At 43.1% G+C, this 57,671-nt stretch carries 49 protein-coding genes and 1 tRNA gene (1 of these 50 running past the window's edge); 24 read left to right on the top strand and 26 right to left on the bottom strand.

The window, feature by feature from the left end:
* Positions 1-681, top strand: the 3' portion of a protein-coding gene (locus D7V32_RS05350) for a hypothetical protein (RefSeq protein WP_120401879.1). It extends 249 nt beyond the left edge of the window; only the last 681 of its 930 coding nucleotides appear in the window; the start codon falls outside the window, past its left edge; its stop codon occupies positions 679-681.
* Positions 682-1,295: 614 nt separating this feature from the next.
* On the opposite strand, the gene serC is transcribed toward D7V32_RS05350, so the two are convergent.
* A complete protein-coding gene (gene serC / locus D7V32_RS05345) occupies positions 1,296-2,375 on the bottom strand; it encodes a 3-phosphoserine/phosphohydroxythreonine transaminase (protein ID WP_120401878.1) in 1,080 nt (359 codons plus the stop codon).
* A gap of 319 nt (positions 2,376-2,694) precedes the next feature.
* On the opposite strand from serC, the gene D7V32_RS05335 reads away from it, so the two are divergent.
* Genes D7V32_RS05335 through D7V32_RS05320 form a run of 4 tightly spaced genes read left to right on the top strand, consistent with a single transcriptional unit; the run spans position 2,695 to position 7,591 of the window.
* Positions 2,695-4,191: a TolC family protein gene (locus tag D7V32_RS05335; RefSeq protein ID WP_120401876.1), complete on the top strand. Its 1,497-nt coding sequence runs from the start codon at positions 2,695-2,697 to the stop codon at positions 4,189-4,191.
* Positions 4,192-4,209: 18 nt separating this feature from the next.
* Complete coding sequence (locus D7V32_RS05330) at positions 4,210-5,352, top strand: HlyD family secretion protein (RefSeq protein ID WP_120401875.1); 1,143 nt, start codon at positions 4,210-4,212, stop codon at positions 5,350-5,352.
* A 2-nt stretch (positions 5,353-5,354) separates the two neighbouring features.
* Complete coding sequence (locus tag D7V32_RS05325; protein WP_120401874.1) at positions 5,355-6,482, top strand: ABC transporter permease; 1,128 nt, start codon at positions 5,355-5,357, stop codon at positions 6,480-6,482.
* Positions 6,479-7,591 carry an ABC transporter permease gene (locus D7V32_RS05320; protein ID WP_120401873.1) on the top strand — a complete coding sequence of 371 codons (1,113 nt, stop codon included), beginning with the start codon at positions 6,479-6,481 and terminating at the stop codon, positions 7,589-7,591. The genes D7V32_RS05325 and D7V32_RS05320 overlap by 4 nt, the downstream gene beginning before the upstream one ends.
* Positions 7,592-7,650: 59 nt before the next feature.
* Here D7V32_RS05320 and D7V32_RS05315 read toward each other — a convergent pair whose 3' ends face one another.
* The 5 genes from D7V32_RS05315 to D7V32_RS05295 all read right to left on the bottom strand — a co-directional run bounded on the left by D7V32_RS05315 (position 7,651) and on the right by D7V32_RS05295 (position 14,991).
* A complete protein-coding gene (locus D7V32_RS05315) occupies positions 7,651-8,073 on the bottom strand; it encodes a DUF3887 domain-containing protein (protein ID WP_120401872.1) in 423 nt (140 codons plus the stop codon).
* 79 nt (positions 8,074-8,152) lie between these two features.
* Complete coding sequence (gene gyrA / locus D7V32_RS05310; protein WP_120401871.1) at positions 8,153-11,143, bottom strand: DNA gyrase subunit A; 2,991 nt, start codon at positions 11,141-11,143, stop codon at positions 8,153-8,155.
* 1,017 nt (positions 11,144-12,160) lie between these two features.
* Positions 12,161-13,090: an electron transfer flavoprotein subunit alpha/FixB family protein gene (locus tag D7V32_RS05305; protein WP_120401870.1), complete on the bottom strand. Its 930-nt coding sequence runs from the start codon at positions 13,088-13,090 to the stop codon at positions 12,161-12,163.
* Positions 13,091-13,107: 17 nt separating this feature from the next.
* A complete protein-coding gene (locus D7V32_RS05300; RefSeq protein WP_120401869.1) occupies positions 13,108-13,860 on the bottom strand; it encodes an electron transfer flavoprotein subunit beta/FixA family protein in 753 nt (250 codons plus the stop codon).
* Positions 13,861-14,385: 525 nt separating this feature from the next.
* Positions 14,386-14,991 (bottom strand): LysE family translocator, encoded by a 606-nt coding sequence (locus tag D7V32_RS05295; protein ID WP_120401868.1) that lies wholly within the window; start codon positions 14,989-14,991, stop codon positions 14,386-14,388.
* Between the two features lie 111 nt (positions 14,992-15,102).
* Here D7V32_RS05295 and D7V32_RS05290 point away from each other — a divergent pair, with 111 nt between their 5' ends.
* Positions 15,103-15,597, top strand: coding sequence for an Lrp/AsnC family transcriptional regulator (locus D7V32_RS05290; RefSeq protein ID WP_120401867.1), 495 nt, complete (start codon positions 15,103-15,105; stop codon positions 15,595-15,597).
* Between the two features lie 69 nt (positions 15,598-15,666).
* On the opposite strand, the gene D7V32_RS05285 is transcribed toward D7V32_RS05290, so the two are convergent.
* The 7 genes from D7V32_RS05285 to D7V32_RS05255 all read right to left on the bottom strand — a co-directional run bounded on the left by D7V32_RS05285 (position 15,667) and on the right by D7V32_RS05255 (position 21,941).
* Positions 15,667-16,038 (bottom strand): hypothetical protein, encoded by a 372-nt coding sequence (locus D7V32_RS05285; protein ID WP_120401866.1) that lies wholly within the window; start codon positions 16,036-16,038, stop codon positions 15,667-15,669.
* Positions 16,039-16,407: 369 nt separating this feature from the next.
* On the bottom strand, positions 16,408-17,334 hold the full coding sequence (gene xerA / locus D7V32_RS05280; protein ID WP_120401865.1) for a site-specific tyrosine recombinase/integron integrase: 927 nt from the start codon (positions 17,332-17,334) through the stop codon (positions 16,408-16,410).
* A gap of 8 nt (positions 17,335-17,342) precedes the next feature.
* Positions 17,343-17,945: an alpha/beta fold hydrolase gene (locus tag D7V32_RS05275; RefSeq protein WP_120401916.1), complete on the bottom strand. Its 603-nt coding sequence runs from the start codon at positions 17,943-17,945 to the stop codon at positions 17,343-17,345.
* 100 nt (positions 17,946-18,045) lie between these two features.
* The gene (gene dapF, locus D7V32_RS05270) at positions 18,046-18,891 is read right to left on the bottom strand and encodes a diaminopimelate epimerase (RefSeq protein WP_120401864.1); all 846 of its coding nucleotides are present in this window, start codon (positions 18,889-18,891) and stop codon (positions 18,046-18,048) included.
* Positions 18,892-18,904: 13 nt separating this feature from the next.
* The gene (gene lysA / locus D7V32_RS05265; protein WP_120401863.1) at positions 18,905-20,149 is read right to left on the bottom strand and encodes a diaminopimelate decarboxylase; all 1,245 of its coding nucleotides are present in this window, start codon (positions 20,147-20,149) and stop codon (positions 18,905-18,907) included.
* Between the two features lie 23 nt (positions 20,150-20,172).
* On the bottom strand, positions 20,173-20,403 hold the full coding sequence (lptM, locus tag D7V32_RS05260; protein ID WP_120401862.1) for an LPS translocon maturation chaperone LptM: 231 nt from the start codon (positions 20,401-20,403) through the stop codon (positions 20,173-20,175).
* 134 nt (positions 20,404-20,537) lie between these two features.
* Positions 20,538-21,941 (bottom strand): amino acid permease, encoded by a 1,404-nt coding sequence (locus tag D7V32_RS05255; RefSeq protein WP_120401861.1) that lies wholly within the window; start codon positions 21,939-21,941, stop codon positions 20,538-20,540.
* Between the two features lie 319 nt (positions 21,942-22,260).
* Here D7V32_RS05255 and D7V32_RS05250 point away from each other — a divergent pair, with 319 nt between their 5' ends.
* Positions 22,261-23,616, top strand: a complete 1,356-nt coding sequence (locus tag D7V32_RS05250) for an alanine/glycine:cation symporter family protein (RefSeq protein WP_120401860.1) — start codon at positions 22,261-22,263, stop codon at positions 23,614-23,616.
* 63 nt (positions 23,617-23,679) lie between these two features.
* On the opposite strand, the gene D7V32_RS05245 is transcribed toward D7V32_RS05250, so the two are convergent.
* Positions 23,680-24,102: a hypothetical protein gene (locus D7V32_RS05245; protein WP_120401859.1), complete on the bottom strand. Its 423-nt coding sequence runs from the start codon at positions 24,100-24,102 to the stop codon at positions 23,680-23,682.
* 183 nt (positions 24,103-24,285) lie between these two features.
* Between D7V32_RS05245 and radA the strand changes: the two genes are divergently transcribed.
* The 6 genes from radA to D7V32_RS05215 all read left to right on the top strand — a co-directional run bounded on the left by radA (position 24,286) and on the right by D7V32_RS05215 (position 30,064).
* Positions 24,286-25,674 carry a DNA repair protein RadA gene (radA, locus tag D7V32_RS05240; protein ID WP_120401858.1) on the top strand — a complete coding sequence of 463 codons (1,389 nt, stop codon included), beginning with the start codon at positions 24,286-24,288 and terminating at the stop codon, positions 25,672-25,674.
* Between the two features lie 116 nt (positions 25,675-25,790).
* Positions 25,791-26,792 carry a Tim44 domain-containing protein gene (locus D7V32_RS05235; RefSeq protein WP_120401857.1) on the top strand — a complete coding sequence of 334 codons (1,002 nt, stop codon included), beginning with the start codon at positions 25,791-25,793 and terminating at the stop codon, positions 26,790-26,792.
* Positions 26,793-27,077: 285 nt separating this feature from the next.
* Positions 27,078-27,431 (top strand): hypothetical protein, encoded by a 354-nt coding sequence (locus tag D7V32_RS05230; protein ID WP_120401856.1) that lies wholly within the window; start codon positions 27,078-27,080, stop codon positions 27,429-27,431.
* Between the two features lies 1 nt (position 27,432).
* Positions 27,433-29,118 (top strand): PepSY-associated TM helix domain-containing protein, encoded by a 1,686-nt coding sequence (locus D7V32_RS05225; protein ID WP_120401855.1) that lies wholly within the window; start codon positions 27,433-27,435, stop codon positions 29,116-29,118.
* A complete protein-coding gene (locus D7V32_RS05220; protein ID WP_120401854.1) occupies positions 29,115-29,453 on the top strand; it encodes a DUF3325 domain-containing protein in 339 nt (112 codons plus the stop codon). The genes D7V32_RS05225 and D7V32_RS05220 overlap by 4 nt, the downstream gene beginning before the upstream one ends.
* Before the next feature lie 89 nt (positions 29,454-29,542).
* A complete protein-coding gene (locus tag D7V32_RS05215; RefSeq protein WP_120401853.1) occupies positions 29,543-30,064 on the top strand; it encodes a tetratricopeptide repeat protein in 522 nt (173 codons plus the stop codon).
* A 49-nt stretch (positions 30,065-30,113) separates the two neighbouring features.
* Here the strand turns inward: D7V32_RS05215 and D7V32_RS05210 are convergent, their stop codons facing one another.
* Together D7V32_RS05210 and D7V32_RS05205 are read right to left on the bottom strand one after the other, a co-directional pair.
* Positions 30,114-30,620, bottom strand: coding sequence for a cysteine peptidase family C39 domain-containing protein (locus D7V32_RS05210; protein WP_120401852.1), 507 nt, complete (start codon positions 30,618-30,620; stop codon positions 30,114-30,116).
* Between the two features lie 63 nt (positions 30,621-30,683).
* Positions 30,684-31,631, bottom strand: a complete 948-nt coding sequence (locus D7V32_RS05205; RefSeq protein WP_120401851.1) for a DUF4424 family protein — start codon at positions 31,629-31,631, stop codon at positions 30,684-30,686.
* A gap of 272 nt (positions 31,632-31,903) precedes the next feature.
* On the opposite strand from D7V32_RS05205, the gene ahcY reads away from it, so the two are divergent.
* From ahcY to D7V32_RS05175, 6 genes are all read left to right on the top strand, one after another.
* Positions 31,904-33,286 carry an adenosylhomocysteinase gene (gene ahcY / locus D7V32_RS05200; RefSeq protein ID WP_120401850.1) on the top strand — a complete coding sequence of 461 codons (1,383 nt, stop codon included), beginning with the start codon at positions 31,904-31,906 and terminating at the stop codon, positions 33,284-33,286.
* 214 nt (positions 33,287-33,500) lie between these two features.
* Positions 33,501-34,337 (top strand): methylenetetrahydrofolate reductase [NAD(P)H], encoded by an 837-nt coding sequence (gene metF / locus D7V32_RS05195; RefSeq protein ID WP_120401849.1) that lies wholly within the window; start codon positions 33,501-33,503, stop codon positions 34,335-34,337.
* A gap of 32 nt (positions 34,338-34,369) precedes the next feature.
* Entirely contained in the window at positions 34,370-35,095 is a 726-nt protein-coding gene (locus D7V32_RS05190) for a 16S rRNA (uracil(1498)-N(3))-methyltransferase (RefSeq protein ID WP_120401848.1), read from the top strand.
* 161 nt (positions 35,096-35,256) lie between these two features.
* The gene (locus D7V32_RS05185; RefSeq protein ID WP_120401847.1) at positions 35,257-38,121 is read left to right on the top strand and encodes a bifunctional diguanylate cyclase/phosphodiesterase; all 2,865 of its coding nucleotides are present in this window, start codon (positions 35,257-35,259) and stop codon (positions 38,119-38,121) included.
* Positions 38,122-38,266: 145 nt separating this feature from the next.
* Positions 38,267-40,546, top strand: coding sequence for an NADP-dependent malic enzyme (locus D7V32_RS05180; protein ID WP_120401846.1), 2,280 nt, complete (start codon positions 38,267-38,269; stop codon positions 40,544-40,546).
* Between the two features lie 81 nt (positions 40,547-40,627).
* Positions 40,628-41,863 (top strand): multifunctional CCA addition/repair protein, encoded by a 1,236-nt coding sequence (locus D7V32_RS05175; protein WP_120401845.1) that lies wholly within the window; start codon positions 40,628-40,630, stop codon positions 41,861-41,863.
* A 61-nt stretch (positions 41,864-41,924) separates the two neighbouring features.
* Here D7V32_RS05175 and epmA read toward each other — a convergent pair whose 3' ends face one another.
* The 4 genes from epmA to D7V32_RS17250 form a co-directional block, all read right to left on the bottom strand.
* On the bottom strand, positions 41,925-42,908 hold the full coding sequence (epmA, locus tag D7V32_RS05170; protein ID WP_120401844.1) for an EF-P lysine aminoacylase EpmA: 984 nt from the start codon (positions 42,906-42,908) through the stop codon (positions 41,925-41,927).
* On the bottom strand, positions 42,905-43,972 hold the full coding sequence (locus D7V32_RS05165; RefSeq protein WP_120401915.1) for a 4-phosphoerythronate dehydrogenase: 1,068 nt from the start codon (positions 43,970-43,972) through the stop codon (positions 42,905-42,907). Before D7V32_RS05165 ends, epmA begins: the two co-directional genes overlap by 4 nt.
* A 512-nt stretch (positions 43,973-44,484) precedes the next feature.
* Positions 44,485-44,575: transfer RNA gene (locus D7V32_RS05160), tRNA-Ser, on the bottom strand.
* Between the two features lie 275 nt (positions 44,576-44,850).
* Positions 44,851-44,994, bottom strand: a complete 144-nt coding sequence (locus tag D7V32_RS17250; RefSeq protein WP_171407586.1) for a hypothetical protein — start codon at positions 44,992-44,994, stop codon at positions 44,851-44,853.
* A gap of 324 nt (positions 44,995-45,318) precedes the next feature.
* On the opposite strand from D7V32_RS17250, the gene greB reads away from it, so the two are divergent.
* Positions 45,319-45,801, top strand: a complete 483-nt coding sequence (gene greB / locus D7V32_RS05155) for a transcription elongation factor GreB (protein ID WP_120401843.1) — start codon at positions 45,319-45,321, stop codon at positions 45,799-45,801.
* Positions 45,802-46,204: 403 nt separating this feature from the next.
* Here greB and D7V32_RS17685 read toward each other — a convergent pair whose 3' ends face one another.
* Positions 46,205-46,336, bottom strand: a complete 132-nt coding sequence (locus tag D7V32_RS17685) for a hypothetical protein (RefSeq protein ID WP_265936379.1) — start codon at positions 46,334-46,336, stop codon at positions 46,205-46,207.
* 98 nt (positions 46,337-46,434) lie between these two features.
* On the opposite strand from D7V32_RS17685, the gene D7V32_RS05150 reads away from it, so the two are divergent.
* Positions 46,435-47,547 (top strand): MltF family protein, encoded by a 1,113-nt coding sequence (locus D7V32_RS05150; protein ID WP_120401842.1) that lies wholly within the window; start codon positions 46,435-46,437, stop codon positions 47,545-47,547.
* An 88-nt stretch (positions 47,548-47,635) separates the two neighbouring features.
* On the opposite strand, the gene D7V32_RS05145 is transcribed toward D7V32_RS05150, so the two are convergent.
* Both D7V32_RS05145 and ttcA read right to left on the bottom strand, forming a co-directional pair.
* Complete coding sequence (locus D7V32_RS05145; protein WP_120401841.1) at positions 47,636-48,019, bottom strand: SCP2 sterol-binding domain-containing protein; 384 nt, start codon at positions 48,017-48,019, stop codon at positions 47,636-47,638.
* Positions 48,020-48,242: 223 nt separating this feature from the next.
* A complete protein-coding gene (gene ttcA, locus D7V32_RS05140) occupies positions 48,243-49,172 on the bottom strand; it encodes a tRNA 2-thiocytidine(32) synthetase TtcA (RefSeq protein WP_120401840.1) in 930 nt (309 codons plus the stop codon).
* Positions 49,173-49,670: 498 nt separating this feature from the next.
* On the opposite strand from ttcA, the gene D7V32_RS05135 reads away from it, so the two are divergent.
* Both D7V32_RS05135 and htpX read left to right on the top strand, forming a co-directional pair.
* Entirely contained in the window at positions 49,671-50,522 is an 852-nt protein-coding gene (locus D7V32_RS05135) for a lytic transglycosylase domain-containing protein (RefSeq protein ID WP_120401839.1), read from the top strand.
* A 115-nt stretch (positions 50,523-50,637) separates the two neighbouring features.
* Positions 50,638-51,543, top strand: coding sequence for a protease HtpX (gene htpX / locus D7V32_RS05130; RefSeq protein WP_120401838.1), 906 nt, complete (start codon positions 50,638-50,640; stop codon positions 51,541-51,543).
* Between the two features lie 98 nt (positions 51,544-51,641).
* Here the strand turns inward: htpX and D7V32_RS05125 are convergent, their stop codons facing one another.
* Both D7V32_RS05125 and mgtE read right to left on the bottom strand, forming a co-directional pair.
* Positions 51,642-52,250: a DUF4112 domain-containing protein gene (locus tag D7V32_RS05125; protein WP_120401837.1), complete on the bottom strand. Its 609-nt coding sequence runs from the start codon at positions 52,248-52,250 to the stop codon at positions 51,642-51,644.
* A gap of 102 nt (positions 52,251-52,352) precedes the next feature.
* Positions 52,353-53,693 (bottom strand): magnesium transporter, encoded by a 1,341-nt coding sequence (mgtE, locus tag D7V32_RS05120; protein ID WP_120401836.1) that lies wholly within the window; start codon positions 53,691-53,693, stop codon positions 52,353-52,355.
* 332 nt (positions 53,694-54,025) lie between these two features.
* Between mgtE and D7V32_RS05115 the strand changes: the two genes are divergently transcribed.
* Positions 54,026-57,121, top strand: a complete 3,096-nt coding sequence (locus tag D7V32_RS05115; RefSeq protein ID WP_120401835.1) for a multidrug efflux RND transporter permease subunit — start codon at positions 54,026-54,028, stop codon at positions 57,119-57,121.
* 94 nt (positions 57,122-57,215) lie between these two features.
* Here the strand turns inward: D7V32_RS05115 and D7V32_RS17245 are convergent.
* The coding region (locus D7V32_RS17245; protein WP_213072542.1) for a hypothetical protein at positions 57,216-57,671 on the bottom strand (456 nt) is incomplete at its 5' end.

The following is a 57,671-nucleotide window of genomic DNA, read 5'->3' as shown; positions in this document are numbered from 1 at the left end:
AACAATAAGCCTAAATCTGTGAAAACTGCTTTTCCATGCTTTGACAGCCCATATAAAGTCAAAGCCAAAATTGAACGCATCATTACCTGTAAAACCAATACCCAAGCAGTCTTACAGCTAAATGTCGGCAGCGGCAGTGTTGTCTATGCTTATGACAGCCTATATAGCGTTAACCACAACCAATATCAGCATGATCAAGAATATGCAGTACAGCTGAATGGCTGGGCTTATCAGCTTGAAGCTGTAACCGAACATGAGCAGCTGGTGGTCGATGATCCTGCATCGATCAAACACCACCGCGCCTTAAATGATATTTTAGCGGCCAATAATGGTGTTGCGCCTGAAAACCTGCAAGAGCTGCTGGATGCTTGGGAGCCGCAGTCCGAAGACGACAAAGCGCCCGTCACTGTTAACTTCTCGAAAATGGTCGCTTACCTGTACGGCGAAACCCTTGGTCAAGAAGATGAAGCTTGGTTCCAAGGCAGCATTGTCGGCAAAACTGCTATGCAGTTTATGGATCAGGAATACACGCTGTATGATGTGACGCTTATTCACGAAGGTGATCAACCCGCGACCCTGATGCGGATTGCCACCCGTGATGCACAATTTAAAGACTTTAGTATCGGTCAGTTCATCCGCGGCAATGTATGGCTGCAAGCCAATATTTACAGCAAAGCATAACCAAAGCTTTTCAGCCAAAAAACAATAAAATCCTGATAAATCAGAATTTTATTGTTTTAAAACCCGCTTATTTTTTTAGGCTATAAAATTGTATCTATTTTATAAATATCCACAGTTTTTGTGCAGTTAATGTTTTTAAATTCATTTTAAAATACACTTATCCACAATTTTAAATTCAATTATTTTAAAAAATTAATCTTTAATTTAGCTAAATTAAAATATTTAAAATAATCTATAAACTGTAAATTCTGTTGAAAATTAGCAGCTTTCATTGAAATCAGCAGCGATTTTTAAGTCTGGCTAAATATGTTTATAGCATCATTCAGTTTAGTACTTTATTTAATCAATTTTTTATGATAAAAATGCATTTAAGAAATAGGAATTAACGATAAATAGATCGGAAAATAAATATCTATGAAAGTCGTGCAAGAAGAAAATATCCAGACCGTCGAAACGCAGCTCAATTCTCGATATCAAATCGATTCAATGTCCTGCCTGTTTTTTGTTTTAGGCATGCTGATGTGTGCATTCATTCTGCATACCTTTATCCTTTAACTTTCATCGAATATAAAAAAAGCCCATCTTTAAGATGGGCTTTTTCATTGCATAAATAATTATGCATTGCGTTTAGCAAAATCATCCATGAAGTTTACAAGCGCCTGTACGCCTTCAAGCGGTACAGCATTGTAAATACTTGCACGCATACCGCCCACTGAACGATGGCCAGCAAGGTTTAACAAATTATTTTGTTCAGCTTCTTGCAGGAACTGTTTCTCAAGTTCAGGTTTCGCTAAAGTGAAAGGCACGTTCATGATTGAACGGTTTGCTACAGCAATCGGGTTTGCGTAGAAATCACTTGAGTCAATATAGTTATACAGCAATTCAGCTTTTGCCAAGTTCGCTTTATAAATAGCGTCTACACCGCCCTGCTCAAGCAGCCACTCAAATACTAAGCCTGATAAATACCATGCATAAGTAGATGGCGTATTCACCATAGAATCATTCTTCGCTTGTGAAGAATATTTCAAAATGCTTGGAATTTCAGCTTTAGACTGATCAAGCAGATCTTCACGCACAATTACAATCGTTAAACCCGCTGGGCCAATATTTTTTTGTGCGCCAGCATAAATCAAGCCAAACTTAGATACATCTAAAGGTGCAGACAAGATGCTTGAAGAAAAGTCAGCAACTAAAGGTTTATCCGTTTCTGGAATATTTGCAAACTGAATGCCGCCGATCGTTTCGTTATCTGCATAATGCACATAAGCTGCATCATCAGATAAATTCCATTCGCTTTGGTCTTTAATCGCAAGCTTGCCGTCTACAGCTGTGCCCGCTTCAATGACATTGATGTCACCATAGCGCTGCGCTTCTTTTAACGCTTTTTCAGACCAGATACCCGTATGGATATAGTCCGCTTTGCTGTTTTTACCCAAAAGATTCAGCGGAATAGCAGAAAACTGAAGTGAAGCGCCGCCTTGTAAGAACAGTACTTTATAGTTATCTGGAATATTCATGAGTTTGCGCAAATCCGCTTCAGCTTTCTCTGCGACAGCAACATAATCTTTACTGCGGTGACTCATTTCCATAATGGAAAGGCCTTTGCCTTGCCAGTCAAGCATCTCAGCTTGAGCTTTTTCTAAAACGGCAGTAGGCAATGCAGCAGGACCAGCACAGAAGTTGTACGCGCGCATGATTTTTCCTTTCAAAGTGAAACACAATAAAATGATGGCATTTAACCACAGATCACCAGCGCTTGCAGTATATTCAGCTGTAAATATTCCAATCCAATGCAATATTTACAGTCAAATTTTCAATAAAACCCGCATTTTAATTTTTACAGACTTTTTAGAGCCCGCAGCTGCAGATCCGCTTAAAACATTAAAAAGGCCGCCCCAAAAGAGTGATGAGGGAATAACTTTGCCAATTCTCTGCAAATATTCAGCAGACAAAGCCGCTGTTCGGTTTAGTATCAACTATAATAAAAGACATTCATGCGAATGAGCCAGAATAATGCCAGCACATTTTCAACACCGAAAAAAATTAAAAATAACCACCGCTGCTGCCCGCTATAGCAGCTGCCGCAGTCTTTTGAGCCTGCTTTGCCTTTGCGCTTCTCCCGCACTGCTGGCTGCCAGCATCAGCTATCAGCAAGCCGAACAGAATATTTTGCAAAATGCATACAGCAGCCAAGCTAACCAGGCGCTGCAGCAGGCTTCTCAGCTGGAAGCTGAAGCAATTAAAGGCATTGGCTTGCCCCGCATAGATTTAAATGTACGCGCTTACGCATTTCATAATGAACTGGATGTTCCTCTAGGCGCAGTAAAAAATAATTTGGAACAGTCGCTGACTAATGGCGTAAACAATAAAATCGATGAGCTGAATTTAGGTGCAATTTCAGATCCGCTGAAAGAGAGTTTAAAACAGCCTATTCATGACGGTGTTGGCTTAATCCCAGATTCATCTCAATTGACGCTGGATGACCAAACGATCCGCCCAACTGTATCACTCATGATGCCGCTGTATACCGGCGGAATGACTCAAAATGCCAAAACTGCAGCTCAGCTGAAAGCGCAGCGCAGTCAGCTGAATACACAGCAGCAGCAAGACTTGCAGCGTTTTGAGCTGATACAGGCATATTTTAATGTACAGCTGCAAAAACAGCTGCGCGCATCCAGTCTATATAATTTTGAAGCGATGCAGCAGCATACCTCCAATGCGCTTAAAATGGAAAAACAAGGCTTTATCAGCAAAGGCCAGCGCATGCAGTTTGAAGTGGCCCGCAACAATGCAGCAAGATCACTGCACAACGCAAATGCCAGCTTAGATGCCAGTTTATTCAAGCTGAATAATATGCTGCATGGCAGCCAAATTACAGAATTAACAACGCCGCTGTTTATTAACAGAGATCATCAGCTTGCTCTAAGTCAGCTTTTAAAAAGCCTGCCTGAACAATCTGCACTGATGCAAAAACTGCGCACTGATACGCAGCTGGCCCAAGTCAATGTCAGCGCCCAGCAGGCTGCAAAAAAGCCCAGTGTTTTTGCATTTGGAGAATATAGCCTTGACCAGCACGAAAACTGGATTGTAGGTGTCGCTGCCCGCTACAATTTGTTTTCTGGCATAGACAAAAATAAAAATGTGCAGGCAGCCGAACTGCAGCGCTATGCGGCTCAACTTATGACAGCACAGACTCAGCAAGAGCTGGAAACAGTCATTTATAGCGCTTACAGTGAGCTAAACACCGCTCAGCAAAGTGATCTGCTGCTGCAGCAAAACCTTAGCGCAGCGCAGGAAAATTTACGCATTCAGCAGCTGTCGTTTAAAGAAGATATGGGAACAGCAGCACAGGTCATTGATGCACAAAATAATCTCTCCATTCTTCGTGCTGAAAATGCGCTGAATGCCTATAAATATATTCTGTCGCTGGCGGCGCTGCTGCAAAGTCATGGTTCAATTCAGCGCTTTCAAGGCTTTATTCAGCAGCCGAATACACATTATTTACGCTAATTCAGATGGGGAAAATAGATGAATCAAGACCATCAAAATGAACAGAGCTCAGAAAACAGTACCGATGCACCTGCGCAAAATACTGAAAATTCAATACAAAACACTGAAAAATTTTCAGATCTGCCCGCTGATACTGACAAGCAGACAGATATTGCCGCGGCTGAAACAAAGAAAAAACCGGCAGCTCTTAAATGGATTCTGTTCGCCTTGATTTTCGTTATTTTAAGCGTAATTGCTTTTGGCCTATGGAAAAGCTACCAGCCAAAAGAGATTGAGCTGCAAGGCCGTGTCGAAGCGGAAACGATTCATATCGCAACCAAAGTACCCAGCCGCATAGAAGAAATATATGTGCGCGAAGGGCAAAAAGTACATAAAGGCCAAGAAATTGTTCGGCTGTTCAGCCCTGAAGTGAATGCTAAAAAACAGCAGGCTTTAGCCGCATTGCAATCTGCTCTTGCAATGCAGTCCACGGCTGAGCGCGGCTCACAGACTGAAAATATTGCAACACTGCAGGCCAATTGGCACGCCATGAAAGCACAGCAGGATTTAGCGCAAACCACCTATCAGCGCGGTGCAAATTTATATAAAGAAGGGGTTATTTCCCGCCAGCGCCGTGATGAACTGCATGCTGCAGCACTCTCCTCCGCAAGCATGACAGAAGCTGCTTATCAGCAATATGTCCGCGCTCAGCGCGGCAGTACGCCGCAGCAAAAATCCTCTGCAGATGCACAAGTCGATATTGCCAATGCAGCCGTTGCAGAAGCCAATGCTTTAGAAGCAGAAACTAAACTGCTCTCGCCAATTGACGGCACCATTTCCAAGACTTACGGCAAAGTGTCTGAGTTAGTCGCCATGGGTGTACCAGTTGCCAGCATTATTGTTGACCATGACATGCATGTCAGCCTGAATATCCGTGAAGATCAATATGCGGCGGTCTATCAAGTTCAAAGTATGAAAGGCTATATTCCAGCACTGAATTTAAATGCAGACTTTAAAATTCAGCAGATCAGCGCAGAAGGCGAATTTGCGACCATTAAAACCACACGGCAAACTGGCGGTTATGACATCCGCAGTTTCAAAGTTGAACTTGTCCCTGCGCGGCCTATTGCAGACTTAAAAGCCGGCATGAGCGTTTTGTTTAAAATACAAGAGGCCAAATAACTATGCCGGCGGGCCTATGGCGGGAAATCGACTATCTGCTGAAGCACAAATGGGACTTCTTTCTTGCTGTGCTTGCGCCTTTACTGGTCATCCTACTATTCACCTCCATGTTTGCTAAAGGCAAACCTGAACATCTTCCTATTGCAATTATTGACCAAGACCGCAGCGCACTCAGCAGCAATATTCAGCATTATCTGTCTGCCAGCGAAACACTGCATATTGCCGCAGTTACAGATCAGCCCGCTGAAGCTGAACAGCTGCTGAATAAAAATAAAATTTGGGGCTATGTACATATTCCAGCTGGAGCAGAACAGCGTTTAGTACAGGCTAAAGATGCAGAAATCAGTATCGCCTTCAATCAAAGCTACTTCAGTGTAGGCAATACCGTTTCTTCTGCAATGCTCAGCAGCACCTTGCAAGCTCTGGCCAATTTTACGGGCCGTGATTATTTAAACAACCGGCTGCCTTATTTGGAAGCACCCTCACCGCATGTCAAAATCTCGGCCTTATACAACCCTGGTCTAAATTATGAGTTTTATTTAGAACCCTATATGATCCCGGCAATATTGCATTTATTGCTCTGCTGCTGCGTCGCATTTTCAGTCGGACAGGAATTTAAATTTCAGACTGAAAAATCTTGGCTGCAATCAGGCATCTGGCAGGCACTGCTGTCTAAAAATTTGTGCTATATCATTATTTTCAGCTTATGGACATGGTTATGGATGTTTTGGCTGATGGATGTCCGCGGCTGGTTTGCTGCCGGACATGTTTGGCTGATCATGCTGGCGCAACTCATCTTTTATAGCGCTTATGCTTTTATCAGCAGCGCACTGGTTTTAGCCACAGGCAACCTCAGCAAAACTTTTGGCATTATTGCGGTATATGGCGGCTCATCGCTCAGTTTTGCAGGCGTAACTTTACCTTTAAATAACGCACCGCTGTTTACCAAATTTTGGGCCAATATTATTCCTTATACTCCCTATGCCAAATTACAGACAGAACAATGGGTGATTGGCAGCCCTATAGCATTTTCACTGCAGCCTCTGCTTGCACTATGCCTTTATGCTGCAATTTGGCTGGCAGTCTCTTATGCACTGCTTATTAAACGTGCCCGGGAGTCCAGCCTATGAAACAGCTCTGGCGCCATTACTGCCAAACATTTAAAAATATTGCTGCCGATTCATCCATTTTAACCACTTTGATCCTTTCAGTATTCTTATACAGCTTCTTCTATCCAACCGCCTATCAGTCACAGCAAGCTGAAGCCTTGCCTATTGTCATTGCGGATGAAGAACAAAGTGCAATGAGCGCTGCAATTATCAGCCAAGTTGCAAAAAGCCCGAATGTTGAAATTAAAGCCATAACTGGAAATTTTGCAGAAGCCGAACAGATGATTGAAACTCAGCAGGCCGACGGCATACTGCTCCTGCCTGAAAATTTAAGCAACAGCATCAGGCGCGGTGAAACTGGCGGCATTGGCTTGTATCTCAGCGCAGCCAATTTTTTAAAAACCAAACAGATTGGCTTAGGACTTGCCTCTTCTATCGAACATGCTCTTGCTGAACAGGCAGAAAAATTTGGCAGCATTTCACATTTTTCACCCGCAATATCTGTGCATCAAATCCCTTTATTTAATACCCTTTCAGGCTATGGCAGCTATATCTTCCCTGCTGTTGCGCCGCTGATTATCCACCAAACGGTTTTACTGGGAGTCTGCATGCTGATTGCAGGTTATCGTGAACGAAGATGGCAGCCTCAGCGGGCTGAAATGGCTGGTATTTTTTTAGCGATTTTAACCATTGGCTGTTTAGGCTGTTTTTACCTGTTCGGATTTACTTTTTGGCTGTATGACTACCCCCGCGGCGGCAACTTCTTGGGCATGCTGTTCAGTGTACCTATCTATATCGGCTGCATTATTAGCCTAGCATTGCTTTGCGCTTCATTTTTAGATATGCCGGAACGTACTGGACATGTTTTTGTCTTTACTTCTATACCGCTGTTTTTATTATCTGGCGCAGCTTGGCCTTTAGCGGCAATGCCGGAATGGATGCACATCGCAGCCCTTGCATTACCCTCAACCCAAGGGATTCAAATGTTTATCCAGCTGAATCAAATGGGGGTTCCAAGCGCTTATGTTTGGCCTAAACTGCTGTATTTATTTATTTTCGGTTTATGCTGTTTTGGCATTGCCTATTACCGCTTAAAACTGAAAGTGAACAGCATAAAAAAGGATGCCTAAGCATCCTTTTAAAGCTTCACTTAACTGCTGTGATATATATAAATCACATTCACACCATCTTATTTGATTGACTCACCAAATACAGATACATTTAAATCACGAATTTTACTGCTGCCGCCCGCTTTATCAAAGCTGACATCATATTGCACTAAGTTTTTCTCATAGCCATATTCATAAGTCACTGTATACTTGCTTAGCTTTGTGCTATCTTCTTGCTGATTTTTCGCAACAATTTTACGTGTACGATAATCGGCTTTCGGTAAATTGCGCGAAAACTTATGCAGCTCACGCTCATTATTTTTGAAATAATCCTGTAGTTCAGGTTCTAAGTGCACCATAAGATCATCAAACTTTTGCAAACGCAAATCATCATAAGCTTGCTGCGCAGCTTGTGTCTGCTGTTCGCTCGGATCTGGCAGCTGCGTACCCGAACATCCTGCCAAAGCGACTATTGAAGCAATCACTGCGTATTTCATTTTCATGTTCAATTTTTCCGTATCAAGCTAACGTCTATATAGATAAAAAAGGACGCCGAAGCGCCCTTTTTTATACAGCTGAAGCTTAGTCTTCTTCTGTTTCGTTCAGATCAGATTCAAGATCAGATTCACGTTCTTCAGTTTCAATAACATTTTCTTCGTCTGAGGCATTCACAGCTTCTGCTGCCAATGTTTCATCTTCTAAAAACTCGTCTTCTTCAACTGCTTCAATCGCTTCAACACCCACCAGTGTTTCATTTTCACCTAAACGGATCAAACGGACACCTTGTGCATTACGGCCAGTTTGAGCAACTTCAGAAGCGCGGGTCCGCACGAGCGTGCCGCCATCAGAAATCAGCATCAACTCTTTAGATGCATCAATTGCAACAGCACCAACCAGCTCACCGTTACGGTCAGAGGTTTTAATTGCAATTACGCCTTTACCGCCGCGCTTCTTCGTCGGGAAGTCATCCACTGGTGTACGTTTACCATAACCGTTTGCAGAAGCACACAGTACTTCACCTGTTTCAGGTACAACCACCAATGATACGATACGGCTCAAGAAGTTTGCATCTGTATCTTCATCATCAGAATCTACATCTGCTTCTTCTGCTTCTTCAGATTGAGCAGCGCCAATAGTCACGCGCATACCGCGTACACCTTTAGCAGAACGGCCCATTGCCCGAACATCAGTTTCAGCAAAACGGATGGCTTTACCTTCATTCGAGAACAGCATAATTTGCTGCTCGCCGTCGGTGATCGCCACACCAATTAAGGTATCGCCTTCCACCAATTCAAGCGCACGTAAGCCATTTGAACGCACATTTGAGAACTGATCTAATTCAACACGTTTAATCGTACCGAATTCAGTTGCCATGAATACGTAGAAATTCTTACGTAAGTTTTCAGCAAGCTCTGCGAACTCAGCAACAATTTCATCGTCCAAATCCGTTGCAGAAAGCTCTACACCCAATTCTTTCAATTGAACGCGCAATGCATCAGTAAGATCATCACCATCTGCAATCTCTGCAAAAGCAGCTTCTAGGGCATCATAATGATTTGCAATGATTTCATTTTGCTGTAACTGTGTTTTATTGGCTTTCACAAACGTACGGAAATCAGCTAAACGCTCTTTGAATTTCTTCGGCGCATCGATTACAGGCAAGATCGCTGTAATTGTTTCGTTATCATCCAGCGGCAATAAATTCACCATTGGACGGCCTTTTGCACCGCGGGATGCTTGAGGTACTTCAAACACACGCAAGCGGTAAACCTTACCGACGTTGGTAAAGCAAAGCACGGTTGCATGGCTTGATGTCACAATCAGATGCTGAATGTAATCATCTTCTTTCATCGATGTTGCAGATTTACCGCGGCCGCCGCGGCGCTGCGCCGCATAATCAGAAAGCGGCTGAGTTTTCGCATAGCCTGACTGAGAAACAGTCAGCACCATTTGCTCTTCAGGAATTAAATCTTCACGTGAGAAATCAATACGAGATTCCACAATTGAAGTTTTACGCGCATCGCCATACTGCTGCAAGATTAAAGCAAGTTCTTCTTTAATCACATTCATCAACAAGTTGAAGTCATTTAAAATAGCAGTATATTCAGCAATTTGAGCCAAAATTTCAGTATATTCAGCTTGCAGTTTGTCTTGTTCAAGACCTGTCAAACGGTGTAAACGAAGTTCTAAGATCGCGCCCACTTGCGTTGGAGACAAACGGTAGATTTCACCAGTCAAACCAAATGGACGGCTCGGATCTTCGCCTTCAATTTCGTCTGGACGTACAGATACAGCGCCTGCTTTTTCAAGCAATGCAAGAACACCGCCGCCAGCCCACTCGCCCGCTTGTAAACGCTCACGCGCCTCGCTTGGGTTTGCAGAGGTTTTAATCGTCTCAATAATTGCATCAATATTCGCAAGCGCAACAGTCAGACCTTCTAAGATATGGCCTCGTTCACGCGCCTTGCGCAACTCGTACATCGTGCGGCGTGTAACCACCTCTTGACGGTGACGAATAAATGCCGCAATGATGTCTTTTAGATTCATCAGCTTAGGCTGACCATTATCCAAACACACCATATTGATGCTGAAAGAATTCTCTAATTGAGTATTTTGGAACAAATTGTTCACAATCACTTCTGCATTTTCACCGCGTTTTAAGTCAATCGCGATACGCATGCCGTCTTTATCAGACTCATCACGAAGCTCAGAAATACCTTCCAGCTTTTTCTCTTTCACCAGCTCAGCAATACGTTCAATCGTTTTTGCTTTATTCACTTGATAAGGAATTTCAGTGAATACGATGGTTGTACGGCCAGTTTTCTGATCTTCTTCGAAGTGATATTTACCGCGGATATGCAAGCGGCCTTTACCTGTACGGTAAGCATCAACAATGCCTGATTTACCGTAAATGATACCGCCTGTAGGGAAATCTGGACCAGAGATATGTTCCATCAAGCCCTCAATGCTGATCTGCGGATTATTGGCATAAGCTAAACATGCATTGACCACTTCAGTCATGTTATGCGGCGCCATATTGGTCGCCATACCCACTGCAATACCGGTCACACCGTTAATCAGCAAGTTAGGCACACGTGTCGGCATAACTTGAGGAATACGCTCAGAACCGTCGTAGTTGTCTTCCCATTCAACTGTATCTTTTTCAAGATCAGCCAAAAGCTCATGGGTCAGCTTACGCATGCGGACTTCGGTATAACGCATCGCAGCAGCGCTGTCGCCGTCTACAGAGCCAAAGTTACCCTGACCGTCTACCAACTGGTAGCGAAGACTAAAATCCTGCGCCATACGGACAATCGTTTCGTATACAGCAAAATCACCATGCGGGTGATATTTACCGATAACATCACCGACTACACGGGCAGACTTTTTGTATGCTTTGTTGTAATCATTGCCCAATTCGTGCATTGCGAAAAGCACACGACGATGAACAGGTTTTAAACCATCTCGCACATCTGGCAATGCACGTGAAACAATCACGCTCATGGCATAATCGAGATATGAGCTTTTAAGTTCATCCTCAATGGCAATCGGTCTAATTTCCGATACGCTCATGCATACTCCTTGTTATACAAGCAGAATTCTGCCCGCATTTATATCGTAAAATCAGCTAAAAATCAGTTCACAAAATATGAACCAATATTAAAAAATTCAGTCCTGCAGTATAGCATAAAAGCACTGGTTTTTGCTTCAAAGATTACGATCTATAACCATGAATTTTGGTATATATTTTCAACAGATTATTTACTAAAACCTGCGAAAAAGCCTCCTGTTCCAGAGGCTCATCTTTCATTGGATTTTCATCACTCAAAGTGTCTGACTTTCAGTATTTAAACAACTGCTCTGCAGCGCATTTTGAAGCGCATGCCGCTTGCGTTGGCTAAGGTTTAAGCCCCAAGATGCCTAATCTTATCTCTCACATTCACAGAAGCTCGTGCACATCTTCCAGCACATGATGCTCAGCAGTGTTCTGCAATAATGCTGCAGGCTGCTCCATCTTATTTTTAATTGCGTCCCGCCCTGCAAAAACACCCAAAGTTCATGCTAAGGCCAATGCTGACATACACATCATTTAAAGCTGTAAGATAAATTCGGATACAGATATTTGACAAACGTATAAATACAGGCTGTGCAATCAAATACATCAATAAAGACCGGAAATAAATTGTTGGCCATTTCAGCAAATAGAGCCGCACTCAAAGACTGCTGCTAAAACAGCGCCTGATCATCTGACAGCTCAATTGATACATACAAAAATAATAGAACAGCCGTTTATAGAGCTTTTGTAAGCCGTTTCATCAAATAAAGTAAAATATGCAGATAAAATACAAAATAACTGACGCTATCAGCAAAATTATGCCTAGTAGGTCAATCTCTCTGCGCTTAAAAACCTTGCGCTAAAAATTAGATTCAAAACAGGTCTCTAAACTAAAAATCTATAATTGATATAAATATTAAAAATCCCCAAAAAAGTAAGCATGCACTTTTTTTCAGGCATAAAAAAACACCCCCAAGAAACAGCATACATCACTGCAGCTGCTCTTTTGAGGGTGTTTGAACTGTGTTCAGTAATTAGATTTTAGATACTAATTCTGGAACTACAGTATTTAAGTCACCGACTAACCAGTAATCAGCTACTGCATTAATTGGCGCTTCTTCATCTTTGTTGATCGCAACGATCACTTTAGATTCTTTCATACCTGCCAAGTGCTGAATCGCACCAGAGATACCTACAGCGATATACAATTCAGGAGCAACGATCTTACCAGTTTGACCAACTTGCATATCGTTTGGAACGAAGCCAGCATCAACCGCAGCACGTGAAGCACCCTGAGCAGCACCAAGCTTGTCAGCAAGTGGATCAAGTACTGTATGATAGTTCTCACCAGAACCAACACCGCGGCCGCCAGATACGACAATGCGAGCAGCTGTAAGTTCAGGACGTTCAGACTTCACGATTTCTTCTGAAACAAACTTAGAAATGCCAGCATCACCAGTAGAAGCAGCAGCTTCAACTGCAGCCGAACCGCCGTCGTTTGCAACAGCGTCAAATGCAGTACCGCGAACAGTTGCAACAACAACTGATTCACCAGATTCTACAGTTGCAATCGCGTTACCTGCATAGATAGGACGTTTGAAAGTTTTTGGACCTTCAACAGCAATGATGTCAGTAATCATGCTTACATCAAGAAGCGCAGCAGCACGTGGAAGCACGTTTTTGCCCGTTGTTGTAGACGCAGCAAGAATGTGTGTATAACCGCTTAAAGACGCAACTAGCTTAGCAACGTTTTCAGCCAATTGATTTGCATAAGCAGCATCGTCAGCAAGCAATACTTTGCTTACGCCAGCAACTTTAGCAGCTTGGTCAGCAACGGCTTGAGCGCCAGAACCAGCAACTAATACAGTGATATCACCACCGATTTTTTGAGCTGCAGCAACAACGTTTAAAGTAGCAGCATTTAATGCTTTGTTGTCGTGCTCAGCGATAACTAAAATACTCATGATTTTATCCTTCTGTATTAGATCACTTTCGCTTCGTTTTTCAATTTTTCAACAAGCTCATCTACAGATTTCACTTGTACGCCAGCTTTACGTTCTGCAGGAGCTTCAACTTTAACAGTTTTAAGCTTAGTTGCAGGAGAAACGCCATAATCAGCTGGTGACTTAGTATCAAGCGGTTTTTTACGCGCTTTCATAATGTTTGGAAGCGCTGCATAACGCGGTTCGTTCAAACGCAAGTCTGTTGTGATGATTGCAGGAAGTCCAAGCTCAACAGTTTGCAAACCGCCGTCGATTTCACGAGTCACTTGAACTTTGTCGCCTTCAACTTTCACTTCTGATGCGAAAGTACCTTGGCCAGCGCCAAGAAGAGCGCCAAGCATCTGACCAACTTGGTTAGAGTCGTCATCAATTGCCTGTTTACCAAGAAGGATCAGTTGAGGCTGTTCAGCTTCAACTACACCTTTAAGAATTTTAGCAACTTCTAGAGCGCCTAACTGGCTGTCATCAGCTTCAACTAGAATGCCGCGGTCTGCACCTAACGCCATAGAAGAACGGATTTGTTCTTGAGCTTCTTTAGGGCCAATAGAAACGACAACAATTTCTGAAACAGTTCCTTTTTCTTTTAAACGAACCGCTTCTTCCACTGCGATTTCACAGAATGGGTTGATTGACATTTTAACGTTCGTTAAGTCAACACCACTGTTGTCCGGCTTAACGCGAACTTTAACGTTGGCATCAACCACACGTTTTACAGCAACAAGAGCCTTCATGTAATCCTCGGCTGTTTTAGCAAATGTAAATGTTATGAAAAGTTATAATAACTCTTCACTTAAAATTTTTTAGGTGCCCTATCTTGCAGTGTGTATGGCATTTCGGTCAAGTCACAATTATCGAAAGACCTGTAAAAATGCGTAAAATTCCTTGAACTTGGCGTTCACACTTTTCAATCGCTTATTTATTTGTCTAATTCCAAAGATTATTTAGTTATTTTTTAATCTTTGATTTTTATTATTTTTTCATCTTATTACACACATCAGAAGTTCTGATTAAATAGCTAAAAATGATTATTGCCCTGCCCGAAAAGCTCAATAAAGATACTTTAAATGTCAAAATTTAACCTGTCATTAAAGATAGAGGATTACTTTTCAAACACTCATTTTCAGCATTTATGGCTCAAGAACTGCTGAGTAAAACATGTAACAAAGCTCGCAATTTATTTTCATGCGCAATGATTCAGCACAAAAATAAAAAGCCCATGCATGGCATAGGCTTTTACATGTTGAACCCGAAGATTTTTAATTTGCAATCAGCCAAGCAGCAGCCAAGCCGATCAGACCTCCAGAGACACCATCAACCCACTTCTGCTTACGTGCATCAATCTGCGTTTTTTGGCTGATTTGAGCAAAGATTAAACTTAGAGAACAGTACACAATAAAAATTAAAGCAATAAACACACAAGATAAGATTAAACCTTGCACAACAGTACTGCCTGATTTATCAATAAATTGAGGCAGAATTGCAAAATAAATCAGCATACCTTTCGGATTCAGCAGTGCGGTAAAAAAACCTTTTTTAATTGGCGAGCTGCTGCTTTTATTTTCAATACGGATCGTATTTTTACTCAATACAGATTTCAGCAAGCTCACTGCCAGATAAATTAAATAAGCAATACCCAGCCAGCGAATGGTTTCAAATAAAAGAGGGAACGAGACAATAATTGCAGCTAAACCTACAGCAACCAAAATTGAATGCACCAAATAGCCTGAACAGATACCTAGCGTTGCCATCAAGCCTGCTTTTGCGTCTTTACCCATAACTTGGGACAGCACAAACAGCATATCTGGCCCAGGTGTAAAAATAAGCGGCGTAACCGTTAAAGCAAAGAGTACTAATACAGACATTTCCTTTTCCTATCGCTGTACTGACAGAAAAAACAGTATCTGCGAATTGCGATAAAATAGGATTTCAAATATTCTAATAAAGTAATTATTTTTAGAATTATATTCTATTTTATGAAAATATCTTCCAAGTCTGTTCTAGTAAAGCTCGACCGTATTGATAAAAGTATCATTTCATCATTGCAAAACAACGGCCGTATGCAAAATATAGACTTAGCTAAACATATTGGCTTGTCGCCCTCTTCCTGCTTACGCAGAGTCAAGCTCCTAGAAGAGGCAGGCGTTATTCAAAGCTATACCACGGTCGTCGATCCGCAAAAAATAGGTTTTCAGCTTTTACTGTTCTCCCGCATTTGGCTGGTTGGACAAGATGCCGAAACCATTGATACGTTTATTGAAGCGATGAAAGAACTGCCGCAAGTAATGGAATGCTATATTATTTTAGGTGAATGTGATGCAATGCTGAAAGTGGTTGTGCCTGACTTAGAAAGTTACCGTAAATTTCAATCTGCTCATCTGACCAAGAAAAATGGCATTACCAGTGTCAAAACAGACGTTCCAAGCCAAATTATCAAGCAAAGCTATCAGCTGCCGCTGGACGATTTATAAATACAGGCCCCAATAAAAGCAAAAGCGAAGGTCAAACCTTCGCTTTTTGGATAGCGCTTTAGCTTAGCTTTAAACAGTTTGATTTTCTAAAAAATCACGGTGCACATGGCTTAAATCGATAAGTTCATAATTTTTTAAGCCAAAAACTTGCCAAATCGCCATCGCATCTTCTTTCATGTCTACCGCTAAGTCAGCTTTGGTATAGCGCTGCCACTGCAGGTCTGAAATCCAAATTAAATATTCTTTCGTGCCTGGGTTATAGGCAATGACCTTACCGTCAGCGTTAATACCCTGCACACGAGCGCCCTGCGGCAGCGCAGCTTCAATTTTAGGCAGACTGATATCTACAAAATGCTTAATCTGTCTTAAGCCATAACCAGCAAACATTTCTTTTTGCTTTGAGCTCAACTGCTCATACTTTACTTGAATATCCTGAATCATTGTTTTTGCCTAGTTTCTAAATCAAATTCTGTGGCGGCTAAACTTAAGACAACAAAGCAGCTTTTGCCTTTGAGATGTCTATAAAACTATTCGGTTCATACGCGCTTTACATGCATTTTATACGTGAATAAATGAACATTTATTATTCTACATTAGTTTTAATTGCCTTTTTTTACAGCAATATTCATGTCATTTATGCATTTTTCCGAGTTAATTTATGTGCTTTACAGCATTTTGTCCATATCTGCTTATGGTCTATTTATATGCTTTTATGTCAACGCTCTGCCGTTAAGCTGCTCATTTAAAATTAAGCATAAAGCCCTCTGCCGCTTACCCAAAACTAAACATTCAAGATCTTCATTAACCCGATTATTTTGTCCTCTGCGCCCGCGGATGCGCCTGATCATAGACTTGCGCTAAATGATCAAAGTCAACATGTGTATAAATCTGCGTGGTGGTCAGATTGCTGTGTCCTAACATTTCTTGCACGGCGCGCAAGTCACCGCTATTGGACAGCATATGAGTGGCAAAACAATGACGGAGCAAATGCGGGTGTAAATCTACATTCACTCCAGCCCGCTGCGCCTGCAGCTTAACGCGGTTTTCAATTTGCCGCGCTCCCAAGGGATTGCCTTTTTGTGTAATAAATACATGAGCATCTGGCACAAAATCTCCCTGCCATAGCGGATAAACCTGCAGCCACTGCATAACGGCATCTTTTGCTTTTGTGCCAAATGGCACAATTCGCGTTTTATTGCCTTTACCTGTGATCCGCAGCAGCTGCCGGTTAAAATCCAGATCTTTGATACGCAGTGACTGTACTTCTGCTAAACGCAAGCCGCTGGAATACAGCAATTCTAAAATGGCTTTATCACGCAGCCACATTTGCTGCTGTCCCTCGGCCTCAGGCGCTGGCTGATCCAATATCTGCTGTATGGTTTCAATATCAATCATGCCTGGCAAAGGTCTGGATTGACGCTTCAGCTGATAGTCGTCAGCAGGATTGAATGCTAAATACTGCCCTTGCTCAGCCCATTTCATAAATTGGCGGATTGCAGACAGCATCCGCTGCAAACTGCTGGGACTTAATTGCTGCCGTTCAACTTTTGAACCTAAATATTCACGCAAATCTGCTGTTTCCACATCGGCCAGCGGCAGATTTTTATGTTCACAAAAGGCTAAAAAATCACTGACATCACGCTCATAAGCCAGCAGTGTATGTTCTGACTGATTTTGTATTTTGCGCTCTTTGAGCCACATGCCAAGCAAATTTTGAGGATCAAAAACCTTGGACATTCTCTCTCCTAAAACTGCTTTAAAAATGCAGAAATATGCACGGCGCAAATATCTGCATGACTTGAGGCAAAGAGATGATCACCGCCTGCAACCACATGCAGAGAAGAAGATGCTAATTGCTGCTGCAAAAACTCACCTACGGCCACAGGACTGATGAGATCCGCATCCCCCCATAACTGCAGTACTGGCTGTCGAATATTTTCCAGCTGCGCTGCATAGTCTAGTTTTACTGTGCTAAACCAGTCTGGATAATTTAAATAGTGCTGCTGATACGCAGTACGCCAGTCTTCAACTTGAAAAGCAGTCATATCGATCCCGCCAGAAGTTGCAATCAATACCAGTCCTTTTACCTTTTCGGGCTTTTCAAGCGCAGCCTGCACAGCAAATATTCCGCCCATAGACTGCGCAATAATAATGCACTCGTCCTGAATATGATCCAGCACATAGCGGCTTAAACTTGAAAAATCCTGTACATCATCATGGGCTGGCTCATTTGCAAAAGCAGGATAAGCGACGATTTTCTGATCTGGGTAGTCTTGGAGCTTTATGGCCAAGGGTGCCCAAAAATCAGTACTGCCAGATGCCCCTGGTAAAAAGATCAGCTGTGTCATAACGCACTTGTGTTTCCATACATTTTCATAGCATAGCGGAATTTCAGACATAAAAAAGCACCTTCAAATGAAAGTGCCCTTTTGTGCAGTGATATTCAGCTTAACCTTGGAAGTAACGCAAATCTAAACGGCCTTCATAAACAGTTGCTGTTGGACCAGTCATCCAAACTACATCACCTTCACGCCATTCAATTTGCAGCTTACCGCCGGCAAGCTCAATTTCCACGCTATTTGACAGCAAGCCGCGGCGCATGCCCGATACAGCAGCAGCGCAAGCGCCTGTACCGCAAGCCAATGTTTCACCCACACCGCGCTCAAATACACGCAAACGCGCATGCTTATCGTCAATAATCTGCATAAAGCCCGCATTTACACGTGCTGGGAAGCGCTCATGCGACTCAACCTGCGGGCCTAAACGCGGCACATCCGCTTTTAAAACATCTGGCACAATAGTGACAGCATGCGGATTACCCATGCTGACAACGTCAATCACCAAGCTTTCACCATCTGGCAATGCCAAGTCATACAAGCTCTCAGCTTCATCTGCAATGAAAGGAATCTCATGCGGCAGAAACTTCGGATAACCCATATTAACGCGAACCCAGCCATTTGGGCCAAGCTCAGGCTCTACAATACCCGACTTCGTCTGTACTTTAATTTTGGTTTTTGTGGTGAGCTGGCGCTCATGCACAAAACGCGCAAAACAGCGCACACCGTTGCCGCACTGCTCAACTTCTGAACCATCTGCATTAAAAATACGGTATTTAAAATCGGCTGTCGGCTCGTCTGGCGGCTCAACAACCAGCAGCTGGTCAAAACCGATACCAAAATTGCGGTCAGCCATACGCTGAATTGTTAAAGTATCTAAATAGGCACGCTGGCTGATTAAATCAACCACTAAAAAGTCATTGCCTAGACCATGCATTTTAGTAAATTCTAATAACATCTCGAATTATCCCTTAAGGCAAAAGACGTTCGCGTTCCCAAAGCGATTCAATCGTCTCACGCTCGCGGATCAAATAAGACTGATCACCCGCAACCATGACTTCAGCAGCGCGGCCGCGGCTGTTGTAGTTCGAACTCATGACAAAACCGTAAGCGCCTGCACCTAATACTGCCAGCACATCATTTTGCTCAATTGCAAGTTCACGCTCTTTGCCTAGAAAATCGCCTGTTTCACAAATCGCGCCAACAACATCCCATTCTTTGCGTTCAGCATTTTTATTAGGCGTCACTTCCTGAATATCCATCCATGCTTCATAGAGCGCTGGGCGGATCAGGTCATTCATCGCTGCATCAATAATGGCAAAATTGCGGTGATTCGTCGGTTTAAGCAAATCAACTTTAGTCAGCAATGTACCTGCATTGGCAGAAATACTGCGGCCTGGTTCCATATATACTTTTAAGCCTAATTTCTCTAAAGCAGGCTTCATCGCATTGGCATATTCTTCTACCGAAGGAGGCGTTTCATCTTTATAAGTGACACCTAGACCGCCGCCAATATCAATGTGCTTCAACTCGATACCCAGCGTTTTCAGCTCTTCGATCATCACAATTACACGGTCCAGCGCATCAACAAAAGGCTGTGTTTCTGTCAGCTGTGAACCAATGTGGCAGTCAATGCCGACAACATCTAAGTTTGGCAAAGACGCTGCATATTGATACGTTTCATATACGCTGTCTGAAGGGATACCAAATTTATTTTCTTTTAAGCCTGTTGAAATGTATGGATGCGTTTTAGCATCTACATCAGGATTGACGCGCAAAGAAATTGGCGCTTTTACATTTAAGCCAGCAGCCACTTTTTGAATGCGGTCAAGTTCTGCATAAGATTCGACATTAAAGCAAGCAATGCCGACTTCCAGCGCTTTTTGAATATCTGCTTCAGTCTTGCCCAGACCAGAAAATACGATCTTAGAAGCATCACCGCCAGCTTTTAAAACACGCGCTAATTCACCGCCAGTCACAATATCAAAACCGGCGCCAAGCTTCGCTAATACATTCAAAACCGCAATATTTGAGTTTGACTTTACCGCAAAACAAATTTGGTGATCGATAAAGTTAAATGCACGGTCCATATCTAAGTAATGCTTTTCAAAAGCGCCCTTAGAATAAACATATAGCGGTGTACCATATTGCTCTGCAAGCATCTGTAAAGAACATTGCTCTGCATGCAAAACCCCATTAATACGGGTGAAACTCATGAATGTATCCTTGCTTAAATGAATTAAGGTGTATTTTCTGAAGGCGCAGCTTCATCGGTTAAAGGTTGCTGAACTGACGCTTCTTCACGCGAATTTTCAGCTTTTTTTTGTGCATCTGCATCTGAATAGAGCAAATATTTCGAACGTTTGTCATAATTTGGGTCGCTTGGCAGCTGTAATGCGCCAGACTGGCCGCAGCCGACAAAAGCGGAACTTAGGGCGCATAAACTCATGCAGCAAATGAATTGGCGCATCTGTTCACCTATTTGGTATGTTTGTTAGAGTATAACGCAATCACTTTCGTGACCAAAACAATAAACGCTAGAGATTATCGCCAGTTATAAAAAAACGCCAGTCATTGACTGGCGTTTTTTAGCTTTTGCTTCGATTATTTATGTTTCGGTTTGTAGAATCCGAAATAACCAATAATCAAAATGACGAACCAAATTGGGCTCACCATCAAAGCTTTCATAGTATCCGCTTCTAAAGAAAGCACATAAATCATGCCAATAAAGAAGATGATCACCAGCCAGCAAGTAAACAAACCGCCCGGCAATTTAAACGTAGATTTTGCATGCAGTTCAGGGCGGGTTTTGTAATACACGATATAGCTCCAAATAATCATCAGCCATACGCAGATAAACAAAATCGTAGACAGCGTCGTTGCCAAAGTGAAAGCTTCTACCGTATTTGGAACAAAGTACTGCAATGCCGCGCCCAGCAGCAAACATACTGCAGAGAAATACAATGCATTTGCAGGCACTGCACGTTTATTTAAATGACCAAAGGCTTTCGGGCCCTGCTCTTCACGTGACAAACCAAACAGCATGCGTGATGTAGAGAATACACCGCTGTTCATAGACGACATGACAGAAGACAGTACAACCAAATTCATAATAATAGCCGCTGCTGCAATACCTGCTTGGCTGAACAAGTTCACAAAGGGTGAAATAGATGGATCAATTTTATTCCATGGCGTAACCGACATGACAATAACCAATGCCAGCACATAGAAAACAATGATACGGATTGGAATTGAGTTCACCGCTTTAGGCAAGTTAATTTCAGGGTCTTTGGTTTCCGCAGCTGTTGTACCGACCAGCTCCACGCCTACAAAGGCGAAAATCGCAATCTGGAAGCCAGCCAAGAAGCCTGTTACACCTGTCGGGAGCAGCCCGCCATGTGACCACAAATGCGTAAATGACGCCACTTCACCTGCTGTAGAAGTAAAACCGCTAAAGATCATCCACAAGCCCACACCGATTAAAACCACAATCGCGATGATTTTAATTAAGGCAAACCAGAACTCAAGTTCACCAAACAGCTTTACAGTGACTAAGTTTAAACCCATGATAAAGACAATGGCGGCAATACTGATCATCACCCCTTCTTCTGGCGAGAATGGGTTACCGCCATTAAAGAACTGCAGATAATAGATAATGGCAGATAAATCCGCGATACCGATGGTAATCCAGCATAGCCAATAGGTCCATCCGACAAAATAGCCCGCCCACGGGCCAATCAGATCCGTTGCGAAATCGATAAAAGACTTATACTGCAAATTTGACAGCAGCAGCTCTCCTAAAGCGCGCATCACTAAAAAAACCATAAAACCAATAATCATATAGATCACTAGAATTGATGGCCCCGCAAGACTGATGGTCTTTCCTGATCCCATAAACAAGCCTGTACCAATCGCACCGCCAATGGCAATTAATTGCAGATGGCGGTTAGACAGGCTGCGTTGCAGATCGCCTGATTCAGCTGGCGATCCATTGTTTTGATGATTCATTCTTAATTCAACTTCAGTGTCCAATCGGCACAAATTAACTGAAATGGTTTATAAAATACAAAAAAATATTGCCATGATCTGTATTTCCTCCTTAAGTCTTAAAATTAATTTATTTTTCTTATATACAAATTTTTGAATATCAATTAAAAAAGAACTGTGCTTTTTAATCTATGCTTGAAAGCAAACGAATTAATAAAAGCCAAAAAAAGTACTTATCACATAAAAAAACACGTCTACGCAGGGATTTGCGAACACATGGCACAACGCTTGCTAGGTTCAAGATCATAAAACATAATTTGGACATATAAGAAGAGATACGATGCAAGACCTACAAAAACTCATGGAAACACTCAGCGGCTTAGTCTGGGGACCTTACATGCTCGTACTCATCGTGGGTACAGGCGTATTCCTCACCCTCCGCCTGCTCTTTTGGCAATTCCGCATGCTGCCATTGGCTTTCAAACAAGTCTTTGGCAAACACCCTAAAAAACACGAAGGCGATATTTCACAATTTGCAGCGCTCATGACTGCACTTTCTGCCACCATTGGTACAGGCAACATTGCAGGTGTAGCAACCGCCTGCGTTCTAGGCGGCCCAGGCGCAGTCTTCTGGATGTGGATCACAGCGCTATTCGGCATGGCGACAAAATACGGCGAAGGCGTACTTGCAGTCAAATTCCGTGTTAAAAATGAAAAAGGCGAGATGTCTGGCGGCCCAATGTATTATATCGAGCGCGGCCTTGGCGCTAAATGGAAATGGCTTGCTGTTCTATTCGCACTATTCGGCACATTAGCATCCTTCGGCATTGGCAGCTCTGTTCAATCCAACACCGTTGCGCTAGCGGTAGAAAACAGTCTAGGTGTCAGCACACTGATCACCGCGATTGTGATTACCGGCTTTTCTGCACTGGTTATCTTAGGCGGCATTAAATCTATTTCTAAAGCATCATCCGTCATTGTGCCAATCATGGCGATAGGCTATGTACTTGGCGGTTTGGTGATTATTTTAAATAACTTAGAACTGGTTATTCCTGCATTAAAAATGATCTTTACTTATGCTTTTACGGGTGAAGCAGCAGCAGGCGGCGCAATTGGCGCAGCTATCCGTTACGGTGTAGCCCGCGGCGTATTCTCAAATGAAGCAGGTATGGGGTCTGCACCTATTGCAGCAGCGGCAGCTCAAACAGACCACCCTGCCCGCCAAGGTTTGGTCTCGATGACAGGTACATTTTTAGACACGATTATTGTCTGTTCAATTACAGGTATTGTGCTGGTGATGGGCTTCATCATGGCAGGCAATTCATTTGGTGATCATACTGGCGCTGTATTGACCATCAGCGTATTTGATAAATTGCTTCCGGGCTATGGCGGCTGGGTAGTCACTTTTGGCATTATTTTCTTCGCTTATTCTACCATTTTAGGCTGGAGCTATTACGGCGAGAAATGCTGCACATACCTGTTTGGCGACAAATCAATTTTACTTTACCGCTTAATCTACATTGCGTCAGTTTTTGTAGGCTGTGTCGTGACTTTAGATTTGGTTTGGTTATTTGCCGATACCTTCAACGGCTTAATGGCTGCACCAAACTGTATCGCGCTTTTATTGCTTTCGGGCATTATTGTGAAAGAGTCTAAAGACTTTATTGAGCGCCGCAAGTCAGGTGAACTGTACTAAAACCATCTTACACATATCAAAAAAAGCCGCTGATTCGAGCGGCTTTTTTATATTGGCAAAAACTTAACTTAGACGGCCTGCATCAAAGGGAGCCTCGTTCTGATCATTAAAAGTTTGCGCTGCCTTACGTTCAGCTTCAATTTCCAATGCAACTTCTAGGCTTAATACATAGAAATACACATCTTCAATTTTCATATTGCCTTCTTCATCTTCTAAATGATCACTTAAAATTTGATACGACGGATTGTCTTCATCAAATGGCAAATCAATATACAGGTCACCTAAATAGCTGTTAATGATCTCGTCATCTTCAAGCCCCATGCACGGCATATAAGCAATGCCGTTTTCATCCAGCCACGCCATTAATGTTTCGCGCGCATTATCTTCTAGATCTTTATCTTCCACATAATTTTCAAAATGTACAAAAAGCACATCCCGTTTTTTTTCACGTGCAATCGCATCAATATGATCAATAAGTAACGGCATCAGCTTTATCCATTTTAAAAAGTCTGCACGGCATTATAGCCTGCATTTTCCAAGATAAGCATTCACATCTGTTTAAACGACATAATCTGTCAGCCTAAATCAACATTTTTACCGCAAACACTTGGTTTCATAGCGCAATCACCGCTATGCTTTGAAACATTTTCGAACAATGTCTTTTTTCATATGGCTAAAGCAAAAAGTGTATACCGCTGTGAGCAATGCGGTACGGATCATTCCAAATGGGCTGGCCAATGCTCTGAGTGCGGTGAATGGAACAGTTTATTAGAAGTCACGATCGCACCTGCCGTTACACATCGCGCACAGCCCAAAACTGGCGGCTATGCAGGTCAAGCCGCAGCTATTACCACGTTAAATCAAGTCTCCGTTTCAACTGAAACACGTCTGCAGACTGGAATTGGAGAGTTTGACCGCGTACTGGGCAGCGGTTTGGTAACAGGTTCTGTCGTCTTGATTGGCGGCGACCCTGGCATTGGTAAATCGACCATTTTACTGCAGACCGCAACACATATGGCAACAGCACAAAGTTCTGCCCTCTATATCACTGGCGAGGAATCACTTTCTCAAGTGGCTTTACGTGCCAACCGTTTAGACTTGCCTACGGATCAGCTCAAAGTCATGGCAGAAACATGCGTCGAGCGCATTTGTGAAGTGCTGGCACAAGAACGCCCTGCTGTTGCCATTATTGACTCCATTCAAACCATTTATACCGAAACCTTACAATCTGCACCGGGCGGTGTATCACAAATCCGTGAATCGGCGGCCTTGCTGACCCGCTTTGCCAAAAACAGCGGCACAGCACTGTTTATCGTGGGTCATGTGACCAAAGAAGGCGCTTTAGCCGGACCACGCGTTTTAGAACACATGGTGGACTGCGTGCTGTATTTTGAAGGTCAGTCTGACTCACGCTACCGCATGATTCGCGCCGTTAAAAACCGTTTTGGCGCTGTCAATGAATTAGGCGTATTCGGCATGACGGATAAGGGGCTGCGCGAAGTTGCCAATCCTTCTGCAATTTTCCTTAGCCGCTATGATGAAGCCATTCCTGGCTCAATCGTGATGATCAGCCGCGAAGGCACACGCCCGCTGCTGGTCGAAGTTCAAGCCTTAGTCGATGATGCGCACGGTCAGCCTAGACGTGTTGCACTAGGTTTAGAGCAAAACCGTTTAAATATGCTGTTGGCGGTGATGCACCGTCATGGCGGTGTACAAACTTCAGGGCAAGACGTCTATGTCAATATTGTCGGCGGCTTAAAGATTACTGAAACAGGTTCCGACTTAGCCGTACTTCTTGCCTGCGCATCCAGTATCCGCGGCAAAGCCTTGCCGCAGCAGCTGGCAGTTTTTGGTGAAGTCGGGCTTTCTGGTGAAATCCGCCCAGTTCCAAATGGTCAGGAGCGCTTAAAAGAAGCCATTAAGCATGGCTTTAAATATATTATTTTGCCGCGAGGCAATGCACCGCAGAAACCGATTGACGGTGTCACAATTATTTCCGTTGCGCGCCTGCATGAGGCTTTAAGCGAAGCCATGAGCCTAAGTGATGAACTGACCTAATTTTCAACAAAATTTTAGATATTTTTTAATGAAAATACCAATTAGATATTGAAATTTTAACGGAATGACTGCATAAATAAGTCTAGACTATTTCTTTATTCATACAGGAAAACTCAATGGAAGTTCGACAGCGCGGTTTGATTGCTGGTTTTTTAACAGCTGCTTTATTAGTAGCGCCTTTAGCAGCTGAAGCAAAACGTGCGGGCGGCGGTAAAAGCCACGGCATGTCTCGTCAAGCTGCTCCAACACAATCTTACCAGCAGCCTCGTCAAGCGACTCCAGCACAGCAGCCTGCTGCTCCTGCAACTGCCCCAGCGAAGTCTGGTCCAGGTGTAGGCGGTATGGTAGCCGCTGGTGTTGCCGGCGCTGCAATTGGCGCAGTTGCTGCCAATGCTTTAGCAGATGACAATTCTGCAAGCCAAGCACAAGCACAGGCTGAACAAGAGGAAAAAGGCGGTATCCCAAGCTGGATCTGGATTCTTCTTGCTGCTGCTGTTGCCTTCTTTATTTTCCGCAAGATGGGCGCAAAAAAAAAACTAACGGCTAGCAACCCGTATGCTCCAAACAATGGTGCGCCTAACAGCGCGCCATTTGGTCAGCAAACTGCTGCTCCGCGCGCTGGCGACAATACCAATATTTTTGGTCAGAGTGTGGGCGGCCAAAGCGCAAACAATGGTCCGTTCGGTTCTGCTCCTGCAAATAACGCTCCACTAGCTGGCGGCGCTTATACAAATTCTGGCAGCCAGCTGCCGGACGGTACAGAACCTGCTGCATTCTTACGTGTTGCGCGTCAGCGTTTTAACCATATTCAGTCAATGAACTCTGCAAGCAACATTGCTGAAATTGAACGCTATTTAACTGCTGATCTTTACCAGTCTATGTATAACGACATCATGGCGAATCAAGATCAGGACGTAGCTGAGTTCTCTAATCTCAATGCAATGGTTGCAGACTCTGCATCTGAAAATGGCCAGTACATTGTAAGCGTGCGCTTCACAGGTACTGTAAGCGAAGACTTAAACAGCCTGCCGCAGCCATTTGCAGAAATCTGGCACTTTGTTAAGCCTGCCGGCTCTAATGATGATTGGAAAGTTGCCGGCATTCAGCAAGAAAGTTAAGACTCTATACAAAAAAAACAGCAGCTTCGGCTGCTGTTTTTTTTGGCTTCGTAAAATGCTCAAATATCATTTTTTCTATACTTCAATGATCTGCAATACACTATAAACCAATCGCCCTTTTAAAAATAATGATTATATATTTCGACATAACACCATTTTTTCAAAAAATTATTTGCATAAAGCCATAAACAAAAAGAAGTTTTAAATCCATTCGCTATTTAAAATCTAAATGTAAATTGTTATCATTTGCAAAATCATAACATCCACCCATTTAAGTTCTTCATTATGACCAGCTCACAAATCGAAGTCTCAGCGGAGCTCGCCCCAAAAACAGCACAGGTGAGAAAAAAGACTAAAACCGAAGCTTCTTTGCTCGCTTACCGCCTGATGATCCTTTACCGCTTTGCCTTAGCATTGATTGGCGGTTACGCATTAGCGTACTTGAGCGCCGTTACGATTACCCAAGTTTTTGCAGAACAGCGCGGCAGCGCAGCAATGGCCGCAACGTTGATTGCATTTACGGTCTGGACTGGTGCATTCATTTGGGTGTTTATGGTGAATAAAACCTTAAAAGCAAGCTTAGGTATTTTATTGCCTGTCCTTGCACTATTTATTTTCTGTACATTTTTAGGAAACTGATATGCGTCCAGATGCTAAAGCGGAAGGGCCGCGCCAATCCATGTCTTGGCTGCATACATGGTCTAGCTTAATTTTAGGCTGGCTGCTGTATGCCATTTTCCTGACAGGTACGCTCAGCTTCTTCCAAAATGAAATCACCACGTGGATGAAACCCGAATACCATCAATCTATTCCCCATTCTTCTCAAATTCAGCAAACGCAAGTTGCACTGAATTATTTGCAGGCTAACCACCCAAACGCAGGAAGCTGGAGCATTCAGCTGCCGAATTCAAGGCAAAATACAACACAGCTGACTATTCGTGAACAAGGTGAAGATCCGCGCGCCCGCCGCGGCGGAAAACGCATCACCATCGACAGCGCGACTGGAGAAATGCTTGAAGCCCGTGAGACACGCGGCGGCAATTTCTTGTACCGCTTTCATTTCGATCTATATGGCATGCCTCGTATTTGGGCACGCTGGATTGTGGGGATTGCAACACTATTCATGCTTGTTGCAATTATCAGCGGCATCATTACGCATAAAAAAATCTTCAAAGATTTCTTTACTTTCCGCTCAGGTAAAGGTCAGCGCTCATGGCTAGATGCTCACAATGCAACTGCTGTTTTTGCCTTGCCTTTCCATATTATGATTACTTTCAGCGGTTTGCTGCTTCTGCTGTTTACCATCATGCCATGGGGAATTGAAAAGGTCTATCCAAACCGCGGCGCATTCCTGCAAGAACAAAACCGTGCACTGGTACAAAACAATGCATCTGAAAATATGCCTCGCGCTGAACGTTCAAATCATGAAGGGCAGCAAGCGCAAGGAGACAGAAAGCGTAAAAAATCAGAAGCGCAGCCTGCACCTTTGGCTGACTTAAAACCCATGATTGAACATGCACAATTAGAATGGAAAACCAATCCGATCAGCACCGTCAGCATTATTGCGCCAAATACGGCTCAGGCTCAGGTTGAGTTGCGCGCTTTGTATGGTGAAAGCGTTGCTTTTCGCAATATTTACGCGAACCTGCAGTTTGATGGCGTGACTGGTAAAAATACCACAGATGACAGCTCAGGCTTAAAAAATCCATCTGTACCGATGGGTATTTACAATGTGGTCACTACACTGCATGAAGCTCGCGGTGTTGACCTTGCCCTTCGCTGGCTACTATTCCTTTCAGGCATTATCGGTACGCTGATGATCGCAACAGGCCTAATTCTATGGTGTGTGAAACGTGCGCCGCAGCAGCAAAAACAAGGCTGCAAATCTTTCGGTTACCGTACAATTGAAGCAACCAATATTGCAGCCATTATTGGCTTGCCTATTGCCTGCGCTGCATATTTTTATGCCAACCGCTTTATCCCAGCAGAAATGGAAATGCGTTTAAACTGGGAAATCCGTACATTCTTTATCGTTTGGGTGCTGACTTTGGTTTATGCCATTTTCCGTACACACCGCCAAGCTTGGCTAGAGCTTCTGGTTTTTGCAGCAGTGATTTTTGCACTATTGCCAATCATTAACTTTATGACCGGCGGCCAACCGCTTTGGCATACTATGGCGCATGGCCAATGGATGATTGCTTCTTTTGACTTAGCCATGTGGGTATTGGCTGCTTTATTTGCCTACTCATTTTACAAAGTCAAAAACCATAAAGGCTTGCCTCCCAAAAAAGTAAAAGCTGCAGCAAATCAAGAGGCATCAGCATGATTTTCTTTATCCTGATTTGGTCTATTTCAAGCTTAGGTTTCTTTGCGCTTGCCAGCTCAATGTCTAAGCATCAAAAGCAAATTTTTGGTCATGAGCTAGATGCTGCTAAAACAAAATACGCCGCAATTGAGGGATGGACGCTGCTGATTACAAGCTTAATCATTTGCCTGCTTTCAGGCGCAATTACCAACATGGTCAGCTATTGGGTTGCTGCTTTAACCTTTGCTGCATTTTTTACTGGACTTTGTTTAAGCTATTTAGAGACAAAAATTAAGAAAATTGCGGCATTGACTGCCTTCATTGCAGCCATTTCTGGATTCATTCACCTTATCTAAATCCCCTGCTGCATGATAAAGCCAATCTTCAGATTGGCTTTTTTAGCTTAAACCTTTTAGTCTACGCATATCATTTATGAGATGCAGTTATGATCCCGCGTATTTCTCCCCCAAAAGCCCTAATTAACCGCGCCACTGCCGGCAACGCTCAAGCTCAGTTTGAACTGGCTGAACGCTATATGCTCAGCGAACATGAAGATGATATTGAGCTGGCTGAAGAATGGGCTTTACGTTCTGCACAGCTAGGTTATGTCGAAGCGATGTACTGGCTGGGTGAGGGCTATACGGTATATGCCAAAGATTTACGTGAAGAAGACCCTGAAGAATCTAAAAAGTACTTTGAATATGGTTTTAACTGGCTGACCGAAGCCAGCAAAAGTAAACATGCCGCCGCTATTTTAGAGCTTGCAGGCTACTACCGCCGCGGTGATGCGACTGAAAAAGACCTTCCGAAATCAATTGAACTGGTACAGCAGGCAGCTGAACTGGGTGATGATCAGGCCATGCGTGATTTATCTGCCATTTATGCTCATGGTTTAGGCGTGGATATTGATGAAGAAAAAGCTGATTTCTGGGCTGACAAAGCAGCAGACGCAGCAAAAGAAGACTAAAAGTAAAGCCCATCAACGATGGGCTTTATTTGACACTTTAAATGTAGTGTTATGCATCAACCACAATGGCTTGTCTAAAGATACCCTCTACTGTTCGCTGCTGTTCAAAAATAGCAGCGGGCATCACTTCGAAACTGTCAAAAAAACTGATCTCCTTGGCATCTATTGCATACACCAGCGAGTGATTACCCTCACCTTCTAAAGTGTCGTAATACACAATCACATATTTCTTTTGCTCAAAAGCTTGCTGGATTTCTGCATAACTCAGTGCAGGTAAAATTGGCAATTGAATTTGATGTGCTGTGTTCAATTCCTTTAGATCTTCTTCACTTGGCTCTAAGTCTTCATCAGTATGAAATTGAACCTGATAGCCAAACTTTTTTAAACCTATCGCTAAACCTAAAGTGCTGGTGCCATATTCCGCATCGTAGCCGCACACATTTATAAGCTGATCAATTTCAGCATCTAAACCTAAGTGCTGCAGCAGCATCCACACGGCATAGATGCCGCCATTGGCTTCTAAATTGGCTAATGATTCTGGGATTTCCAAAGACATAACAGGAACTCAAAATTTGTTATGAAGATGATAAACAAATCAAAAAGATTTTGCCTGAAAGTTTTAATCATGACCTGATTTCACATGCACAAAAATAATGTCCAAATCCTGTTTAGGTACAAAATTCCTTTCACCCATTTGAAATTGCGTTGCGCTGATTTTCGTCACTTTACCTGCCCAGCAAAAAGAAACCAGTTCGTTGGCATCACGCTCTATGGTCAATTTAAAATCTTGAATGGGTTTAGCCCAATTGGCACCTGTTTTTAAGATATAGCCCAAAGTTTGAAATGGCGCATGCTGTGATTTGGCCTTTCTGAGTCCTAGCTTAAAGTTTTGATCCATACAATAACTTTGATTATATTCATCAGGATATAAAGCCACAGAGCCGCCCACCAGCGGTGCATATTGATGCTGTACACGAGTCACAGCATTGGCTTTAAAGGTTTGCTTCCAGCTGTAAATCACTTGAGACGACCATGAAATGACTTCATTGGGATCTTTGGGCAATACTTTTTGCAGCGCTGCATTTTTACAGTTTCTGAGTTTTGCTTCGAAAGTTTCATATTCATCATTTTGCCTGCTCCACGGATTCAGCATGTCTTTTTCCGTAAACCCGCATTGTTTAAAACTCTCCGTCATATCAATCGGGGATGTTTTTTCATCTTTTTGAATAAAAGTACGCACGTGCATTTCAGGCTGAATCGTTTTTCCATTCACCTGAACTTTAAAACTTTTGAGCAGTTTTTCTGTATTGGCAAAATCAGATTCAAAAAAATTTTCAACTTTTGGCAACGGAAACAAGACCGTTTCAGTCACATCTTGATTGCTTAAATTTTTAAACTGGTAATCGACCTTAATGATTTTTTTACTAATAAACAGGTCTTCACTGAACATTTGAATGTCTTTATTTTTCAGGTATTGCACACCGCCTGTTGCCACATAACCCGTTGAGTCATTGGATATGGCAAGAACTGGCCAAAACATCAATAAAGCCATTAAGGGTTTAGTCATTCTTCTTATACTCCCAACCGATGGATTAAATTTAAATATTCACAGCGTAATTTTACAGATCAAAAAACCTATAAGTCAGATATTAAGCATTTTCGGATTGGAACTCACTCTATTTCCAAGTACAATACTCCGCTAGTCGAGGGATGCTGCGACTTTCTTATAGGCACTAAATATAAGATCGCTAGGCTCGACGATTCGGTTGGACACTCGCTCCAATCAACAACGGCATCCGCGAACATAATGATCAATTTTTTTAAATATAGGAGATCGTGATGAACGCGGTTAATGCTTCATTTACAGATTATAAAGTTGCCGACATTTCACTTGCTGATTACGGCCGTAAAGAAATCAAGCTTGCAGAAGCAGAAATGCCAGCCCTAATGGGTCTTCGCAAACGCTATGCAGCAGCTAAACCGCTTGCTGGCGCGAAAATTCTTGGCTGTATCCACATGACCATTCAAACTGCAGTTTTAATTGAAACTCTAGTTGAATTAGGCGCAGAAGTTCGCTGGACTTCTTGCAACATTTTCTCTACGCAAGATCACGCTGCTGCAGCAATTGCTGCTGCGGGTATTCCTGTATTTGCTTGGAAAGGCGAAACTGAAGAAGAATACGTTTGGTGCTTAGAACAGCAAATTAACGTAAACGGCACACCTTGGGATGCCAACATGATTCTGGACGATGGCGGTGACTTAACTGCGCTTGTTCACGAAAAATATCCTGAAGTGATCGCTAAAATTCACGGTATTACTGAAGAAACCACTACTGGCGTGCAGCGTCTTTACGAAATGCACCGCGACGGCACTTTAAAAGTTCCTGCAATCAACGTAAATGACTCTGTAACCAAGTCTAAAAACGACAACAAATACGGCTGCCGCCACTCACTAAACGATGCAATCAAACGCGGTACAGATATGCTTTTATCTGGCCGCCGTGCGCTTGTAATCGGTTATGGCGACGTAGGTAAAGGTTCTGCTCAATCACTTCGTCAAGAAGGCATGATTGTACGTGTCACTGAAGTTGACCCAATCTGCGCAATGCAAGCATGCATGGACGGCTACGAAGTTGTTGCTCCGTACAAAAACGGCGTGCAAACTGGCAAGAAAGAAGATATCAACCTTGACCTTCTTCAAAACACTGACTTGATCGTAACGACGACTGGTAACTACCACGTATGTGACGCTGCAATGCTTGATTCATTAAAAGCGGGCGCTGTTGTTTGTAACATCGGTCATTTCGATACTGAAATCGATACCAACTACCTGCGCGGTTACAAGTGGGTTGAAGTGAAGCCGCAAGTACACCAAGTTTACCGTTCAGAAGACGAGAATAACTACTTGATCCTTCTTTCAGAAGGCCGTTTAGTGAACCTTGGCAACGCAACGGGTCACCCATCGCGTATTATGGATGGTTCTTTTGCTAACCAAGTATTGGGCCAAATGCACTTGTTCGCTGAAAAATTTGCTGATCTTCCTGAAGATCAAAAACAAGCTGCAATCCGCGTAGAACTGATTCCTAAGAAATTAGACGAAGAAGTTGCTGCTGCAATGGTTGCTGGTTTCGGCGGCGTATTGACAACTTTGACTCAAGAACAAGCGGATTACCTCGGTGTTCAGGTTGAAGGCCCGTTCAAAGCTGAGGCTTATAAATACTAAGTTTTATAAATACCTCTCCCTAACCCTCTCCTGAGCGTGCTTCAAGCACTGCTTTGAAGCTCAGCGCAAGAGAGGGAACTCTTCATTGTGAAAGCAAATTTGATGTTAACTCCAAATAACTATTACTTTCATAATGGAAGTCCCTTCTCCCTTAGGGAGAAGGCTGGGATGAGGGAAATAATAAACAACCGTATTTATAAAAAAGGATTTGAACATGTCAAAACAGATTCCAATTTCCTTTGAGTTTTTCCCAACCAAAACTGATGCTGGTGCGGAAAAGCTTAAAGTTGTACACCAAGAACTCCAGTTACTGAATCCTGAATTTTTCTCTGTGACTTATGGTGCGGGCGGTTCTACCCGTGAACGCACATTGTCAACTTTGAATGATTTCAACGGCAAAGGCACACCTGTTGCCCCTCATCTTTCATGTATTGGTGACAGTAAAGAACGTATTGCTGAATTGTTGGATTTGTATAAATCACAAGGCATTGACCGTATTGTGGCGCTGCGCGGTGATTTGCCGTCTGGTCAAGTAGGCTTAGGCGAATTGCCATACGCAACCGACTTAGTGCGTTTCATCCGTGAGCATTCAAGTGATCACTTCAAAATTGAAGTTGCAGCCTATCCTGAAATGCACCCGCAAGCAGACAGCTTCGATTTAGATATCAAACGTTTCTGCGACAAAGCCAATGCAGGCGCAAATGCTGCCTTGACACAATTCTTCTTTAATCCAGATGCATACTTCTACTTTGTAGAGCGCATTCAAAAAGAAGGTGTGAATATTCCAGTTGCGCCCGGCATTATGCCAATTACCAATGCAAGCAATCTAATCCGCTTTGCAGACGGTACAGGTGCAGAAATTCCGCGCTGGATTCGTAAGCAATTAGCAACCTATGGCGATGACACAGATTCAATCAAAGCCTTTGGTCATGAAGTGATTGTGAAACTGTGCGAACGCCTGATTGCCGGCGGTGCGCCAAGCCTGCACTTCTACACCATGAATACCACTGACCCTACACGTCAACTTGTGAAAGACCTCGGTCTTGCATAAGACATTTCGACCTATTTGAGAGTAAAACTTTAATGCCACGTTTTTATATTGAAGCTGATTTAACTGTTGATACGACTGTTGAATTAACGGAAACAGTGTTTCATCACTGGGTAAAAGTTTTACGTGCTCAAGTGGGAGAAACTGCCACTTTGTTCAATGGGCAAGGTGGCGAATACCATGTTGAATTGGTTGAAGTCGCTAAAAAGTCGGCTGCCGTCCAAGTTTTGCAATTCAATCCAAGCAACCGCACACCTCATTTTACGGCTCTCTTGGGTCAAGTCATGAGCAAAGGCGACCGTATGGATTATGCCATTCAAAAAGCGGTGGAACTCGGTGTTGCAGAAATTCAGCTGCTGACCTCTGAACGCTGTGAAATGCGTTTAAAGTACGACCGTGATCAAAAGAAACTGGATCACTGGCAAGGCATCGCGATTGCTGCCTGCGAACAATGCGGCCTAAACATCGTGCCAAAAATCCTTGCACCGGTCAGTTTAGACAAATGGCTTGCATCTGAACTGCCAGCAACTAAACTCGTGCTCGCCCCTAACAAGGACCAAACAGATGTTTTAGCCAATGCTGCACGTGATATTGCGCTGCTCATTGGCCCTGAAGGCGGCTTAAGTGAAACTGAAATTATTGCTGCAAATGAAGCTGGATTTGCCAACTGGTGTATCGGTGACCGTGTTTTACGCACCGAAACTGCGCCTGTTGTTGCTCTTTCCATCTTGAACTATCGACTAATCAATGACTTCGTCTGATTTTTTGTAGATTTGTATCAGAATTGATTGATTTTTGTGCTTTAGCCAATTAACCTTATTTACATAAAAATGTATGGCCTTGAAAGGATTTCGAGCTTTTATAAAGCTAGGCCTATAAAAAATGACTTTAATTATTACATTGAAATAAGGCATTGATATCCATGACGGAAGATCAATATGAATACATCAAGCAGTATAGCCATACTGCCCAAATTGCAAATACGCTGCGCCTGAGCCGCTATTTTCTCACCAGTATTCTAATCGTTTGCCTTTATATCTTCTGCATCTACCAAATTTATTTTCATACAGAAACCTCCATTTTTAATATTTGGTTTATTGGTACAGAAATTATTGTGAGCCTGTTTTGGCTAGTCAGCACAGTTTATTTTAAACCTGGCCAATACCAATTAACCGCGGCTCACCGCTGGCTGCAGCTGCAATGCTTTATTGTCGGCTGCTTAATCGCAAGCGGTATTTACATCCTGTTCTATCACTTACCGCAAATTAATTTACATTTCGAACAAATTCACGCTTTAACACTTTCCGCTTTGCTTCTGATTGTTTCTCAAAGTTTCAGCTTGACCTATCTCACGCAGAAGCTCAATTATTTCTGCTTAACTTTTTTACCATCTATTGTGCCCTACCTATTTGCACAATTTATATTTATTGGTGAATCCAACCATCTGTTCAGCCTAGCCATCAATTTTGGCTTAATCGTCATTCTGCTTTGCGCAACAACTTCATACCGCATCAATAACCGCCTCAGTTCTGCCTATGCCCGCAACAAACTATTAACGAAACATGCTGAACAGCAAGTTGAATGGGCCGATGACCTGTGCAAACAGCTGCAAAATGAAATCAGCCATTCCAAAGACATTGAACAGCAGCTGCAGCTGAATAACCAATTGCTTGAACAAAAAGTCCGTGAACGTACTTTTGATATTGAGCAAATGAATAAGAACTTAGAAAATCAGCAAGAAAACTTAATATTAGCGCATGAAATTGCTGGCCTGCGTCCATGGGACTGGAATATTAAAGACCGAAAAATTTGGCTAACGAACCATAAACACGAAAAATTGATTCGTGATTCTAAGCAGCACCGCATACAGCTGCAAAGTATGATTCATCCAGATGATCTCGATCATTTTAAAAATACGATGAAAACTCATTTACGCGGCGAAACAGACCGCTATGAGGTAAACTACCGTATTCAAAATACGTCAGGAAAATGGAGCTGGGTGCATGATATCGGCCGTGTTGTTGAACGTGATTCAACTAACAATAAAGCGCTGCGCATGGTCGGCATCCGCCGCGATATTCAAAAGGAACGCCTTTCTCAGGAACGGATTAAACTGGCTGCCAGCGTACTTGAGCAAGCTGCAGAAGGTATTTTTATTTTAGATGACGAACTCTGCTATATCGATGTCAACCCTTATTATGAAAAACTGACGGGCTTCAAAAGCCAGCAAATTTTGGGTAAACATCTATTCGATATTACGGCTAATAATAAATCACAGCAGCGCAGCGCGCATTATTCAGTCATCAAACAGCTAATGAACATGAACGAATTTGACGGTGAACTGACTGAAAAATTCCTCTCTGGCAAAGAGCTAACGCTCTGGATGCACATTAATGCCATCACAGATGAAGATCATAAAGTAACGCATTATATTGGTATCGTGTCAGATTTAACCGAACGCAAACTGCAGGAACAGCGCCTCTCCTATTTAGAAAATTACGATACCCTGACGGATCTGCCAAACCGCTTTTACTACAACTTCCAGCTGCATAAACTGCTGGTTACACAGCGTGACTCTCAGCTGGCTATTATTCGCCTCAATATTGACCGCTTCCGTCCGCTCAATGAATATTTAAGCCATAACGGCGGTGATGAATTATTGCGCCAAGTGGCGCAGCGTCTGCGTCTAACCAATGCCGATGCCTTATTTATGGCGCACTTAAACGGCGATGACTTCGCAATTGTGCATGAAATTTCACGCATCCGCCCTTCTATACAAGGCCATTGTGAACGTATCCGCAAAGCCTTCAGCCAGCCCTTCAATATTGCCAATCAAGAACATCTGATTACCATTTCTATGGGGGTTGCATTTTACCCAGAGCATGGCCGTCAGCTGGACTACTTAAACAATTGCGCAGAACAGGCGCTGACCGAAGCAAAAACACTTGGCGGCAACACCACGCGTTATTATTCTTCTGAAAATACTGCGCTGCTGGAGCAAGGCATTTTCTTAGAACGCGACCTGCGTAAAGCAATCCAAAACAATGAATTAATGGTTTATTATCAGCCTAAAATTAATTTCCACGATAAAAATGTCTGCGGATTTGAAGCACTGGTGCGCTGGAATCATCCAGAAAAAGGCATTATTTCTCCTGCACTGTTTATTCCGTTAGCAGAGCAAACCAGCCTTATTTCAGACATCGGCCGTATCGTAATTCAGCAAACAGCCAAACAAATCAAACAATGGCAAGAACTGGGCTTTAATAACATTTGTGTATCAGTCAACATCGTTGCACAGCAATTGCGCCGCGGCCAGCTGCTTGAAGTTTTAGATGATGCCATTCAGAAAAATCAAATTTCCGGCAGTAATTTAGAATTAGAAATTACAGAATCATCGTTGCTGGAAAATTCTGACGAAATCAAAAACACCCTAAATGAAATTAAACAGCGGAACATTCATATTTCATTGGATGACTTCGGCACAGGATATTCCTCACTATCCTATCTTGCTGATTTTCCAATTGATATATTGAAAATTGACCGCAGTTTTGTATCTAAAATAGGGCAAGACAAGCAAACAGCGATTATCAGCGCCATGATCGCTATGGGGAAAGCCATGGGCATGACTGTAGTCGCAGAAGGCATTGAAACTGAGCAGCAAATGCAATATTTGCAAGACTTAAACTGTGACATTGCACAAGGTTACTTATTCTCCAAACCGCTCCCGGAACAAGAAGCAACCCAATATTTAGAGCAAAATACACAATCAGCGACTTATAGTTACTGAATATAAGACAGTGCCTTTAGAGGCTGCCATCCCAAAAAAGCGCACAGTTCGACTGTCCCAACTGTCTAACAAGTGATATATTCAAGACCATTAGAAGCAATTACACTCCAGTTTTTCTGGGCAACTTAAAACAATCGAGATACAGATGGACGATCAATCTTTAAAACAGCAGGCATTGTATTATCACGAGTTTCCAACTCCAGGAAAAATCAGCGTTACTCCAAGTAAACAGCTGGTCAACCAGCATGACTTAGCCTTAGCTTACTCTCCAGGTGTCGCAGCACCATGTTTAGAGATTGAACGAGACCCGTCTACTGCAGCGCTTTACACAGCGCGCGGTAACTTAGTTGCAGTCGTCAGTAACGGTACAGCCGTACTGGGGCTAGGCAACATTGGTCCTCTAGCATCTAAGCCGGTTATGGAAGGCAAAGGTGTACTGTTCAAGAAATTTGCCGGTGTAGATGTATTTGACATCGAAATTGCTGAAAATGATCCAGACAAAATCGTAGATATCGTTGCAGCTTTAGAACCGACATTTGGCGGGATTAACCTTGAAGATATCAAGGCGCCTGAATGCTTCTATATTGAGCAAAAACTTCGTGAACGCATGAATATTCCTGTATTCCATGACGATCAGCACGGCACATCTATTATTGTTGGTTCAGCTTTGCTTAACGCATTGCAGCTGAATGGCAAAAAAATTGAAGAGATCAAAATCGTCGCTTCTGGTGCAGGCGCTGCAGCCCTTTCATGTTTGAACTTGCTTTGCGCACTTGGCGCGAAAAAAGAAAATATTATCGTCGCAGATTCACGCGGTCTATTGACGGCCAAACGTGAAGGTTTGGATGAGTCTAAAAAAGCATACGTTCAAGACATCGAAGGCACACAGCTTGCTGATGTGATGGCAGGCGCAGATATGTTCCTAGGCCTTTCTGCTGCTGGCATTTTGACCAAAGAAATGGTTAAGCAAATGGCTGCTGATCCAATTATCTTTGCTTTGGCGAACCCAGACCCAGAAATTCTGCCTGAACACGCTCACGAAGCGCGTCCAGACGTCATTATGGCAACTGGCCGTTCGGACTATCCGAACCAAGTAAACAATGCGCTTTGCTTCCCGTATATTTTCCGCGGCGCATTGGATGTTGGCGCAACCACAATTAACGAAGAGATGAAAATTGCCTGCGTACACGCAATTGCACGCATGGCGCACGTTGAAGCAGATGCTGCCTCTTATGGTGAAAAATCTGCATCATTTGGCCGTGACTACCTTATTCCCCGCCCGCTTGATCAGCGTTTAATTCTTGAAATTGCGCCTGCAGTCGCACGTGCGGCAATGGAATCAGGTGTTGCGACTCGCCCTATCCAAGATTTCTCAGTTTATCATCAGCGTTTGTCTGAGTTTGTTTACAACTCAGCATTCATTATGAAGCCAATTTTTGCCCAAGCAAAAACAGATCCTAAACGTATTGCATATGCTGAAGGTGAAGATCTTCGCGTACTTCGCGCAGTGCAAATTGCTGTTGATGAAGGCATGGCAAAACCAATCTTGGTTGGCCGTACTGCGGTTATCGAAGCAAATATCAAAAAATTAGGTTTACGACTTGAAAACGGCGTGAATATCACGATTGTTGATCAAGAAAACAACCCTGATTACGAAAAATTTGCTGATGATTACTACCAAATCATGGCGCGTAAAGGCGTAACACCTGAATATGCACAGCGTGAATCACGCCGCCGTTCGACATTGATCGCAGCGATGCTGGTACGCCATGGCCTTGCTGACGGCATGCTGTGCGGTACATATTCAAGCTATGACATCCATTTAGATTTCGTGAAAAATGTAATCGGCTTAAAAGAAGGCCGCAGCACATTCTTTACACTCAATGCATTAATGCTTGAAGACCGCAACCTGTTCATTGCTGACACTTATGTAAATACCAATCCTACAGCTGAACAGCTGGCTGAAATGACCATTTTAGCTGCTGAAGAAGTTCGCCGTTTTGGTATGACTCCACGTGTTGCATTGCTTTCTCACTCAAGCTTTGGCTCAGATCAAAATGATCCAAGCGCTCAAAAAATGCGTAAAGTATTTGAAATTTTGAGTGAAATTGCACCTGAACTTGAAGTTGAAGGCGAAATGCATGCCGATGCTGCACTGGATGAAAACATCCGCAGTTTCGCATTCCCGAACTCTCGCTTCAAAGGCTCTGCTAACTTGCTGATTATGCCGAATTTGGATGCTGCCAATATCTCATTCAACCTGTTGAAATCAACTTCTGGCAATAATGTGACGATTGGCCCGATTCTGTTAGGCGCAGCGAAACCAGTTCATATTTTAACACCTACAGCGACAACACGCCGTTTAGTGAATATGACTGCTTTAACCGTTGCAGAAATTCAGGAATACGAAAAAAACACATTGTGATTTAGCCAGCTGAATCCAACTTTGTGACTTGAGAAAACCTCTATTCTGTTGCATGATGACTGCAAGAATAGAGGTTTTTTCATGCAAGTTTATTTAGTAGGTGGTGCTGTGCGCGATCAGCTGCTCGGTTACCCCTATCACGAAAAAGATTATGTTGTTGTTGGCGCAACGCCTGAGCAGCTGCTTGCCCAAGGCTACCAGCCTGTGGGTAAAGATTTTCCAGTTTTTTTACATCCAGAGACCAAAGATGAGTACGCTTTAGCGCGTACCGAACGCAAATCCGGTCACGGTTATCACGGTTTTGAATTCTACACCGATACCAGCGTCACCCTTGAGCAGGACTTGATCCGCCGCGACCTGACAATCAATGCAATTGCCATGGACTGTGACGGTAATATTTATGATCCCTATCAGGGTCAAAAAGATTTACAGGATAAAATCCTGCGCCATGTTTCAGATGCTTTTGTTGAAGACCCCTTACGTGTATTGCGTATTGCCCGTTTTGCTGCCCGTTACAAAGCCCTTGATTTTACTGTAGCGCCAGAAACGCTGGATCTGATGCGGCAGCTGGCAGATTCCGGTGAACTTCAAGCGCTGACACCTGAGCGTGTATGGAAAGAAACTTCACGCGCGCTCATGGAAGATCATGCTGATGAATATTTTGAAGTACTTCGTTCATGCGGCGCGTTAAAAGTATTATTTCCAGAACTGGATGCCTTGTATGGCATTCCGCAGCGTCCTGAATACCATCCGGAAATTGACTGCGGCATTCATACCATGATGTCTTTACAGCAAGCTTGCCGCGCGAACTGCTCACTGGATGTGCGCTTAGCCGTATTGCTGCATGACTTAGGCAAAGCATTGACTCCGCAAGAAGAATGGCCGCGCCATATTATGCATGAAGAACGCGGCCTGAAGCCTGTGACTGAAGTTTGCGAACGTCTAAAAGTGCCAACCTACACTAAACAGCTGGCACTCGCTGTATGTAAAGAGCATTTGAAATGCCATCAAGCGCTAACCTTAAAGCCGGGAACTCTTTGGCGTTTGCTGCAGCGCTTAGATGTGCTGCGCCGTCCTGAACGTGTAGAAGCCTTTGTTCAAGCCTGTGAATGCGATTCACGCGGCCGTTTAGGCCTAGAAAATCGTGAATATCCTCAAGCGCAATATGTACTTGATGCGATGCAAGTAGTGCGCAGTATTAAAGCACAAGATTTGCCGCCAGATGTGCAAGGCCCTGATATTGGTGAAATGCTCATCCAGCGCCGCATCAAGGCAATTGAAGAGCTGAAAGCAAAACAGCCCCAGCTTCAATCTTAAGCAAGAATAAAAAAAGCGCCGATTTAGGCGCTTTTTTTATTGCTGCGTCATTTATTTAAATTTATGACACATCAGCTGGAAAACAAATCACTTTTTCCAAATGCATTTGTTCAGAAACCACCATTAATAAGCGGTCAATCCCTAATGCAATACCCGAACATTCAGGCATATTTGGCAAAGCTGCAAGTAAATACTCATCAATCGGCATCACGTGTAAACCAAGCTTCTCACGCTCACGATTATCCGCCTCAAAGCGGCTGCGCAGCACATCTGCATCTATCAGCTCATCATAAGCATTTGCAAGCTCCAAACCTTCGATATAAAGCTCAAATCGTGCTGCAACTAACTCACCGTCATCATCTATACGCGTTTTAGCCAATGATGCCAATTCAGGCGGAAAATCTGTTAAAAACACAGGCGTATCAAAACCAAGGCTCGGCTCAACCACATGAGAAAACAGCAAGTCGATATAGCCCAGACGGTCATCACCTAAATCTAGACTCAGACCTACACGGCGGCAAGCCTCCTTCAATTCGGCTAATGTCGCTTTCAGCGGATTTAGATCCAAACGGTCCATAAACGCATGTTTATAACTGTAAATGGTTGGACGTACTTCACCAAAGCGCTGCGCCAGCACCGCATTCAATAAATCCGTAACCTCCAACATTAGGTCTTTGAGTGAAAATGCCGGCCGATACCATTCCAGCATCGTAAATTCACTGTTGTGCTTACGCCCATGTTCATCATCACGGAATACTTTGCAAATTTGATAGATTGGGCCGCTGCCGCTGGCAAGCAGGCGTTTCATTGCAAACTCAGGTGAAGTCTGTAAATAATGCGTCTGTTTTTTACCCAGTACATGACGCTGCGCCTGAACAGAAGATAAATAAACATCTGTCACACCCGCCTGCGATAAAACGGGTGTTTCAACTTCTAAAACATCGCGTTCAGCAAAAAACTGACGGATTTGCGCATACATTTTTGCCCGTGCGCGCATTGCATCTAAACTGCAGGTCGGCTGAAAATTCAATACTGACTGACTCATGCTTTTGGCCCGCCATGTGCAGCCCATTCACGGCGCAAGGGATAAGTTTTACGTAAATGATCAAATGCTTTTTGATCAACTTTTGCATCTTTTAAGGTCGCTCTTAAATTGGCATCATCACGAGCAATATCGTAAATTTTACAAAGATGCTGTTTCAGCGTTTTTTTAATATCATTGCCATAGAAATATTGATCACATGCAGGCAGCTGGCTCTCAAACCTTTTATGCGCCGTATGAGCAAAATTTTTGCAAAATGCCTCATAAATCATTTGTGTACCGCGTGCTTTGCCTTCCAGACTATAGCCTGCGATATGAGGTGTCACAATACTGACCAAATCGAGCAATTGCTGTGAAATTTCAGGCTCATGCTCAAAAACATCTAATACAACTTTACGCTGTGTGTTTTGAATATCTGCAATAAGCGCAGCCTCTTCCACCACAGGACCGCGCGCAGAATTAATTAAAATCGCTTCCGGCTTCATTAAAGCCAAAGCGCCCGCATTAATGAGATGATGTGTTGGATACTTGCCTGTTTGGGTTAATGGAACATGTGTTGTCACCGCATCAGCTGACTTTAATAATGCTGCAAACTCAACTTGCTGAATATGATTATGCTGAACGAATGGATCAAAACCAATAACGTTCCAGCCCAATAATTTCGCCATATAAGCCAAACGGGCACCTACATTTCCTAACCCGACAACCCCTAGCGTAAATTGCCCATTTGCATCGATCAATTCAGGCTGCAGCTTCAATAAAGCCGTAATCACGTATTCTGCAACAGCTTGGGCATTACAGCCTGCTGCATTTGACCACGCAATACCCTGCCTCTCTAAAGCAGAAATATCCAAATGATCTGTTCCAATCGTTGCGCTGCCGACAAACTCTAGAGCTGTGCCTGTAATCAGTTCCTCATTGACTTTCGTTACTGACCGCACCAACAATGCATTTGCATCCTGCACGTCTGCATGCGTTAAGGTACGCCCCGCAGCCTGATGTATTTCACCAAAATCTTTGAAAAAATAATCTGTAAATGCCAGATTTTCATCTGCAACGATTTTCATAGCGCATTCCAAAACAGTAATGCCGCTATCATAACGCTTTGACTGTGATGTGACTATGTTCAGCCACATAACTCTCCTATCCAAAAGAGGGTTATGCAGCTTTAGCAGTGATGCAGCGCCCCAAATCAAGGTTTATTTATCTTGCAGCCATTGGCCCAAATATTTTTTGAAAACTGGCGGAGCAATATTCTCTTTTCGGCGTTTATCACCGCTGCTCTATCATCACAAAATGCAGTTTTCACAGCACATTTAAGCTCAGCAGCTCTCTAACTTTACAAAAGTCTTTTTTGATTTTTGGTGATATACGAACAGTTCAATTGATTAAATAAAAATAATACAGGCCAAGCAAAATACTAATCCATTGCATGATTAATACAGCACTGGATTAATCTGCCCTTTACAGATAAGACTCACACAAAAATTTGCTAAATAATAATTGATTTTTTAGAAGACAGGATAAATATACAGACAAGAAAAAAGCCCTTGTAAATACAAGAGCTTAATTCAAAATTTGGCGGAAGCGGTGAGATTCGAACTCACGGAGGGGTATAAGCCCTCGTCGGTTTTCAAGACCGGTGCATTAAACCGCTCTGCCACGCTTCCATGGCCGCTATAATATAAATATTCCTACAGAATGGCAAATCTTTTTCGTCATTTTTAAAGCCTAGATCTGCTGTTTACTTAAAAAGTATGCAATTGACTCTTTTTAAAAGCCTTAGAGCAATATTTAAAGTGCAATAGCATGTTGCTGCCACGGCCTAACTCAAACTTTTCAAGCTAAACCTTGTACTTAGATGATGATTCAAACATTGACTAATTTCTGAAATATACACACCTATATAGCTATACAAATTACGGCCCATTTATCTAGGCGCTGATTAAACCATTTGTCTTTTCATCTGCACCTCATTGCCAAGCACGATAGAGATCAGTAAAAGACCCATTCCCCCCATTTTTTCAGCAGCATCTTCATGCAAACTCAACTCCTTGCGCAACTCAAACAGCGATAACAAATGCTGCATTTAAAAGCTTGCAGAATGACAAAAAGACAGAGTTAACTAACATTTCAAAGACTTGATTGATAACTGAGGGCTGCTGGACAACGTTTTAAGCCTGTGCCGCCTTATCGAACACATATCAAAATGCTCATGAAAAATAAGTTCTTATTTCTAAAGGAATCTATTCAATATAATCGAAATAAATACAGCTTCAGAAATAAATTGAGACAGCAAAGCTTCTGCCTCATACAGCTGAATCGCGGTCTCTGTTTAAAAGCACTTGAAGTTATGGCCTATTCACATATAGAGTTCATATGCAGATACACTCATAGGCTGTGGAGAGCTTTTTTGAACCGTAAATTATTGACCGCTGAAGGATATCAGCGCCTGCAAGATGAACTGAATGACCTCGTGCGCAAGGAACGCCCTGAAATTACCAAAATTGTATCGTGGGCTGCCAGCCTCGGCGACCGGTCAGAAAACGCAGATTACCATTACAATAAAAGAAAACTGCGCGAAATAGACCGCAGAATCCGCTTTTTAACTAAGCTTTTTGAAGTGGCATATAAAGTAGAATACAGCCCTGAACAAGATGGCAAAGCATATTTTGGCGCTTGGATAACATTAGAAAATGACGAAGGCACAACTATTCAGTTCCGAATCGTAGGAGATGAAGAAATTTATGGACGCAAAGACTATATTTCACTCCAGTCACCTATAGCAAAAGCGTGTCTAGGTAAATCTATAGATGATGAAATTTTTGTAGTTACCCCCAGCGGCAAAAAAAATTGGTATATCACCCATATTCAATATCAGCAGCCTAAAACCTAAAAGAGAAATCGTAATTTACCCGCAAGCAACTATTGCCTATTTAACAAACAAACAGCATTTCAGAATACTGTATAAAAATAATGCTTAAATTCCACGAAAAAGCCGTGACACGCGGTTCACAGCGTACCCTCCCAATATCCCTATTAAAAAACCATTAATATATTTTAACGATTAAATTAATCGTTTTTAGCAATAAAAATATTTAAAAATTCAGCTATAAATCATGGCTAAAAACTTCGCTCATTATTCGATTTGCTAAGTTTTTCTTGCATAAAAAAAGCTTAACAATTGATCAAAACAGTTACATAAAACCTGTGTTTCTGACCGTTTTCCTGCACACAAAAACTATATAAAATAAATTTTCCAATAAAAACATTACCTTATGTCACAAAAAAGTAATAAATTACGCACAAAGTTTGACAATCGTTTTTTTCATCTCTATTATTCGCACATCTTTTAATTCAGTCTGTTTTTTAACCAATGTAGTTTTTCTACATATTTCCCAATTTCCAAAGTCATTTTGAATGACGTTCATGACTGCCCACCCCTTATTGAATTTATCAAACTTTTAGAAAGTCTAGAGCACTGCGCTTTTTACTTTTTAGGGCATAAATTACGTGTAGCGGAGACAACATGCACAGCAGTTCAACTTCTGGGTCGAGGCTTTGCCTTAACTCATTTTTTTCTCTCTCTCTTAAAACGCTAGCACTCAGCACCGCATTCATCCCATTGCATAGCATCAGTGCCAGCAAAACTGCACATCAGTTTGACAGTGTAGTCAACAGCAGCAAATTAGTTGTGGTTTCTGTTGCAAACCCAACCACCGTATTCCAAGACGGGCAAATTAAGCATGGCTTCGGCTATGACTTAGTGCGCAACTACGCTGATAGCCTGAAAGTACGTTTAGAGTTTAAAACGGTAAAAGACAACGCAGCAGCGCTAGAAATGGTCCAGCAAGGCAAAGCGAACTTTGCGATGACAACTGCCAGCATCAGCAGCATCGAAGCCAAACAGCTGACTTCTTTCTCTGCAACATGCGGCGAAACAGTTTCTATGCAAAAAAATGGTCTCAGCAGTGATTTAAACTGGGTGTTTAAATCTGCAAATGACCCATTAAGCGATACTGCCAGCGGTTACATCTGCCGTGCAAAACAAGCAGGCACACTGCAAAAGTTAGCATCATTCTATAACCGCAATGTTGTTAAGCAAGAATCTTGGGATTCTATCCAGCGTGATCTCAGCAACCGTATGCCTATTTATAAAGCCAGCTTTAAATCAACAGCTCAAAAGTATGATTTAGATTGGCATTTATTGGCCGCTATCGGCTATCAAGAGTCATACCTGAAACCTAATTCGGTATCGCCTACTGGCGTGCGCGGCATTATGATGCTGACCAACAGCACTGCAAAAGCAATGGGGGTCAGCAACCGTACAGATCCAGCTCAGAGCATTCAGGGCGGCGCTAAGTATTATGATCAAATGCTGAGCCGCTATGCGCATATCCCGCTGCCTGACCGCAACTGGTATGCTCTCGTAGCCTACAACATGGGGCCAGGCGCTGTCAGCCAGATCCAAAAGCGCATTCAGTCGCAAGGCAAGAACCCGAATAAATGGGTGAACCTTTATGCTTATTTAGATAACAATAAAGCCAGTAATGGCCGTTATCGCCAAGCAGTACAATACGTGACCCGTATCCGCGCCTATGTTGAGCATATTAAGACGACACCGCAGCTGGTGAAAATCTAATACAGCAAAACTGAATTAGGCTGTACTGTAAAATTGAAGGCATAAAAAAAAAGCTTACCTAAAGGTAAGCTTTTTTTTTATGTAGGCCTTAAGCTGTGTGCTCAAGCACTTTCTTAAACAAATCTTTTTGTTCTTGGCTAGGCTTAGCAGTTTGCAGCGCCATCAACTGAGACATATCGCCTTGAACTTTTATTTTGCCTGTCATAAATGCCTGCATTGCTGCAGCCATATCAAACTCTAGGAATACTTTACGTAAAGTTTCTGCATCCATATTCAATGTTGTTTTTGCATCTGAAGACAGGCCTTTCTTAATCGCGCCGCCATCTAAAGACAATTCAGTATTGCCTGCAGCATCTGCTACAACTAAATTAATAGCTAGGCTTGACAATGCAGGAGGCAAATTCAAATCACCTGCTTGAGCAGTTAGAGTTTCCACAGTTGAAAACCAATCATCAGTTAAAAAAGCCGGCATGTTCTTACCTCTATCTATTTGTTCATTGTGTGTCATCTATCCAGATGGCATCATTAAGAAGCACTTATTGCTTGTTGCCTGTTATAGCATGATCACTTAGCAAATGGCTAAAGAATTTTGCACGCACCGTTCAGTTTTTATATTTTTTATACATCTTTAAACAAAATCAAATACATAAAAAAAGCATCTGATGATTCAGATGCTTTTTTATAGCTTGTACAGCTTATTCTGCAGCAAAGCCCAAATTCACCATATTGATGCGCTTGCTTTCGCCTTCTGCAGCTTCCTCTGTCGAGCAGCTGCCGTTTTTGAAATCAAACTCACGTTCGCTGTCCAGCGCCTCAAAATCAAACAGCTCACGGTCAGCCAGCTGCGATGGCGATACATTTTGCAGTGCGCCAAAAATACTGTGCAAACGTTTTGGATATTCTTTATCCCAAGTACGCAGCATATCGTTCAATATCGCGCGCTGTAAGTTTTCCTGCGATCCGCATAAGTTACACGGAATAATTGGGAACTTACGCATTTCTGCATATTTAATAATGTCTTTCTCTTCCACATACGCCAGCGGACGAATCAAGATATTCTTTTTGTCTGAAGACAACAGCTTCGGAGGCATCGCTTTTAGGCTGCCGCCATGGAACAGATTCAAGAAGAAAGTTGCCAAGATATCATCACGGTGATGACCTAAAGCTACTTTAGTCGCACCGATCTCTTGCGCAAAACCGTAAAGCGAGCCGCGGCGCAGACGTGAACATACTGCACAGTAAGTCTTGCCTTCAGGTGTCAGTTTTTTCGTAATACTGTAGGTGTCTTTTTCCAAGATATAATACGGAATGTTATTTTCTTCTAAATAACGCGGCAGTACTTCTTCTGGGAAACCTGGCTGTTTTTGGTCAAGGTTAACTGCAACCACTTCAAAGCTGATTGGCGCAATACGCTGGAACTGAAGCAAAATATCCAGCAAGGTATAACTGTCTTTACCGCCAGAAATACAGACCATTACCTTGTCACCGTCTTCGATCATTTTAAAATCACGAATCGCATGACCAACTTGGCGGCGGAGCTTTTTCAGCAAACGGTAATAAGCTGAGCTGGTTGGCAGCTCTGGCTTGAAATTAAATCCTTGTTCGGACTCAACTGGCGAGTACATAGACGCGATATGCCCATAAATAAAATAACCGCGCAATTTTATCCGATTCAGCTGTCCGCCGCATCAAAAGAATGTAATTTCGATGAATTGTTAAAATATGGTCATATTCACGCAATCTTCTTCCTGCATATTTGAACGTTGCAGTTCAAAAAAACACCAAGATGCTTATCTTTTGGACTTTTCCACAGTTGTCCACAAAACCTGTGGATAACTTTGTGGATTCTAAAAGGCTTGACAAGGTGCGTCTCCCTTATTTTAAGGCTTCCATTTAAATTGATCGTTTTTTGATCAATTTAATAAGCATTAAATATCAATGGTTTAAGTGTGTCAAGTTATGCTCATTAAAAAAAAATAAATATTTTTTTTGATTAATGCTTCGGCAAAATGACTTGATTTTTACAAACTAACCGATAAATACGCAGCATAAAGCTTTTCATCCTTTTTATTTTTGCTACACTCTGTTTTAACTGTTTGGGGACAGATTTTTTTGAAATCATAATGAATAATAAACTTGGAATTTTTACTCTGTTCATTTTAGGCTCTGCATCAATTTTAGGCGCAGGGTCTGTATCTGCTGGTCAAATCTATATCTATAAAGACAATAATGGCAGCACACTAATGACTAACCGCAAAAGTGCGGACAAATCATTAACCAAAGTAAAAGTTACTTACTACCCAGACAGCAATATTCATACATACAGCAACTGGGGTTCAAGTGAATCTTCAGTCTTGCCTAGCTATAGCCGCAACAAAAATGCTTTTGACAGCATTATTAAACAGGCTTCGGCCCAGCATGGTGTCGCTGAAGGTTTAATTAAAGCCGTTATGCATACTGAATCTGGGTTTAACGTCAATGCACGCTCTCCTGTCGGCGCACAAGGCCTGATGCAGCTGATGCCGGCAACAGCCCGCCGCTTTAATGTTTCTAATGCTTATGATCCGCATCAAAATATTATGGCTGGCGCACGTTATTTAGCTTGGCTGTTAAAACGCTTTAATGGCAACACGACCTTAGCGCTGGCAGGCTATAATGCCGGCGAAGGCAATGTGCAAAAATACGGCGGTGTGCCGCCCTTCCGCGAAACACAAGATTATGTGCGCCGCGTCAACAGCCGTTTTCAAAACTTATATCATGGCGGCATCGGTTTATCTGCCAGCAGCAATCTACCGGCCAATGCCAAAATCATTGCCAGCTCCAATAATGATTCAATACAAGCAGCAGCCCCAAAATCGAATCCATATCAGCGCCAAATTATTCAAGCTGCAGACGGCTCATTTACGGATGCGCCAGCAGGCTCATATGCAACTGCACATGCAAGCGCTTCAGCCCGGCTATATATCAGCGAATAAAAAACTGCGCTTTTCGTAATTTTTTCTTGAATTTCTGCTGCTTTCACCTCATATTGACTGCAATGATTATGATTTGCAGATCAGATTATTTTTTCCTAATACGAGGATTTTCTCAATGATGCGGATTGGTTTGTTCTTGCTAACCAACCTCGCGGTACTGATTGTAGCTGGCATTATTTTGTCACTCTTCGGTGTCGGCAGTTACCACGGCGCAGGCGGCTTACAGCTTGGCAACCTGATGGTAATCTGTTTTGTGTTTGGTATGGTTGGTTCTTTAATTTCTCTGTTCATGTCAAAGTGGATGGCAAAAAAAACCACAGGTACTGAAATTATCGACCCGAATGCGCCGCGCAGCCAAGCGGAAGCATGGCTATTACAGGAAGTTGCACAACTTTCTCAACGCGCAGGCATCAAAATGCCTGAAGTTGGTATTTTCCCTTCTTATCAGTCAAATGCGTTTGCGACTGGCTGGAATAAAAATGATGCGCTTGTTGCGGTTTCAACCGGCTTGCTGGAGCGCATGAATAAAGACGAACTTCGTGCTGTACTTGCCCATGAAATCGGTCACGTTGCCAATGGCGACATGGTGACATTGGCCCTAGTACAAGGCGTAGTCAATGCTTTCGTAATGTTCTTTGCCCGTGTCGCAGGTGATTTTATTGACCGCAACGTATTTGGCCGTGAAGAAGGCGAAGCGCCGGGTATCGCATATTTCGTGATTACCATTGTGCTGGATATTGTCTTTGGTATCTTAGCTTCATCTATTGTTATGTGGTTCTCACGCTACCGTGAATACCGTGCAGACGAAGCTGGCGCACGTTTAGCTGGCAAACAAGCGATGATTTCTGCACTGCTTCGCCTACAAGCTGAATCAGAAATGCCAGATGCAATGCCGAAAGAGATGAAAGCTTTTGCAATCTCTGCAGGTAAAGAACAAGGTTTCAGCTTAGCTGCTTTGTTCCAAACGCACCCGACAATTGAACAGCGTGTTGCTGCATTACAGCAGTTAGATTGCCCATAAGCATCTAAAACGTAATTCTAAAAAAAGCCTCCAGATGGAGGCTTTTTTTATTCTGGGCAAATTAGCTTTGCCCGAATGGCATATAAAAGCTTATACAGTTATCCGCCAGTCATAAAGGATTGATACCACTGCCACAGCGCAGTACCGCCAATCCACATTGCGATACCCAAAAGTACAATAAAGAACAGTCCTAAAAGATCTGGAATATGCAGCCATAGCCATGCAATGACAGGATTTCGCCAAAAAGCGGACTGCTGCTGCTTCTGTTCTAATTTCTCATGCAAAAATGGATGCACAACGTGTGAGTCACTTTGGATTTGGTATTCTGTACGTATATGTTCATGCACCACATCCAGCGCTTTGCGGCTTGGACGGATAAAAATATCAAATACCGTCCCTGCAACTGGGATAAATCCAACCACAGCATCAACTGCTGCCATTTTCATCACAGGGGTTAGCTTTTCTTGCGGCACACCAATCTGTTTCGCTTTATAAATGGCATAGCAGGTCAACACAAAGCCTGCTGCATCGCCAGCAATTGGGATTGTACTGAGCGCAGCATCCGCCCCCACCCCTTGTCTGGTAAAGGGAATACGGACGACCGAGTCCATCATATTGGCAAATTTGGCCAAGTCACGCTCTAAACGGATGATGTCTTGATGTGACATTCTTTTTTCTATTTTATTCTGCCGATCTGCGGATGCCATACTGATGCTCAATTGCTTGCTTATATTGCAAATAAATCATATTCGGTTAGCGAGGTACAGCGCTCAGAGCTGAGCGGCATCAGATAGTGCTTAATATTCACATTAAAGTAACAATTGCGAGGCAATAAACAAATAAACCAGCACACCTGCAGCATCACAAATAGAAGTCACTAAGGGCGCGGATGCGCTGGCAGGATCAAGTTTCAGCTTTTGCAAAATAAAGGGCAGACTCATGCCAATGAGGCAGCCCATCATGACAATACCGATCATGCTCAGCGCAAGCACCAGCGCAACCATAATGTCGCCTCTGAAATAGCCCAGCAGCGATACGGCAGCGGCCATAGTGCCGCCTAAGCATAGCGCCACCAAAATTTCACGGCCCAGCAGCTTAAACCAGTCTCTAAAATGCACATCTCCAGTCGCCAGCGCCCGAACCATTAAGGTTGCTGACTGTGAGCCTGCGTTGCCGCCGCTTCCAACCAATAAAGGCAAGAAAAATACCAGCACCAAATTGGCAGCAATAATGTCTTCATAATGCGCAATACCCAAACCTGACAGCAGGCTGCCAAAAACCAAAAACACCAGCCAAAATACCCGTTTTTGGTACAGCAGCAGTATCGGCGCTGTTTTCATACTCATTTTGGTTGTGGTACTCACCGCGCTAGCTTTTAAAAAGTCTTCTGTCGTTTCTTCATTCACAACATCCATTGCATCATCATAAGTCACAATGCCGAGTAAACAGCCTTCACGGTCTACGATCGGCAACGCAATAAAATCATAATGACTGAGTTTATTCGCAACACTTTCTTGGTCATCGTCGGCATAGGCATAAATCAGTTCTGTCGTCATCACAGATTGAATTAAAGCATCTGGCGGCGCTAAAACCATTTCGCGCAATGAAATAACGCCCTGCAGCTGGCGCACTGCATTGACAATATATATTTCATATAGGGTTGCAGGGTTTGAAGCGCTTTCACGCAAATAATCAAGCCCCTGCTGAATGCTGAATCCTTCTGGCAAAGTTGCAAAATCTAAACTCATGATCGCGCCGGCAGACTCTTCTTTATAAGCCGCCAATGCTCGAATTTGTATCCGCTTACTTAAGCTTAAACGTGTGTAGAGCTGTTTTTGTATAATGGGCGAGACAGCTTTGACAATATCGACACTGTCATCAGAGTGCATATGCTCAATCATTTCCGCCAAATCTTGTATGGGCAAATGCTGCGCAAGTTCAATTTGCGCCTCTAAGGGATAAAACGTGATAACTTCAGCTTTGTTTTCCAGCATATGCAGCAAACTGACCTGAACAGAAATATCCAGCGCCTGTAAAATCAGCGCAATATCTGCCGCATTCAAATGCTGAATTTGCGTTAAAACCTCATCCAAATTTTGCTGCTGCGCCAATTGCTGAATACTGTGTACCATATCTATTGTATTCTGCATGCATTCACTCCCTTGCCCCTGTAATTAGCAGTATATCTTGCTGATTTTTTGACTGACGGCGCTAACAGAATTCAGCAAAAAATAGCCTGCCGGCTGCAGGCCAGCAAAATCAAACCACTACATTTATGCGCTATTATGATGAATGATAATAAATTTTAGCCATGTTATTTTTATATTGTTGTAAATATACATTTTCTATTCATTTTTATAGGTTATAAACATGGTGCTGCATTTAACGCTCAGCATCTGTATATTTTTATTTTTTCAGCCAGTGACTTGATCTGCCCGTATGTCTATGGATATGGCAGTACACACGGAAAATATTTTTCGCCATGCTTTCTAAATTTTTTATTCAGCGGCCTATTTTTGCTTTTGTACTTGCCATTTTTGTCATGGCTGCAGGCCTATTTGCCTTAAACAGCCTGCCTGTTGAGCGTTATCCAGATATTGCTCCGCCGCGTATTTCCATCAGCACCAATTACTCAGGCGCAGATGCACAGACTGTTGAAGAAAGTGTCACTCAAGTATTAGAACAGCAGATTACTGGTTTAGATCATTTGCTGTATTTCAGCTCCAGCAGCGACTCCAACGGTTCCAGCCGTATCAATATCAGCTTTGAAAACGGTACAGACCCGGATACTGCACAGGTGCAAGTGCAAAATGCCATGAATGGCGTACTGAGCCGCCTGCCCAATGAGGTGCAGCGTCAAGGGGTAAATGTGCTGAAATCATTAGGCGATACCTTCATGGTAGTCGGACTCTATGATGAAAGCCGAAAAAGCACCAATATTGAGTTGTCTGATTATCTGCTGACTCATTTAGAAAATGAACTGGGCCGTGTCGAAGGTGTCGGTGAAGTTGACGTATTCGGCTCTAAATTTGCGATGCGTATTTGGCTGGACCCAAATAAACTCAAACAGTTTAAACTGATGCCAAGCGATATTCAGCAAGCCGTTGAAGCGCAGAATACGCAAGTGGCTGCAGGCGGCATAGGTGAATTGCCCGTTACAGCAGAGCAGTACTTAAATGCCAAAGTCACCTCTGGCTCAAAACTGAAAACAGCTGAACAATTTAAAAATATTATATTAAAAGCCAATACTGACGGCAGTTATGTCTATTTAAGAGATGTTGCCCGTGTGGAAATTGGCGCTGAAAACTATCAGTCCAATAACACCATCAACGGCTACCCGTCCGCAGGTATGGCCATATCATTGTCTTCAGGCGCAAATGCGATTCAAACCTCTAAACGCATTCAGGACACCGTAGAGCGTATTAGTCAAAAATTGCCGGCAGGCTATAAACTTGTTTACCCAAATGACAATACGCCATTTGTCCGTGAGTCGATTAAAGAAGTCGTAAAAACATTATTTGAAGCGATTCTATTGGTTATCATCGTGATGTTTTTATTTTTGCAAAGCTGGCGTGCAACGTTAATTCCAGCCATCACCGTTCCAGTGGTTTTACTGGGAACCATGGCAGTGCTTTGGCTGCTGGGCATGAGTATTAACACACTGACCTTATTTGCACTGGTGCTGGCCATTGGCTTGCTGGTCGATGACGCTATTGTGGTGGTGGAAAATGTTGAACGCCTGATGCATGAACAGCATATGACTGCAAAACAGGCTTCATTTGAATCCATGCATGAAATCAGCGGCGCTCTTGTCGGTATTACACTTGTCTTGACTGCCGTATTTATTCCAATGGCTTTTTTTGGCGGTTCTACCGGCGTGATTTACCGCCAGTTTGCCATTACACTAATTACAGCCATGAGCATTTCTTTGGCTGCAGCATTGGTGCTGACACCTGCCCTGTGCGCTTTAATTTTAAAGCCAAACCCGCAGCCTGCACGCTGGGCAGTACGCTTTAATCAAGCTCTAAATACAGTTAAAAATAAATATCTAGGCCTGTCTGCGCTGTCTATTCAGTATAAGCTCTGCAGTTTGGTCATTGCTGGCGCTTTAATTATCATCTTTGCGCTTTTTTACCGCGCTTTGCCAACCAGCTTCCTGCCAAATGAAGATCAAGGCCGATTAAGCTTGCAAATTACCCTGCAAGACAATGCGCCCATGACACAAACCATGCAAATCGGTGAGTCTGTACGGCAGTATCTCCTGCAATATGAAAAAGACAATATTGATTTAGTCATGCTGCGCTATGGCCGTAACCGCTCAGGTTCGGGACAGCATTTAGCGCAAGGTTTTATCAAATTAAAGCCGTGGGATCAGCGTTCTGGTAAAGCCAATAGCGCCAATGCCATACGTGAGCGCGCCAATCAATATTTTGCAAATAACTCAAATGCGCGCATTAATCTCTCTATGCCTCCTGTTGTTATTGGCTTAGGCGACACTGACAGTTTAAGCTTTTGGGTACGGGACATTAACGGTGCTGGACGTAATTTTCTCAATCAGCAATTTAAACTGATTAAAAATGAAGCCGCTCATTTTGATGCTTTGGAAAATTTGGATAAACGTGCAGCGCCAGATAAATCGAAACTTGCGGTTAATATTGATCAAAAAGCAGCAATGGCATCTGGGCTTGCAATCAACGACATTAACAATACTTTATCCGCTGCGCTCGGCGGAAAATACATTAATGACTTTATTGACCGCGGCCGCATTAAACGCGTGATGATGCAAAGCGATGCGCCATTTCGCGCCCAACCCGATGATTTGAAATATTGGTCTGTGCGCAATAATGTCAATGAAATGGTCCCCTTCAGTGTCTTTTCTACTGTCGGCTGGTCTGGCGGCCCTGAAGTAGTTAACCGCTTTAACGGCTATAGCGCGCTTGAAATCAATGCAGATAAAACTGCACATGTAAGTTCAGGACAAGCTATGCAGCAAGTCAGCGCTTTACTTGAGCAAATTCCAGATGTCGATTTGGCTTGGAGCGGCTTGTCATTTGAGGAGCAGAAAACCAGCAATCAATCACTGTTTTTATATCTGATTTCGATTGGCTTTATTTTCCTCTGCCTTGCAGCATTATATGAAAGCTGGTCTATTCCAGCCGCAGTCATGTTTGCTATTCCGCTAGGCATTGGCGGCAGTATTCTCTTTACCTATTTCGGCGGCTTTCCAAATGATATTTATTTTCAAATTGCCTTGCTGACCACCATTGGCCTGTCCTGTAAAAATGCTATTTTAATTATAGAGTTTGCTGCCCTTGCGCAGCGTCAAGGCAAAAACATCTTAGACGCTGCTTTAGAGGGCGCTAACTTGCGCTTTAGACCCATTATTATGACTTCACTGGCTTTTGGCGCAGGTGTGATCCCTTTAATTTTCGCTCAAGGCGCTGGCGCATTCAGCCGCCAAGAAATTGGTTTGAGTGTCTTTGGCGGTGTGCTGTTCGGCACAGTACTGGTGCTGATCTTTATTCCCTTGGCCTTTGTGTTCGTACGTTCAGTTTTCAAACCGAAAAATGCAAGCTGAATATGCCTAAAGCTAAAAAAGGCACCCTGATCAATCAGAGTGCCTTTTTTCAGTGCTTAAATTCAACCTAAGATGTGGCTCTTTCAGTCAATCACTATTTTGCTTCAGCCTTTATTTCATTGTTCTCCGCTGTTTGTATAGTTTGCACCATTACGTCCTGTTTCCTTACAGCCGTCTTTTCCAATACAGCGACTTCTGCAGCTGCAGGCACAGCTGATATTTCTGCGCTGGGCTGTGGCTGTTCCGCTGCACTTTCTTTTATCTTTGGAACTTCTGCATTTTCAGCTGACTTTACTGCCTTATCTTCAACAGGCTGTATCTGTGTCTGGCTGAGAACTTGCAATGACTCCTGATGTTGATATTGCACTGCTGCCTGTCTCAGCTCTATAGTTTTCACGGTTTCAGCTGTCACGGCTGGAGCAGCACGTTCAGCTGGAACTGGTACTTGTTCTGATGTGTTAGTGGCCTCCTCAGCCTTCACTTCGTTTGAAACGGCTAGTGTTGCAGGTGTTGCAGGTGTTGCAGGTGTTGCAGGTGTTGCAGGTGTTGC

It is taken from the genome of Acinetobacter tianfuensis (assembly GCF_003611465.1).
Classification (GTDB): Bacteria; Pseudomonadota; Gammaproteobacteria; order Pseudomonadales; family Moraxellaceae; genus Acinetobacter; species Acinetobacter tianfuensis.
Note: the sequence above shows the minus strand (reverse complement) of the source record. Positions and strands in the feature narration are given on the sequence as shown.

Excerpts from the sequence above, each read along its gene's own strand:
- D7V32_RS05290 (WP_120401867.1), top strand. The coding sequence starts at position 15,103 with ATGAAAATATCTTCCAAGTCTGTTCTAGTAAAGCTCGACCGTATTGAT.
- D7V32_RS05210 (WP_120401852.1), bottom strand. The coding sequence starts at position 30,620 with ATGTCTTTGGAAATCCCAGAATCATTAGCCAATTTAGAAGCCAATGGC.
- D7V32_RS05250 (WP_120401860.1), top strand. The coding sequence starts at position 22,261 with ATGCAAGACCTACAAAAACTCATGGAAACACTCAGCGGCTTAGTCTGG.
- D7V32_RS05135 (WP_120401839.1), top strand. The coding sequence starts at position 49,671 with ATGAATAATAAACTTGGAATTTTTACTCTGTTCATTTTAGGCTCTGCA.
- D7V32_RS05185 (WP_120401847.1), top strand. The coding sequence starts at position 35,257 with ATGACGGAAGATCAATATGAATACATCAAGCAGTATAGCCATACTGCC.
- D7V32_RS05335 (WP_120401876.1), top strand. The coding sequence starts at position 2,695 with ATGCCAGCACATTTTCAACACCGAAAAAAATTAAAAATAACCACCGCT.
- D7V32_RS05230 (WP_120401856.1), top strand. The coding sequence starts at position 27,078 with ATGACCAGCTCACAAATCGAAGTCTCAGCGGAGCTCGCCCCAAAAACA.
- D7V32_RS05215 (WP_120401853.1), top strand. The coding sequence starts at position 29,543 with ATGATCCCGCGTATTTCTCCCCCAAAAGCCCTAATTAACCGCGCCACT.
- D7V32_RS05115 (WP_120401835.1), top strand. The coding sequence starts at position 54,026 with ATGCTTTCTAAATTTTTTATTCAGCGGCCTATTTTTGCTTTTGTACTT.
- D7V32_RS05330 (WP_120401875.1), top strand. The coding sequence starts at position 4,210 with ATGAATCAAGACCATCAAAATGAACAGAGCTCAGAAAACAGTACCGAT.
- D7V32_RS05145 (WP_120401841.1), bottom strand. The coding sequence starts at position 48,019 with ATGCCGGCTTTTTTAACTGATGATTGGTTTTCAACTGTGGAAACTCTA.
- radA (WP_120401858.1), top strand. The coding sequence starts at position 24,286 with ATGGCTAAAGCAAAAAGTGTATACCGCTGTGAGCAATGCGGTACGGAT.
- ttcA (WP_120401840.1), bottom strand. The coding sequence starts at position 49,172 with ATGTACTCGCCAGTTGAGTCCGAACAAGGATTTAATTTCAAGCCAGAG.
- D7V32_RS05305 (WP_120401870.1), bottom strand. The coding sequence starts at position 13,090 with ATGAGTATTTTAGTTATCGCTGAGCACGACAACAAAGCATTAAATGCT.
- D7V32_RS05295 (WP_120401868.1), bottom strand. The coding sequence starts at position 14,991 with ATGTCTGTATTAGTACTCTTTGCTTTAACGGTTACGCCGCTTATTTTT.
- D7V32_RS05205 (WP_120401851.1), bottom strand. The coding sequence starts at position 31,631 with ATGACTAAACCCTTAATGGCTTTATTGATGTTTTGGCCAGTTCTTGCC.
- D7V32_RS17685 (WP_265936379.1), bottom strand. The coding sequence starts at position 46,336 with ATGAACGTCATTCAAAATGACTTTGGAAATTGGGAAATATGTAGAAAA.
- D7V32_RS05190 (WP_120401848.1), top strand. The coding sequence starts at position 34,370 with ATGCCACGTTTTTATATTGAAGCTGATTTAACTGTTGATACGACTGTT.
- D7V32_RS05255 (WP_120401861.1), bottom strand. The coding sequence starts at position 21,941 with ATGAATCATCAAAACAATGGATCGCCAGCTGAATCAGGCGATCTGCAA.
- D7V32_RS05285 (WP_120401866.1), bottom strand. The coding sequence starts at position 16,038 with ATGATTCAGGATATTCAAGTAAAGTATGAGCAGTTGAGCTCAAAGCAA.
- epmA (WP_120401844.1), bottom strand. The coding sequence starts at position 42,908 with ATGAGTCAGTCAGTATTGAATTTTCAGCCGACCTGCAGTTTAGATGCA.
- D7V32_RS05300 (WP_120401869.1), bottom strand. The coding sequence starts at position 13,860 with ATGAAGGCTCTTGTTGCTGTAAAACGTGTGGTTGATGCCAACGTTAAA.
- D7V32_RS05175 (WP_120401845.1), top strand. The coding sequence starts at position 40,628 with ATGCAAGTTTATTTAGTAGGTGGTGCTGTGCGCGATCAGCTGCTCGGT.
- D7V32_RS05150 (WP_120401842.1), top strand. The coding sequence starts at position 46,435 with ATGCACAGCAGTTCAACTTCTGGGTCGAGGCTTTGCCTTAACTCATTT.
- D7V32_RS05225 (WP_120401855.1), top strand. The coding sequence starts at position 27,433 with ATGCGTCCAGATGCTAAAGCGGAAGGGCCGCGCCAATCCATGTCTTGG.
- metF (WP_120401849.1), top strand. The coding sequence starts at position 33,501 with ATGTCAAAACAGATTCCAATTTCCTTTGAGTTTTTCCCAACCAAAACT.
- ahcY (WP_120401850.1), top strand. The coding sequence starts at position 31,904 with ATGAACGCGGTTAATGCTTCATTTACAGATTATAAAGTTGCCGACATT.
- xerA (WP_120401865.1), bottom strand. The coding sequence starts at position 17,334 with ATGTCCAAGGTTTTTGATCCTCAAAATTTGCTTGGCATGTGGCTCAAA.
- D7V32_RS05315 (WP_120401872.1), bottom strand. The coding sequence starts at position 8,073 with ATGAAAATGAAATACGCAGTGATTGCTTCAATAGTCGCTTTGGCAGGA.
- D7V32_RS05275 (WP_120401916.1), bottom strand. The coding sequence starts at position 17,945 with ATGACACAGCTGATCTTTTTACCAGGGGCATCTGGCAGTACTGATTTT.
- gyrA (WP_120401871.1), bottom strand. The coding sequence starts at position 11,143 with ATGAGCGTATCGGAAATTAGACCGATTGCCATTGAGGATGAACTTAAA.
- D7V32_RS17250 (WP_171407586.1), bottom strand. The coding sequence starts at position 44,994 with ATGCAGCATTTGTTATCGCTGTTTGAGTTGCGCAAGGAGTTGAGTTTG.
- D7V32_RS05320 (WP_120401873.1), top strand. The coding sequence starts at position 6,479 with ATGAAACAGCTCTGGCGCCATTACTGCCAAACATTTAAAAATATTGCT.
- htpX (WP_120401838.1), top strand. The coding sequence starts at position 50,638 with ATGATGCGGATTGGTTTGTTCTTGCTAACCAACCTCGCGGTACTGATT.
- dapF (WP_120401864.1), bottom strand. The coding sequence starts at position 18,891 with ATGTTATTAGAATTTACTAAAATGCATGGTCTAGGCAATGACTTTTTA.
- D7V32_RS05235 (WP_120401857.1), top strand. The coding sequence starts at position 25,791 with ATGGAAGTTCGACAGCGCGGTTTGATTGCTGGTTTTTTAACAGCTGCT.
- lptM (WP_120401862.1), bottom strand. The coding sequence starts at position 20,403 with ATGCGCCAATTCATTTGCTGCATGAGTTTATGCGCCCTAAGTTCCGCT.
- D7V32_RS05125 (WP_120401837.1), bottom strand. The coding sequence starts at position 52,250 with ATGGCATCCGCAGATCGGCAGAATAAAATAGAAAAAAGAATGTCACAT.
- serC (WP_120401878.1), bottom strand. The coding sequence starts at position 2,375 with ATGCGCGCGTACAACTTCTGTGCTGGTCCTGCTGCATTGCCTACTGCC.
- D7V32_RS05325 (WP_120401874.1), top strand. The coding sequence starts at position 5,355 with ATGCCGGCGGGCCTATGGCGGGAAATCGACTATCTGCTGAAGCACAAA.
- D7V32_RS05245 (WP_120401859.1), bottom strand. The coding sequence starts at position 24,102 with ATGCCGTTACTTATTGATCATATTGATGCGATTGCACGTGAAAAAAAA.
- D7V32_RS05180 (WP_120401846.1), top strand. The coding sequence starts at position 38,267 with ATGGACGATCAATCTTTAAAACAGCAGGCATTGTATTATCACGAGTTT.
- lysA (WP_120401863.1), bottom strand. The coding sequence starts at position 20,149 with ATGAGTTTCACCCGTATTAATGGGGTTTTGCATGCAGAGCAATGTTCT.
- D7V32_RS05220 (WP_120401854.1), top strand. The coding sequence starts at position 29,115 with ATGATTTTCTTTATCCTGATTTGGTCTATTTCAAGCTTAGGTTTCTTT.
- D7V32_RS05165 (WP_120401915.1), bottom strand. The coding sequence starts at position 43,972 with ATGAAAATCGTTGCAGATGAAAATCTGGCATTTACAGATTATTTTTTC.
- mgtE (WP_120401836.1), bottom strand. The coding sequence starts at position 53,693 with ATGCAGAATACAATAGATATGGTACACAGTATTCAGCAATTGGCGCAG.